Below are 57,367 nucleotides of genomic sequence, written 5' to 3' on the forward strand. Positions count from 1 at the left end.
TTTTTTTAAGGGTTCGTAGTGAGGACTTCAGTCCTTTCTTTCCTTGCGGACTAAAGTCCTCACTACGAACCAATTTTTTTAAGGGTTCGTAGTGAGGACTTCAGTCCTTTCTTTCCTTGCGGACTAAAGTCCTCACTACGAACCAATTTTATGCTTTCCAATCTACAAAGCGGGCATAAATATAAGCAATAATTTCTCCTGTCACTGTCCGAAAACCTTCGCTGGATTTCCACCATTCTTGTGAGTTGTAATCTTGCGATTCCGCAGCTATTATTCCGACTTTAATCTCAGGATGCAGCACTTGTTTAAAAACCATCCAACTTCTGCGGGCGTGAGGGCCAAAAGAATAGAGATTAATTGAGTCAACTTTGAGTGTAGAAGTAGAAAGCCAATCTCGAATGGCGATCGCAGAAGCAGCAGTGCGGTGTTTTACAACATTCGGCGCAGGCACAGCTACCACTTTGTCCCGATCAAATCCTAGCGCAATACAAGTCGCAGCGCTCAGTTCAGCATAATTTTTATATTCAGCGAGATAGTAGCCTCTAGCTAGGGGAAGCCCGGTTGTCACCAATTGCCGGTATCCGCCTTTTTTAAATTCCGCGATCGCACTTTCGACTGCATAATCAGGCAACCAGCCTTCCACAACCAGTATATCTGCTTTAATCGGCGCATTTACCGCCAAAAACGGATGAATATTTGTGATGATGAATGTCATTGTAATGATTAAACCTGCGATCGCAATTACCCAACCTTCCCAGGTAATCGCCCACATCTCTCGGCGGCGGATCAGACTAATTTTGATTTTAGGTTTTCGCATTCTGGCACAATTTAGATCGATCGAATTCTTGAGGATTTACGCACAAGTGGCTAGAAACCAGGTTTTTTCCGAAATAAAACCGTCACAGCCCGCAGATTCACTAAAAAACCCGGTTTTTAGAGTTGGAGTGCGATCGCAAACTGTTCTGAGATAAATCAGGCAAATCAATCTAACTTTCCTGGGCGCAATTCCATCCGTTACATCCGCTACAAAATCCGCTGCCGAACTTTTTTTTCTATTTATGTTTAAGATACTCAAAAACACTCTTATCCCCAATATCCTGCGGTATAGCTTGAAAAAACTTGCGAACAGCAAAAATGATGAACAAAATCGCCCAAACCCCCAGTAATAACTGTTCATTTTCCGGCGTCAAAAACCCGAAAATATGTCCTAAAATTAACAGCGGAACTCCCGGAGTCAAAAACTTAGTTTCCAGGCGATTAAAACAGAAAGCTTCCTTAAAAAAGATGCCATTCAAAGCGGCAAAAGTAAAACCAATTCCCCACAAAGTTGCTGGATGTTCGTACACAGCTAAAGCCAAAGGTTCGCTGCTTTGTAAGGCGACAAACAATGCTGCCGCGCCGCCGATCGCCCAAAACGCCTGTAACGTGCGGTGCAGCGCAATCATGTAAATGTGAATAGTTGCCAAGCTAACGCCCAAAGCTATCCAGAAACACGCAAAAACAGGCGTTACAGCTTGGATTGCAGTTGGGTTGTCGCTTTGTTGAAGCACCAGAGTAGCGCCGATCGCCAAACACAGCGCCGCCACCCCCAATCCGGCGCGGTAAATCAGCACTCCCGCGCGATCGCTTTGAGTAATTGTAAACTCGCCGAATTGTCCTTGATACACTTCCGATTCATCAGGCGATTTCAGTAATTGCATCACAGCTTCCTCCTATCAAACACGAATGTACTTCTGCCAATATATACTTTATTTATCAACCGATACAGCGGAACCGAGCGATGCCTAAATTTAACAAGCCTAAACTTAATCAGCCTAAAGTTATCAAATCTCAAGTTAACAAGTCTCAATCTGGCGATCGCCCAAATCACAGCAAATCCCTTCTCTCAAAATCCGAACTTCCTCCAGTTCAGCTTGATGAAACCATTGTAGCAGGCAGAAGACCGAAACAGCCACATGACTTCCAGCGCCTGCTGACGGAATTATCACAATTGAGTTCGGAGTTTGATGATGTAGAACAATTCCACCCTTTCCTTCAAAACCCTCCCTCTTTCGATTTCGCTGAATTTGAACGTAGAATTAGCAAAATTCTTGGCGATCGAGATATCGAAGTCAGCCTTGAAAAATTAGTCAACTATTTCGACTACTTGAAGCAAAATATTCAATTACCGCTCCACGTTACCGGCAACGAAGATTTCCCTTGGGAAGAAGAATATGTAATTGGTGACGGCTGTCAAAAGGAATATGCAAGACTCAAAAAAACCAAACCTTCTTATACCGATACATTTACGATCGACAAGTGGGAGAAGTCAGTTATTCAGGAAAACGGCATATATGTCAATGTCTCCCGTCTCGGCGATCGCCAAAAATTTGTCTTACCTTTAGAAGATTTAAAAGCCGTTGATGAAACTTCTTCAAACTATCAGTTTTTACATGATTATGTCGTGTGGATTGTCAATTTTTATGAATAAACTATTGCGAGATTGGGAATAGTCGGAGATTGAGAGATTGGGAGATTGGGAGATTGGGAGAGGGGGAGAGGGGGAGAGGAAGAGAGTGGGATAATTTTTCCTTCTTCCTTCTTCCTTCTTCCCTCTTCCCTCTTCCTTCTGACTGATGACTGATGACCAGCCTTCGGCTTCGCGAGCGGCTAAAATGACTGATGACTGATGACAACTGAAAACTGAAAACTGAAAACTGAAAACTGTCAAGCGGTCAACTGTCAAGCGGTCAACTGTCAACTCTTCCTTCTTAATTAAATTGAAGTAGCAAAGTGCGATCGCTCGACTTTTGCCAAAGCTTCAACTAAACTGCGAACAGCAGCAATCATCGCCACTTCGCTGTTAAGTTGGCTGACAGCAGAACCGACGCCAACACCCGCAGCGCCGGCGCCAATAGCGAGCGGTGCGGTGACGCTGGAGATGCCGGAAGCGCAGAGTACGGGGACGGATACAGCGCGGGAAATTTCAAAGGCTGCGGCCAAAGTAGGCGCTGCTTTTTCAATCAATCCCAAAGTTCCGGCGTGAATTGGTTGAGCGCTAGTACCGCCTTCGGTTTGGATGATGTTAGCGCCAGCTTTGACTAATTCGGTTGCTAACTGTACTTGTTTGTCGAGAGTTAAAATGTGGGGAACTGTTACAGAAAGAGTGATGTTTGGAAATAGCGATCGCGTTTGGCGAGTCAACTCCAAAACTTCCTCAGCTTCAAAGCGGCGGCCTAGTGCGTAGAAAGCATCAAAGTTGCCAATTTCAATCAAATCGGCGCCTGCTTCTACCGCAGCGACAAACTTTTCTGGTTCTACAGCGGATACACAAATTGGCAAATTTGTCAACTGTTTTGCCATCAATACCAAATCGCGATCGCAAGCAATATCGACAAAGGTCGCACCGCCGAGATCCGCTGCTTTGACGACAGCCGCAACGTTGGCTGCATCAAAATTATTTAAACCGCTGATAATTTTCAGGGCGCGGCCTTGCTCAAATGCGCGCTGCAATTTAGGATTTACACTCATCGTTAGTTTTCCAACTCAGAAAATTTCTTAGAATCATTTTGACACAGATTAGAACAATTTTTGATTTTTATAAGAGAAGTCATCAGTCATCAGTCATCAGTCATCAGTCATCAGTCATCAGTCATCAGTCATCAGTCCTGCCGTCATCAGTCATCAGTCATCAGTCCTGCCGTCATCAGTCATCAGTCATGAGTCATTAGTCATTAGCCATGAGTCATTAGCCATGAGTCATTAGCCATGAGTCATTAGTCATCAGTCATTAGCCATGAGTCATTAGCCATGAGTCATTAGCCATGAGTCATCAGTCATCAGTCATTAGTCATGAGTCCTGCCGTCATCAGTCATCAGTCATTAGCCATGAGTCATTAGCCATGAGTCATCAGTCATCAGTCATTAGCCATGAGTCCTGCCGTCATCAGTCATCAGTCATCAGTCATCAGTCATCAGTCATTTTAGCCGCTCGCGAAGCCGAAGGCTGGTCATGAGTCATTAGTCAGAAGGAAGATTTTTCCCACTCTCCCACTCTCCCATTCTCCCACTCTCCCACTCTCCCATTCTCCCACTCTCCCATTCTCCCCATCTCCCCCATCTCCCCCTCGAATATCACAGACAATCGAGATGCTAGCAAAGCTTATTTCCGGGCTGTCGAAATTTGTACACATCTTTGATAACTTGTACCCAGCCGTCAGAGAGAGATTCCAAAATACGATCGCCCTTTTCCTGAGTCGCCACCGTCGCATCGCCCAACACACCGCTATCAGTCAACTCTCGCGTCAGCCAAGCAAAAGGCAAATTACCTTCCATACTCAGCAAACTGTCAGCAGGCAAATCCCTCGGATATTCGCAAACTGCTCGATCCATTTTCACCTGTTCGGGCAAAATTGACAACATCAAACTCGTTTCTGCATCTCCGGCGTGAATTCCCAATTCTAACTCCTTGGCGGTTAGTAATTCAGCAGCCACATTCGGCACCCGCCAAACAAACAGCGGAAACACCGAAAAATCCTGATATTTTTGATGAATATCTCGCGCCGCAATTTCCATTACCTGCGGCTGTCCGCCGTGAGCATTCATTAACACTAATTTCCGAAATCCTGCCCGGTAAATACTGTCAGCAATTTCGCCAATCACCGCTAAAAGTGTCTGAGCGCTGAGCATAATTGTGCCTGGAAAATGCCAGTGTTCGTTGGATTTTCCGCAGTACAAAGGTGGCAAAGCGTAAGCGGGAATATTTGGATCTAACTTGGCGAGTGCTTGGCCAGTCACCGCCGCGCTAATTGCCGCATCTACAATTAAAGGCAAATGGGGGCCGTGTTGTTCGATCGCACCTAGCGGCTGAATTATCACTGTATTTTCCTTGTCCGGCATCGCCTGAATTTCTGTCCAAGTCAGATATGGAAAAAAACGCGATTCTGGAATAAGATTGTGCATTTTGTGGCAGCCAGCGCAAAGACAAACAAAGCATCGACTAGCGGGAAAACTCAAAAGTAATTCCAAAGATAGATAACTGCTTCTGTCTGTGGGTAGATAATACAATATAGCAGATGGTTTACTTCTGCGCTAACAGAACGATCGCCCGACAAGACCGAAAGACGCAGAGACGACTACATTGATGGAACCTTGGCAAACCACACGCCCTAATTTAACCGACATTCCGATCGCCGAGGAACTGTCGGGCCGCCCCCGTCGATCGCCAGATCTGCAATCCGAAAATCGGGCGCTGCAAACTCTTGCCCGTCAACTCGCAACCTCGCCTCACACCCTCCTCAAAACATTGGTGGCGATCGCGAGAGATTTGTGCGGCGCAGGCAGCGTCGGAGTCGGTTTGTTAGCAGAAAATGCCAGTTCCGAACAAATCTTGCGGTGGGAAGCCTTGGCGGGCGCGTGGGCAGCGGCAGGACACACAAATACACCTCGGACATTGCGTTTGCCCGGAGCAAGTTTAGACTGGCAAACTCCCCAGCTTTACTTCCATCCAGAACAATACTTTACCGATTTGCAGCAGCTCGAAATGCCGATCGCCGAAGCATTAGTCGTGCCGCTGCGATCGGAAAAGCAATCGCTGGGAGCAATCTGGATTGTCTCTCACGATTCGCGCCAGTTCGATGCCGAAGATTTGCGGCTCGCGATCGTCCTGGCAGATTTTGCCGTTGCCGCCCTAAAAGTCGATCGCGCCGATCGCACCGCTTCAGCTTTGCGAGAAAGCGAAGAACGCTGGCAGTTAGCCTTGCAGGGCAACAATGACGGCATTTGGGATCATAATTTACAAACAAATTGCCCTGTAGTGAGCGATCGCTGTTTAGAGATTTTGGAACGCAGGCGCGAAGAATTCACAGACTTCAGTCAATTTTTGACCTTCGTTCATCCCGATGATGTGGAGAGAATGGAAAGCACTTGGCAGCAGCACTTGCAGCGAGAAACCTCCCATTACTGCTGCGAGTACCGCATCCTCTGTCCTGACGGGCGCTATAAATGGGTTTTAGCCAGAGGGCGAGCAATTTGGGATGAGTCGGGCAATCCCGTGCGCGCCGTCGGATCGCTGACAGATATCAGCGATCGCAAACAAATAGAAACCGCCTTCCAACAAAGCGAAGAACGTTTGAGCGTCGCCATCGAAGGCTCAGGTATGGCAACCTGGGATCTAGACGTGCAAAGCAATCGCGTAATTTGGTCGGCTAACCATTTCAGGATTTTCGGCTGCGAACCGGCATCGGACGGTGAAACAACGATCGCAATGTGGAAAAAATGCGTGCATCCAGACGACTTAAAGCAAGTCCTGCACGCAGTTAAAACAGCTCGGAAAACGCGATCGCTCTACGCAATCGAATACCGGATCGTGCGCGCAGACAACGGAGAAATCCGTTGGTTGAGCGTGTTCGGGCGCTATTTCTACGACACCGCAGGCGTTGCAGTCCGGTTTGTCGGAGTAGTATTTGATGCTACCGATCGCAAAAGAGCTGAAATCGCCCTGCACCACAGCGAGCAAACCGTGCGCCGCCAACTGGCAGAAATTGAGTCTATTTACCAAACAACTCCCGTGGGTTTGGCCGTTTTAGACACAGATTTGCGGTTCGTGCGGCTCAACCAGCGGCTGGCAGAAATTAACGGCCTCTCCGTTGCAGCCCACATCGGCCGCAGGGTGCGCGAAATAGTCCCCGACTTGGCAGACAAAGCCGAATCTTTGTTGCGCCGAATTCTCGAAACCGGAGAAGCGATTCGGAATTTTGAACTCAGGGGTGAAACGGCTTCTCAGCCTGGTATGGTTCGCACTTGGCTGGAGAATTGGTTGCCGCTCAAAGACGGGGGCGGGGAGATTGTCGGGATTAATGTCGTGGTGCAGGAAATTACCGATCGCAAAAAAGCCGAACTCGATTTGCAAGCAAGCAACGAGCGCTTTGAGTTAGCGACAAGGGCGATCGACGGCATCCTGTTTGAGTGGAATTTCGCAGCTAACTCAGTTTACCGTTCCGAAGGACTGTACTCCCTGATCGGCATCCGCCCTGAAGATGCACCGCCAACTCCAGAGTGGTGGAAAGAACGCATCCATCCCGTCGATTTGGCGTGCATCCAGGCCGAAGCGCCATCAATCTTAAAACAGGAGCGCTACGAAGGCGAGTACCGCATCCGGCACGCAGACGGGCGCTGGATCGATGTTTGGGAACGCGGCTGTTTGATCCGCAACCAGCAAGGCGAAGTGACCAAAGTTGTCGGCTTCACCACCGACATCACCAAGCGCAAACAAGCAGAAGCCGCACTGCGCGATCGCGAAACCCACTTACAGTTAATTCTCGACAGCGCCAAAGACTACGCCATCTTCACCCTCGACACAGGCGGACACTTTACCAGTTGGAACGCAGGCGCAGAGAGGATGCTGGGCTATACCGAAGCCCAAATCGTCGGGCACCACGGACGAATTATCTTCACCCCAGAAGACTCTGCCGCCCGCAAGCCGGAAACAGAAATGCACCTAGCCCTGACTCAGGGAAAAGGAGAAAACGAGCGCTGGCACCTCCGCCAAGACGGCAGCCGCTTTTGGGGCAGCGGGCTGGTGATGCCCCTCCGCGACGCAGGCGGCGAAGTGCAAGGTTTCCTGAAAATTATGCAGGACAAAACCGATCGCCGGCAAATAGAAGAAGCACTGCGGCAAAGCGAAAATCGCTACCGCACCCTCGCCGATGCCGTCCCCCAATTAATGTGGATCAACACCGCCGACGGCAGGTTAGAGTTTTGCAACCAGCACTGGCAAACCTACACGGGCTGGATGCCAGAATTGCCTCTCTCTGAGCCGGTGCTGGAATTATTTCATCCTGAGGATCTGCCCGCAGTTGTCGCCACGCGCAACCAGGCGATTCAAGCAGGGCAATCCTACGAATTTGAATGTCGGGTGCGCAGGTTTGACAGCACCTACCGCTGGCATCTAGCGCGACTTGTGCCCGTCAAAGACGCGGGGGGACAAGTGGTGCAATGGGTTGGGATCGGGATTGATATTGACGATCGCAAACGAGCCGAAGAAAGCTTAGCAGAAAGCGACCGCCGCTTCCGCTTCCTGGCGGAGTCTCTCCCCCACCTGATTTGGAATATCGGCCCCGCCCTGGAAATTCGCTTTGTCAATCAAAAATGGACGGAATATCTGGGAATATCTTACCAGGAAGCCTCTCAAAACAATTGGGAATCAGTGGTGCCACCGTCGGATTTGGCAGAATCTAGGGCCCGCTGGCAAGAATGTCAAATTACCGGAGAAGTTTATCAAGTTGAGCTGCGCCTGCGGCGCGCATCCGACCAAATGGAACGCTGGCATTTGTGCCGCGCCCTTCCAATTCGCAACGCCGGGAATGAGATTGTCGAGTGGATTGGCACAAATACCGACATTCACGATCGCAAAAGGGCCCAACTCAACGAGCAGTTTCTCTCAGGCCTCGAAATCCGGTTGCGCCAGCATTCCCATCCCGCAGAAATGTTGTGGGAAGCCACCAGCTCTCTGGGAGAATATTTACAGGTCGATCGCTGCGTGTGGCACGAAATCGATCCCTCCGTCCAACTCGCAATAGTCGATCGAGACTGGCACCAGCCGGGGCTTGCCAGCCTCGCCGGTACCTATCAAATCTCAAATTTTAAGACGGCAGAAATGAAAGCTCTGGCTTTGGCAGGTCAAACACTTGTCATCCCAGATATCGCTAATTGCCCGGAGACAGCGCATTTTATCGATAACTACGGGGGTCTTGGCATTCGCGCTTTACTCGATGTTCCCTGCCTTCAGGAAGGGCGCTGGGTGGCTCTTTTGGTGGTGCTATCACAGGAGGTGCGGCACTGGCAGCCCGATGAAGTTTCGTTGATGCAAGAAGTGGTGGCTCGTCTCTGGAGTTTGATCCTGCACGCGCGAGCCATGCAAGACTTGCACGAAAGCGAGGATCGGTTCCGCGCTCTCGCTGACAATATCGCCCAGTTGGCTTGGATGACAGATCCCACAGGCTGGATTTTCTGGTACAACCAGCGCTGGTTTGACTACACGGGCACCACCCTAGAAGCAATGCAAGGCTTGGGCTGGCAGCAGGTTCACCACCCGGAACACCTCGATCGCGTGATGGCAAAATTTAACGGCTGCATTGACAGGGAAGAGCTTTGGGAAGATACTTTCCCCCTGCGCGGCAAAGATGGATCGTACCGCTGGTTTCTCTCTCGCGCGGTGCCGGTGCGCGACGATCGAGGCAAGGTGCTGCGCTGGTGCGGTACCAACACCGACATTACCGATCGCCTCACAGCAGAAGAGGAACGAGAACGCCTCCTAGCTCGGGAAAAGGCAGCCAGGGAGGAAGCAGAACGCGCTAACCGCGTCAAAGACGAATTTTTGGCTGTTTTGTCCCACGAATTGCGGACTCCCTTAAATCCGATTCTGGGCTGGGCTAAGCTGCTGCAATCGAACTGTCTCACACCGGAAAAGCAGGGTTACGCCCTACAAACGATCGAGCGCAACGCTAAACTGCAAACCCAACTCATCGAAGATTTGCTCGACGTGTCGCGGATTCTGCAAGGCAAAGTCAGCTTGAATATTGTACCTGTGGATCTAGCTGGGGCGATCGACGCGGCGATTGAAACGGTGCGTTTGTCGGCCCAAGTCAAGTCGATTCAAATCAGCGCTGAATTTGCACCAAATGTCGGCCCGGTGTGGGGCGATGCGGGCAGGCTTCAGCAGGTAGTCTGGAATTTGCTGTCAAATTCCGTCAAATTCACCTCCTCCGGAGGCAAAATTACAGTCAAGCTCGATCGCGCTGACAACGACGCCCAACTGACTGTAACTGATACGGGGAAAGGCATTGAACCTGATTTTCTGCCCTACGTCTTCGACTATTTCCGGCAAGCAGACAGCACGATTACGCGCAAGTTTGGCGGATTGGGTTTAGGATTGGCGATCGTCCGCCATCTCGTCGAACTCCACGGCGGCACAGTCAAATCCGACAGCCCCGGCGAAGGACAAGGCGCGACATTTACCGTCAGGATACCTCTGATGCCCCTACAACCTCCGACAATTCCTGCGGAGACGGCTGGGGAGTCCTCCTTCAATTTGAGCGGTATCCGCGTATTAGCGGTGGATGACGATGCCGATGCGCGAGATTTGGTGGTTTTTCTGCTGGAGGATTGTGGCGCCAGCGTGACAGCAGTTGCTAACGCTGGCGATGCCTTAAAAGTGTTAACTCAATCTGTCCCGGATATACTGTTGAGCGATATTGGAATGCCCGACACCGACGGTTATATGTTGCTGCGACAGGTGCGGGATCTGCCGCCAGAGCAAGGCGGACTTGTGCCCGCGATCGCCCTTACAGCTTATGCTGGAGAAATTGACTACCAGCAAGCCCTGGCTGCGGGGTTCCAGCGGCACCTTTCTAAACCTTTAGATCCTGACAAGTTGGTGCAGGCGATGTTGGATGTACTCGTCGAGCGATCGGGCCAAACCATTTTTTAAACTTGTTTTTGCGTGCTAAAAACGTGAAGCAAGAAACGAAAAAACCCAAAAAAAGGAGTAATCGTAGGGTGCGTCGCCGTTAAAAATCCCTCAGCAAAAACAGACAATCTCATAGCGACGCACCGGGGATCTTCAATAGTTAAGCAAACAACCATGGGTGCGTCGCCGTTAAAAATCCCTCAACAAAAACAGACAATCTCCTAGCGACGCACCGGGGAGCTTCAAGAGTAATCGTAGGGTGCGTCGCCGTTAAAAATCCCTCAACAAAAACAGACAATCTCCTAGCGACGCACCGGAGAGCTTCAAGAGTTAAGCAAACAACCATCAGTTTCACTCTCGCTCAACAATTACGTGGGTTCGATACTATTGAGAAATAAATAAAAATAGGTTTGCTCGTTCGGAATGCAAGTCCTCTCTTGGTCTGAGGACTTGCATTCCTCACTACGAACCAATTGATTGCCGATCGTATCAATAAAAAAACCTCACAGATGGAGGTTTTTTGATGATTGTTGGTGCTATTCGGACAGGTTAAAACATCCTGTCCCTGCATCATGCCCACAGCCCGTTATACTCTAGCATTAACGGTAATCTGTACGAACTGCTGGATCGCGATCGCCCGTTGTAGTGGTATAGCGGACATTTTCTTCGCGTTTGCGGGGCATCAAACCGAGCAAACCGGACAAGCCGAGCAAGCCCAACCATCCCCAATCGAAATCGCGATCGTTCTCAGCACTGTAGACATCGGAGCGAGGAGTAGTGGTAGTAGTAGTTGTGTCTCTGCTGTTAGTACCCGGAGCTGTATTTGTCTGAGCCGAAGCCGGCAGATGAGCTGGTACAATGGCTAAACCAGCAGCGATAATACCTGCACCGATTGCTTTGGATAAGTCAGAACGTTTCATAATTCAAATGCTCTCTGTTGGCAAAAATCTTTAACTATCATGACTATATCTATTGCCTTTTAAACTTAAATCCACCTGTAGCAGTAAAGATTGATAAACTCCAGCTCCTACTACAGATTGATATCCGATTTTTAGCTAATATCAATACTGAAAAGTACGGTTACGCATAGATGGCATCTGAAATCCCTAGGGACATGGCACTGCGCCGTGTCCGAGGCGTGTCAAATTAAGTCCAAAAACCTTTGTATCCCTCGTTTGTATCCAAGTCTAGATCCCCCTCGCATCCCCCGGATAGTCGGGGGACTTTGATACTCTTTTCCCTCCTGATAGTTGAGGGCTTTGATGCTCTTGTCCCCCCCTTTTTTAGGGGGGCGCCTGGGAGAGCTGACCCCAATCGTCAGACAGCAGGCTGGAACTACGTTTGATCTTAAGTTGACACTTTCAAAAAGGCTTTCGCGTCAGTCTAGGGCGCCGCTAAACTTTCAAGCACCGATAGAAATTGCCAGCAGCACCTGTTGAGGTGTGCTTTGATAGTGCGGTACACTCAGATGTTGCACGTACCACAGTTACACACCCTGACGGGCGGAGAAAAACAAATTGGGAATAGAGCTACGCAGCTACGTATTTCTAGACAACTTGCAGCCGCAGCACGCAGCATACATCGGCACAGTCGCCGCCGGATTCTTGCCGCTGCCGGGGGATGCGTCGCTGTGGATAGAAATCTCGCCCGGTATCGAAATTAACCGAATTACCGATGTCGCCCTCAAATCAGCCTCGGTGCGCCCTGGAGTGCAGATAGTCGAGCGCCTGTACGGCTTGCTGGAAGTACACTCGGGCCAGCAGGGCGAAACCAGGGCCGCAGGCAAAGCAATTCTAGAATTCATCGGAGTCCGTAGAGAAGAATGTATCAAACCGCGAGTAATTTCCAGTCAAATTATTCGCAACATCGACCCCCACCAAACGCAATTAATCAACCGCAGCAGGCGCGGACAGTTGTTGCTAGCGGGACAAACGCTTTATGTCTTGGAAGTAGAACCGGCAGCCTATGCAGCGCTAGCTGCCAATGAAGCAGAAAAAGGCGCATCGATTAACATCTTAGAAGTTCAGGCTGTGGGCAGTTTCGGGCGGCTTTACCTCGGCGGAGCAGAACGAGATATTATCGCAGGTTCCCAGGCAGCAATTGCGGCGGTGGAAAGCGTGTCGGGTCGGGAAAATCCAGCAGTTTTTGGTCGCAAGGAATAGCGGTTATAGGAGATGCAATTATGGCAAATACACAGCATTTAGCGCTGCTAAAAAAAGGTGCAGTTACTTGGATTGAATGGAGAAATCTCAACCCCAACCTCGAACCGGATCTGAGCGAAGCCAACCTGGCTGAATCTAATCTTAGAGGTGCGTATCTTGGGCGGTCTAACCTTTTTAAAACAGACTTATTTAAGGCTAAATTAATTACAGCAAACCTCGCCGAATCTAATCTCAGTTTAGCAAATCTTGCTGGAGCACAACTCCTCGATACTAAATTAGTTAAAGCCAATTTAACGGGAGCAAATCTCCGAGGTGCAGACCTCCGGGGGGCAGATTTGAGCGGTGCTAATTTAATTGGGGCGGACATCAGTGGTGCGATTCTCCAGCAAACCGATTTAGGAGATGCGAATTTAATCGGGGCGGCAATGTTTCGAGTTAATGCGATCGGCGTAAACCTCAATCATGCTAATCTCAGTCAAGCCAATCTCAATCAAGCCGAATTGATTGAAGCACATTTTTACGCAGCCAATTTCTCTAAAGCCAACCTCGGGGAAGCTCACTTCACGGGAGCATATCTTTTTAGAGCAAATCTCTGTTTTGCGGACTTGAGTGCTGCCGATTTCCGCTGGACAAACCTCGGCAAAGCTGATTTGAGAGGGGCGAATTTGACCGGGGCAAATCTCAGAGGAGCGAACTTGGCGGGAGCTAATCTGGGCGGCGCTCATTTGAAAGAAACAATCATGCCAGATGGCAGCATTGTTTCATCATCAGTAAGTTCGTAGTGAGGACTTCAGTCCTTGGTGTGACTTTTACTATTCGTAGGGTGCGTCGTTATGAAAAATCCCTAAATTCTAATCGACAATCTCTTTCTTGACGCACCTTACCCTTAGACATGGGGCGGAATGAAACGGAGGGTTGTGTGTACTCCGCTGGCGATGGCACAGGTGCGGATCTATGAGATTGTCGATTTTATGCGAGGGATGTTGAATGGCGACGCACCCGAAGACTTTGAGTCAAGCCGGACTAAAGTCCTTACTACGAACCAATTTTCTCATCGGTAATTAATTTCTACCAGCCGGTGATTGATTGTACAGTCCTCTAACCGGGCCTGGAGCTGCCTGTGGCTCTTGCTGCTGTCCTGGAGGCGCAAACGGCTCTTGAACTCCGGCGGGAGTGGCGAAACAGCCGCTCGCTTGAGGTGCTAGCTGACAAGATGGAGGCAGCGCCATGACTGAGGCGTCAAAGGGATTGGTGGCATCCGGGACACGGAGAATCGGATCGCTGGAAACTTGCCGCTGCATTACTCGTCGGTACATCCCGTTAACGCGGCTGGCATCCCGCTCGATTTCTTTTTCGGGAAAGGCAACCACTCCGCTGGGGGAACCGATGCCTAAATAGTCGCCAAAGTATCCTTGCAAGCTGACGTTGTGGTAAAAGTCTCCTGAAGCTTCAAAGAATTGTCGGTTGAAGTCGTCGCTAATCGGGTGAAATCGAGCTGGTTCTGCTTGGGCTCCTTTGACGGATGCTACTGTGGCAGAGGCGATCGCCAGAATCAACGCACTGCTCAGGCTTTTTAACTTTTGACTCATATATTTCAGCTTCTAGATTAATTACGGTTCCAATATAAACTGATTATCGGCGGATTATTTGTGTTTTCTACACGGTGTAAGTTATGGATGCTGCTGATTTAAAGGTGTTGCGCGATCGACTTTTGGATTTGTTGTGCGAGTTTGCGTACCGCGAAGGCGACTTTGTGCTGTCTTCGGGGCAGAAAAGTTCTTATTATATCAACTGCAAACCGGTGACTTTGCACGCTGAAGGTGCTTTGGCGACGGGGCGCGTACTCCTCTCGATGCTACCGGATCAAGTGCAAGCTGTGGGCGGTTTGACGTTGGGTGCTGACCCGATTGTAACTGCTGTGAGTGTGGTTTCGGCTCTGGAAGGTCGATCGATTCCGGCGCTAATTGTCCGCAAAGAGACCAAGGGACACGGCACAATGGCGTATATTGAGGGCCCAGTGTTGCCTGAGGGGACGAATGTGGCGGTGTTGGAAGATGTCGTAACGACGGGTAAATCGGCGATGCAGGCGGTGGAAAGGTTGCGGGGTGCGGGCTATAAAGTCGATCGCGTGTTGTCTGTGATCGATCGAGAGCAAGGTGGAGCCGAGTTGTATCGCGAGCAGGGATTGGATTTTCAGGCCGTTTTTACGATCGCGGATCTCAAGGAATGGCTTAGTAGCAAAAAATAGGGATGTAAATTTACATAAACGTAAATCCCGCAGGGGCGGGTTCACCCTTATTTCTGCTTTTAAAGCAGAGGATTTGTAAACCCGCCCCCACCCAACCAATTAGCTTTGTGCTACAGGTTCCTCAGCCAAAAACTTCTCTAACTCAGTCAAAGCATCCGCATCAACTTTCGTCTGCATCGAACAGAACTCCGCAGTTTTGTAGATATAGCCTTTCGAGCGAAAGATGGAGTAAGTAGAAGGAATTCGTCAAGCGTGAAGTCGTCTGAAGCAAGAAGACATACACAGCAAGCTTGAGCGCGAGCCGTATTTTACGTTTTATGAGGTGGCTTTACTTACGCCGAAACCTGTGTTGTCAAGTTTTTGAAGTCTAATTGTGTACCTCCAGAAACCCAAGAACCGCTAGCTCCGCGCTGGGCTAGCGATTTCCTATATGTTATTACACTAAGGCGGAGTAGTATTTAGTCAGTGCTTTTTTTATTTCAAGAACAACATTTAACGGTGCATGATTCAAGGCTTGTTGTAGCAGAGAACCTGCTAAGTCGCGAAATCCTAAAACGCTCATAATACTGGCATCACGGAGACAGCCCTGCCAATTCTGTGTTTCTTCCATAAAAGCTATTTCTTGGCGGACATAATAAGCTTCTCCCCAGAAAAGCTGCCCTCCCTGTGCAGAGATAGGAACTGTTCGCCCATCAAAAAATTGTACGTCTTTGTATTTGAATGCAGATTTTTCTGGTGAATTGCTATAGTGGCAAAGGTCTGTTAATCGCCACAGTACAAATCCTCGTTTACGCAGGAAGGAATCGATCTCACCGAAAAGGGGCTGACCAACATAAATTGGGTTAAATTCTACTTCTATTTGTAAAGCCCGGACAGAGGTCAAACAAGTCTCACCTCCTTCTAAAATTCCTAATTCAGACCCTTGAGTATCAAGTTTAATGAAATCTACATGATTAATATCTGAACAGGAAAACCAGCTATCCAGAGTAGTTAACTCAATTTCTATTTCATTAACTAATTCGGCACAAGCTAAAGAAGGCGTAGAATTGATTAATGATAAGTCAGGCTTGTACAAAGAACTACAAGCTGGCTCCTTAGTTAAAAAAAGTTGCTTTTTGCACGGGTAAGGCCCGAGACCTTTAGCAACAAACTGTACATTACAAGCACCCCCATAGCTATTTTTTAAATGCTCACATTCCGCAGCGTCTGGGTCAAACCCTATCAGGGTAGCATGGGAACCAAAAATAGACCAAGCATCCGCAAATCCCCACCGACAGCCTACATCTAGAATAACTAAACTCTCTTCTATATATTGGGCTAAAGAAGCAATTATTGGTAATTGAGATGCAATTACTGGCTTATTTTCACTAGACATAGATTGTAATGAACCTTTTTAATTTTTTCATAATTTTAAAAACTTGATTGAGCAATCAAGGTGGGCAATGCCCACCTGATTAATATTAGCTTAGCGCTACAGGTTCCTTAGCAAGAAACTTCTCCAACTCAGTCAAAGCATCGGCATCAACTTTCGTCTGCATCGGACAGAACTTAGGCCCGCACATCGAACAGAACTCCGCAGTTTTGTAGATATCCGCCGGCAAAGTTTCGTCGTGATATTCCCGCGCTCTTTCTGGATCGAGCGATAGCTCAAATTGACGGTTCCAATCGAAATTGTAACGCGCTTTCGAGAGTTCGTCATCGCGATCGCGCGCACCCGGACGGCCGCGCGCAATATCCGCAGCGTGAGCCGCAATTTTGTAAGCAATCAGCCCGTTTCTGACATCCTCAGCATTCGGCAATCCCAAGTGTTCCTTCGGTGTCACGTAGCACAGCATAGCAGTACCGTACCAACCAGCCATCGCCGCCCCAATCGCTGAGGTAATGTGGTCGTATCCAGGTGCAATATCAGTCACCAACGGCCCCAAAACATAGAAGGGTGCTTCCGAGCATTCCTCCATTTGTTTCTTGACATTAAACTCAATTTGATCCATAGGTACGTGGCCAGGGCCTTCCACCATTACCTGCACGTCATGTTCCCAAGCTTTGCGAGTTAATTGTCCCAAAGTTTTGAGTTCGGCTAATTGAGCTTCATCCGACGCATCGTGAGTGCAACCGGGGCGCAAAGAATCTCCCAAACTAAACGAAACATCGTATTTTTTGAAGATTTCAATGATGTCGTTAAAGTGAGTGTAGAGAGGATTTTGTTTGTGGTGGTGCAGCATCCACCGCGCCAAAATCCCACCGCCGCGAGAGACAATCCCAGTAATCCGATTTCTCACCAAGGGTAAATGCTCAATCAGAATTCCGGCGTGAATTGTTTGGTAATCAACACCTTGTTGAGCGTGTTTGTCAATGATATGCAGGAAGTCGTTCGCCGTCAGACTTTCCATATTACCGTGAACGCTTTCTAAAGCTTGGTAAATCGGTACAGTGCCGATGGGAACCGGTGAAGCTTTGATAATCGTAGTGCGAATTTCATCCAAATTGCCGCCGCCGGTGGACAAATCCATCACGGTATCAGCACCGTATTTAACTGCTAGTTTAAGCTTGTCAACTTCTTCTTCCATATTGGAAGAGTTCGGAGATGCACCGATGTTAGCATTGACTTTGCATTTAGACGCAATGCCGATCGCCATCGGTTCCAAATTCGTATGATTGATGTTAGCCGGAATAATCATCCGTCCCCGTGCTACTTCGGCGCGGATCAATTCTGCTGGGAGATTTTCTCGCTTAGCAACATAGTCCATTTCCTCAGTGATGACACCTTGACGGGCGTAGTGCATTTGAGATACGTTGCTGTGCCCCTGACGCTTAGCGATCCATTCGGTACGCATATCTTATGTCCTTAATAAACAGCTTCCCTCCGCTGGTATTACCCAGACTCAGGTTCTAAGGGTGTTTTCTCAGCCCGGATCTTCGGGCACCCCTAGCTAAGCTGTTGATTGTATCACCGATTTCGGCGCGCGACAGCAGCAAGTAAGGAAATCTTAATATTGAGAGATAGATGAGGGAGCGAGCGAGGGCGAAAGAGGATTGGCTATAATAGAGTAATTCAGAGTAGGTAAAGCGGTATGTCAGATCGAGGTCAGACAATTACGACACAAGAGCAAGAAACTATCAAGGAGGAAAACTTGATTGAAAATAGTCTGGAAGAGGAGTCAGATGAAAAAATTATCTTCAGATACTCCATCACCAGTTATGGAGCGGACTATACCCTTGATAGTCTTGTTAGACGCATCCAAGACGGCAGCATATATGTCCCTTCATTCCAAAGGGCTTATGTCTGGAAAATTAATGATGCCTCCCGTTTTATCGAATCTCTTTTGCTAGGTCTTCCGGTTCCAGGAATATTCCTCTCAAAAGAGCAAGACACGCACAAGTTGTTAGTGATTGATGGATTGCAGAGGTTGCGTACACTTCAGTATTTTTATGAGGGAATCTTTGACCCCACCAAAAGAGAGTTTGCCCTAAAAAATGTGCAGTCAAAGTTTGAGGGGGCTACATACAAGTCTTTGCCATCAGAATATCGGCGGAGTTTGGATGATTCGATATTACACGCTACGATTGTCAAGCAAGATGAGCCTTCTGATGATAACAGTAGCATCTATCATATTTTTGAACGGTTGAATACAGGGGGTAAAATACTCACCTCTCAAGAAATTAGAGCCTGTATTTATCATGGGGAATTCAAAGATTTACTTAAAGAATTAAATGAAAATAATTCATGGCGAGACATTTTTGGAAAATCTGACTCAAGAATGCGGGATGAAGAACTTATTCTTCGATTTTTGGCACTATATTTTAATGGTGATAATTATCACAAGCCAATGAAAGAATTTCTCAATCAATTTATGGGTAAAAATCAACGTTTAAAGTTATATTCATCGCCTCAAATAAAACAAACATTTGAGCCAACTATTGAAGTTATTCATCAATCTCTAGGTGAGCGAGCTTTTAAACCCAATAAGTTGATTAATGCTGCTGTTTTTGACGCTGTGATGATAGGTATAGCCCGCAGATTAGAACAAGGTAAAATTGATAACAGCGAAACATTAAAAGATCTATATCAAAAACTTTTGAATGACGAAAAATTCCGTCGTTTGACAGTTGATACAGCTCGTACTACTGAGGAGGATGCTGTTAATAGTAGAATTGAAATTGCTACCAAAGTTTTTGCTGCATTGTAATGAAAAACAAAGACATCATCAGCAATAAGCAGAGACTTGACAATTTATTTAAAAAAATTACAGCTTTCTCAGCAGATACCGATATTCAATCTCATTGGGCTAGATATTTATGTATTTTAGTATCGGGATTTTTAGAGACTTCTGTGCGTATAATTTATAGAGAGTATGCTAGAAATAAAGCCATACCACAAGTGGCTAACTTTGTTGAGGGGAAGCTAGAGGATTTTCAGAATCCTAAGATGGAGAAAATTATTCAATTAACAGGGTTGTTTAGCAAAGAGTGGGAAAATGATCTGAGGCGCGAAACAGAAGGTGAACTAAAAGATGCAGTTGATAGTATTGCCAATAACAGGAATCAGATTGCACATGGTGGTTCAGTTGGAATCAGCTACAGTCAGATAAAAAGTTACTACGCTCGGGCTATTAAGGTAATTGAGTTGATCGAAAATCAATGCAGTAAATAATGACGGAATTCCTGTAGGGTTCAAGGTCTGAATTGTAAGTTATGTGTTTGCAAAAAGTCCGTTCGCCCTAACCCAAGATTAAATCAATACTCACTGCAAAATCGGGAAAAGCCAGCGGCGCAACTTGTTGACCTCGTTCAAATTTTTGTATTAAAGTATAGCCATTTGCCGCAGGCTCGCGGTAAACTTCTAAACAGTTTTCCTCAAGCTCCCACAACCATACTTCCTGAATGCCCGATCGCGCATAGTTCGGTACTTTCATATCGCGATCGAAATCAACAGTGCTATCTGAGACTTCTACTAAAAGCAACACTTCAGACGGTATTGGATGCGCTGTAGCGTAGTAGTCAGAACGAGGTTGCAGCAAGACAACATCCGGTTGAGGTTCAGTCCTTTCTGACAACTGAATTGGATCTTGAACACCCAAAATAGCACGTCTTCTCTCCAGATCGGAGAACACAGCGATCAGACGCTTTACACAACTTGCATGACGAGTCCCAATTGCTGCCATTTCGATAATTTCTCCTTCGATCAATTCAACTCTGTCATCTTCACCAAAAACACCAGCCTCACTCATCAGGTGATATTCTTGCACTGTAAATAGTCGTCTTTTTATTTGAACAGACATAACTATTCTCCTTTGTAAACAGTCGATCTAAGTTTACCATGTTCGTCTGTAGTATTCAATATTGTCCTGTACGCGCGGCGCAGCTATTCCTAGGGAATTACCCTAACCCAAGATTAAATCAATACTGACTGCAAAATCGGGAAAAGCCAGCGGCGAAACTTGTTGTCCCCGCTCAAACTTTTGTATTGAACTATAGCCATTTGCCGTGGGATTGCGGTACACTTCTAAACAATTAACCTCAAGATCCCACAACCATACTTCCTGAATCCCCGATCGCGCATAATTCGGTACTTTCACATCCCGGTCATAATTAACGGTACTATCTGCTACCTCTACCAACAGCAAAACATCCTCGCTATTTGGCAGGGATTCTTCGTAAAAATCAGCGCGACGTTGTACTAAAGCAATATCAGGTTGAGGTTCAGAATTATCGCCAAGACTAATCGGATTTTGCACCCGGATAATAGCACGTGTTCGCACCCGATCGCCAAAAAACTCTGTAAGGCGATCGACACGGGCGGCGTGGCGCCTACCAATTGCTGCCATTTGGATAATTTCTCCTTCGATAAGTTCCACTCGTTCGCGATCGCTAAAAACGCCAGCCTCACTCATCAGGTGATATTCTTGCACTGTAAATAGCCGTCTTTGCATTTTCACAGACATAACTATTCTCCTTTTTTAGCATTTGGCATAAGTTTACCATTTTTGCCAATAATATTCCAATACAGTTCTGTTGCGCTGCACCTTACACCTAACTCTGCGAAGATTCGTCGGATTGTTGCTGGTTTTGAGTATCTTTTTCGCCTGCGGTAAATTCTTCTGTATCCTGTTTTAATTCTGAGGCAATTGTGCCTCGATCGCGCCAAGCTTCGGCATTTTCTGGCTTGATGGCGATCGCTCGATCGTAAGCTGCCATTGCTTCTTCGTAGCGCTTTAATTGCGACAACGCTGTACCGCAGTGGTGCCAAGCATCGTAGGATTCGGGCTGAATCGCGATCGCTTTTTCATAAGCTGCGATCGCTTCTTGATTGCGCTGCAATTTTGCCAAGGATTCGCCTTTCCCAAACCAAGCTTCGTAACACTCGGAATTAAGCGTAATTGCTTGTTCGTAAGATGCAATTGCTGCTTCGTGCTGCGAGAGTTTCTCGAAAGCTGTGCCTCGGTTGTGCCACAATTCAAAATCCTGCGGTTTAATGGCAATTGCTTTGTCGTAGGATGCGATCGCATCTTGATAGCGCTGCATTTTTCCCAGCACAGCGCCTTTATTGTACCAAACTTCGTATCTGTCGGCCCGGATGCCCAAAGCCCGATCGTAAGAATCAACCGCATCGCTGTAGCGGAGCAGTCTCCACAGCATATTACCTCGGTTGTACCAAGTCTCGTATCTCTTGGGATTGAGAGCAAGAGCGCGATCGTAAGAATCGACTGCTGCTGCGTGCTGCTGTACTTTACCCAGCATCGCGCCTCGGTTGTGCCAAATTTCGCTATCAGTTGTTTTGATAGCCAGGGCGCGATCGTAACTGGCGATCGCCTCTTCGTAATGCTGCAACTTACCCAACAAAGCTGCTATGCTGTGCCAACAACCGTATTTTCTGGACTCGCTCGCACTTGCTCGCTCGTAACAGGCGATCGCCTCTTCGCACCTCTGCAATTTTCCCAGCAAATATGCTTTATTATACCACACTTCGTAGTGATCCGGTTTAATTAATATTGCTTGGTCGTAACAGGCGAGTGCTTCTTCATGGCGCTGCAATCTTATTAACACATTTCCGCGCCAATACCAAGCCTCATCCAAATTATTATTCGCTAAAATAGCTTTTTCGAGGCAGACTAATGCCTCATCATAATTGCCTTGAAAATAAAGCCCTTCGGCTTGCTTGATATCATCGTCCGCAATCAAATTTTCTCCGTCACTAGCAGGTGCAGTTGGCGAATTTTGGGAATTGTTTAACTGCGGTTGAGGTGCGAGTTTGACAGCTTCTTTGGCAACAATTGCCGGAACCTGGGAAATTTCTTGCACAATTTGAGATTTTTTCTCGTCAACTTCTGTCACCAACACTTGCAGGCGCATGACAAATTGAGATTTGAGAGTCTCGATTTGCTCGACGGAAGATTTGGAAAGTTCAGTTTCTCTAGTTAAAAAATCAAGTGATTGTTTAGCTGCACTCATTTGTGCCTCTAATTCATCCCTCATTTTTTGAGTCAGTTGGCGAGAATTGAGCAGCTCTGATTCCAGCACGCCAATGCCCTGCAATCTTTGATTGGCATCCCTCACCAACTGTTTGACTACCAGCCGCCGGAACATCCAAAAAAAGGCAATTGTCATCGGTGGAAAGACAGTACCGAGAATTAACAAAATATTCAGCAGAGTTATGGTATTATTAAAACCATATCCAGATTCTTCACTGCCTGTACGCAGAGAGATAACATCAAAAGCGTCGCGAACTTGGGGACTGCTTTTAACTCCGGTTTCGATTAATTTAGCCAGCCAGGTTTCTTGTAAAGATTTTGTGAGTTCATCGCCGGATACAGCAGGAGTATTCGCCTTGGTTTTTTTGACAGCAGGAGATAACTCCGGCCCGGCCGCTGCTACCAGCAAACCAGTCTGGGATTTTACCGCAATTCGTGGGGAAAATTGTTCGTCGGCGATCGTCTCGGGCGCGCTCATTGACTCCGCCGGACGAGATACTGTATTATTTATGGCATCAACAAAGTTGCTGGCCTGCGGTGTCCCACCAGAGATGGGAGGTGCAGCCGGAGCGGCGTTAGTATTCGCAGTTATATTCTGGGATGCGAGGGCGGCCAGAGTCAAAAGAGCTACATTTGAGACTCGCATAAACGTCAACTCACTTAGGAGAAATTAGTGCTTGTTTGTCAGCGATCGGGCGATCGACCTCATATTCTCAGCAGCGACAATAACTGAGATGAGGAATGCTGGCTTACTATCTCCAAAATACAGGTTGCGTCTGACTTGTCAGGAAAAGTGGCAATAATTCTGGCCGTGGAACTTTTGTCCAAGAATGTATTCTCGCCCCTAATCCGGCTCAAATTACCCTCGGAATCATCGGGGCGGCTTCACCAATTTGCACAATTAGCCAAAAATCCGGGTGAACCCGCCCCAACCCAGCCAATTTTTAGCTTTAAACCCCAACTAAAACCGCTGAAGGTTGCTGACTTTGGGCCTGGGCTGCATCCAAATCTGCACCGTAAATTTCGCAGCTATTATTCGGACTTTCAATCAGCTTAATCTTGTGCAACTCTGCACCCAATTCCCGAACGGGCGATCGCAACAATTGCCCGATCCGAACCGCAATATTCTCCGCCGTCGGCACCACCTTCTCAAAATAAGCAATATCCTTATTTAAAAAAGTGTGATCGAAAGGTTCAACAACATAATCATCAACAGCTTTTTGCAAAGCTCCCAAATCAGCAATCATCCCAGTCCGCGCATCAATTTCCCCTTTAACAGTCACCTCTAAATGATAGTTGTGACCGTGACCGTTAGGACGAGCACACTTGCCGTAAATTTCCGAGTTTTCTTCAAAACTCAAATCGGGACGAGCCAACCGATGGGCGGCGCTAAAATGAGTGGACAGAGTTAGATAAGCTTCCATGTCGTTTCCTAAATATTCAGCCCAAAGTTCCGGGTGTTCAAACAATTGAATTTTGCTCACAGGCAAATGAGGAGCTAGCCGCAGCCAAATTTGCCGTGCTATGTTTTCGGTAGTTGGCAGAGTCTGCTCAAATTCCGGCCACGCTTCGTTAAGGTAGGAAAAATCGAGATCCTTGGTAACTTCCCGCTTGATGACGTGTTTGACATCAGACAGGTTGAGCACCATGCCGTACTCGTCGAGTTCTCCTATCATGGAAACGTAAAGAACGTAATTATGTCCGTGTCCCGGTGCGCGGGCAGTTGGGCCAAACCGTTCAAAGTTCTCGGCTTCGCTCAACTCCGGCAACCAGTACCGGTGACTCGCCGAAAACTGTGCCCGACGATTGATGATGCACTGCATAAAAGTCAATTAGGGTAAGCTTGTTAAGTTCTGTAAAGGACTTACTTCTTAAGGATAAACCAATTTTTGCTCGAATTTTTCGATAATTTGAGGGTGCTCTAGATGAATTTCTACCAATTTTCCAGATATTGGCAACACGTCGCCGCGACAGCCGCAGGGCCTATTTTACGCCACAAGACTGATATCCGGCAGAAAATACCGCTACAAAACAGTTTCTCGTCATTCGTGGCTTTTCCATCAGTAATCCCATTTTCGATTTTAGATTGTCGATGGGGATGATTTATCCCATCAGGGTTTGGCCCTTACAAGCAAGTTGCATTTTTTTGGGGAACTGGTGTTGCGAGGCTTTAAGAAAGTGCGATCGCCAGTTGCAACTGGCGATCGCTCCACAGTTCGACTTTTTCGCCTAAACTCTGCAACAGTTAGCAGTTGGCGGTTCAATTGCAACCAAAACTAATCACCCATCACCCCTCACCAATTACCAAATATTAATGAATTGGATTACTGAACGAGCCGATCGCTTTTTTGAAAATTTGTCCGGTGCGATCACAACCCCGCTATTTTATGTCGGGGACACTCATCTGTCCATCAGCGAGATTGTCAAACTGATAATCTTAGCTATATTTGCCTTCATTGTAGCTCGAATCCTTAGTGAAGGAATCAAGCGCATCCTGCTAGTTCGGATGGGATTGGATCGCGGCAGTCGAGAAGCAATTTCTACCATCATTAGCTATATTTTAGCAACTTTTGGTTGTATAATAGTTCTGCAAGGTGCCGGAATAAACCTAACTTCTCTCACCGTCTTAGCTGGCGTCGTTGGCATTGGTTTTGGCTTCGGTATGCAAAATCTAGCCAGCAACTTTATCAGCGGTCTTACTCTGCTCTTGGAACACCAAATTCGAGTCGGAGACTTTATTGAAATAGATAACTTATTAGGGACAGTAGAAACAATTTCGATTCGCTCCACAATTATTAAAACAATTGACGGACTGTTTGTCATTATCCCAAATATTAAGTTTGTCGAAACTAACATTATTAACTGGAGTTATAGAGACCCCAGATGCCGCCTCCACATCCCCGTCGGCGTTGCTTACGGCTCTGACCCAGTAATAGTTACCGAAGCGCTATTAATTGCGGCGCGGATGGAACCTAATGTCTTGTCCCATCCTTCTCCTAAAGTATGGTTTCGCGGGTTTGGAGACAACGCTTTAAATTTTGAACTTTTAGTATGGATTGACCAACCGCAGGAAAGCGATGCCATTAAAAGTGCTGTCAATTTTTTAATAGATTACGAATTTCGCCACCGCAGCATCGAAATTCCTTTTCCCCAGAGAGATTTATGGCTGCGAAACCCACAAGAGTTAACTAAACATTTTCAAAATCACAAAGACGACCTTTCCAATGGCAAAGTTTTTCCGCAAAATGCCCAACATTCAGGAGAACTAAAATCTAATTCCACCTTGTACGATCATAAAAAACCAGGGCCTAAATCGCCTAATAATTGGACGCTGCGAGATTTGTTGCGGCGAGTAACTTATTTCGATCAGTGTACAGATTTAGAACTGCGGCAGTTAATTGAATACGGCTACCGACAACTGTTTCCAGCGGGACAGGTTGTCTGTCAAGAAAATGACCCTGGCGATTCTTTTTATATTATTCTTTCGGGTGCTGTGGAAGTTCTTTCTCAAAAAGCCGATCAGTATATTGCGACGCTTCACGAGGGCGAGTTTTTTGGGGAAATCTCTTTGCTGTTGGGCACTCCGAGAACGGCCACTGTTAAAACTAGGGAAGATACAATTTTGTTTGTGGTGGAACGCCACGACTTGCAAAAACTTTTAAAAGAACAGCCGAATTTAGCCGATCAGATTGCTCAAAAATTGTCGCAACGCCAGCAAGCTTTGAGAGATTTGGGATTGTTAGATGATGACTCTCTGGAACAAACTCCTTTTATTAAAATTCGGAAGCGAATTCAAGTTCTTTTTGGAATTTGACATTGAATAGTCAGGAGGCATTGGGCATCGGGCATGGGGCATGGGGCATCGGCCAAAGAGGGCATGGGGCATCGGCCAAAGAGGGCATCGGGCATTGGTAATTGGTAATTGGTAATTGGGCAATTTCCCCCTCTCCCATTCTCCCATTCTCCCCCTCTCCCCCTCTCCTTCAACTAACTAACTTCTAATTTTCAATTCCTCCTGTGCTTCCCGCCGCAGTCTAGCGGCAATTCTAAATAATTCTTGACCTGTGTGCAAATGGCGATCGTCATAATTGAGGGTAAATAAATGCAATTCTTCTATGCCATCTCCCACTTGATTGATGCAGTAGTAGAGATGGGCTGCAACTCCGGCTACATTAGATGGATTGGGCATCAATCTTAGAAAGTTTTGAGCTTTTGAAAGAAAGTCGCGGCTGGTTTCGATATAAACTTGAAACTTTTCGATCAGTTCGTCATCGAACGGATCTGCTGACAATTCGTTTATTTCCTTTTTAAGCGGCTTCAAGATGCTGTTGAGCATTCGATTGACTGGTTTATATACTTTAATCAACCACTGTTCCATGTGTTCGTCGGCGTCCCGTGCTGCTTGTTGTCGCTGGCGGCTGACGTTTGGTGCGTAGGGTGATGGCTGTTCGGTTGGCTGGGAAATTTGGCGATCGTAAGATTGTCTTTGCTGGGCGTCTCCTAATATTTCATAGGCGGCATTCAGGCGAACAATCTCTTCGTGACCGGCTGTCGAGCTGTTGCTGTCTGGATGAAATATTTTGACTAAACGGCGGTATGCTTGTTTAATCTCGGCTTGTGTTGCGGTTGGGCTAATCTTTAGGGTTTTGTAGTGATTGGTAACGGAAGCCACGCTATTATTTCCTTGAAATCTGGATAATTTGCGAAAAACTGCTTGACAAAGATATCATTATTTGCTAATGTATTAGGTATTTATGTGATATAAATGTCAAACATTGTCGGTAAAAAACCTCTGTTTTTAGAGTAGCATAAATCTATTTTAGAAAAACTATTTTAGAAAAACATTGATGCTGTTGAAGTGGCAAGCCGCTCGACATTAGCGACTTATATAGCAGAAGTCAGAAGGCTTGAGTTATACCAATTATGAAAAACATGGTTACATAGAAATTATCTGCTCTCATCTTTAGGGAAAAGGCTGAGCCTAAGTCGGGCCGGGAGTTATGCAAATGAAAGATAATTTGTATACTATTAATCATTCTGGCAATATTTTTTTTAATTGGTATTAATTAGATGGCATAAAAAAATCAAGGTAAGTAAAGCATTGTTCATCCAGCAACAGTATTCAGATCAAAATAAAATGTACAATCCGGGCTTTCCCAGTGGGATAATTTTTGTTGGACAGCCAGGGATTTGTGTATGGGGCCATGCTCTTGAATTATCACTCCTCACCGTTCTGTTAATTGTAATTCGATACAACTGGCGTCTGCATATCCGATCGCGAAAAAACTTGACTTTTGTACCGCTATCCTCTCTTTGCAGCAGTTTTCCCTGTTAGATGCGATCGCCCGTGTAAAGTACGCCCGCATTTATTTAAGATTTATTAACATATATAAAATTATATCACAGATTGATGGTGCAATCTATTGGTACATTAGAATTTTTATTAAACTTTGAATTTCAGGAAGCAAGTTAGATTATGGGAATTTCTTTGGGCAAAGGACAAGGCCTCTCGCTTAGCAAAACTAACCCCGGTCTTTCGGAAGTCTTTTTCGGTTTGGGATGGGACGTTCCATCTAATAGCGATACCAATTACGATTTAGATGCCGTTGCATTACTTTTAGGTGCTAACGAAAAGCTAATTTCTGACGATCATGTAATTTTTTACAATAATCTCACAAGCCCCGATCCAAGTCAATCAGTTCAACACATGGGGGATAACTCCACAGGTGAAGGTGACGGCGATGATGAAGTCATTAAAGTTAATTTAAAAAGAGTGCCTGCTGAGGTAAAAAAAATTATTTTCACTGTAATGATTAGTGACGGAGAAGAACGCAAGCAAAATTTTGGACAAGTAGAAAATGTGTTTGTGCGCTTAGTTAACGATCAGACTCAAGAAGAAATTCTACGCTGCAATCTTGCAGATAATTACTCTGTTGAAACAGCAGTGATCCTGGCTGAACTATACCGCCAAGATGGAGGATGGACGGTTAAGTCTGCAAGCAAAGCTTATAAGGGTGGCGCTCAAGAATTAATTGATAGTTACACTGCTCCTCCTCAAGAAGCTGCAAATAATAATGTGCGTCAGCCGGTTGTCAACTGGCGCTATCGTCTCCAGAATCAAAACAATAATTGATATCCTGTTTATTCACTTTAATCAAGTCTAGAATAAGCTCGCTGGTGATCTTCTGGCGAGTTTATTTAATCTTGATGGACGGCGCACGGCTGAACTGCGTCAAAAAAAGGAGCGATCAGAACAGCTTTTGACGTGACAATTCAGAGTGCGGAATGTGGGATCTAATACCAATTTTCAGGCCTTCATACAACAGTCTTCCGTAGGGTGTGTCGCCATCCACAATCCTCAAGAAAGACCGACAATCTAATAGCGACGCACCTGGAATATTCAATGGTGATAGCAAGAGTGCCCCACCCTTGATTTAATTTAGAGATTTTTCGAGCAAGCGAAACACCCTACAAATACAGTTGAATAATTTTTCATAATTGGTATAAAAAGCCAAGCAGGGCGTACACTGTACGCCCTGCTTTGAGTTTTTGGGACTCGGGATCGGAGGCTAGTCTAGTTGACAGCCACCGCCAGATTCAGTTCTGGATCTTGGAACAAGGGAGTGCTGAGATAGCGTTCGCCGAAGCTAGGCTGAATCATCACAATCAATTTGCCTGCATTTTCGGGACGCTTGCCCACTTTCAATGCCGCACACAGCGCCGCACCGCTGGAAATACCGGACAAAAGTCCTTCTTCTCTGGCCAAGCGGCGCCCGTAGGCGATCGCCTCGTCATCCGTTACAATTATCACTTCGTCGATCGCATTGACGTTGAGCACCGGCGGTACAAAACCAGCACCGATACCTTGAATTTTGTGAGGCCCTGGCTTTCCCCCAGACAGTACCTGAGAGTTGGCCGGTTCAACGGCGATCGCCTTAAACTCAGGTTTCCGCGACTTAATCACCTCTGCAACACCCGTAATCGTGCCGCCAGTGCCGACTCCCGCAATCAAGAAATCCACTTCGCCGTCGGTATCTGCCCAAATTTCCTCAGCCGTTGTCGAACGGTGAACGTCCGGGTTGGCTGGATTCCGAAACTGCTGCAACATATAGGCGTTCGGAGTTTTGTCTACAATCTCCTGAGCGCGCCGAATGCAGCCGCTCATGCCTTCAATGCCGGGAGTCAGTTCGAGTTGGGCCCCGTAAGCTCGTAACATCGATCGGCGTTCCGTGCTCATCGTATCCGGCATTGTCAAAATCAACTGGTAGCCCTTAGCCGCCGCCACCATTGCCAAAGCAATTCCGGTATTGCCAGAAGTCGGTTCGACTAAAACCGTTTTGCCTGGAGTAATCAGCCCTTCTGCCTCGGCTTGATTCACCATATTGACACCAATCCGGTCTTTTACCGATGCTGCCGGATTCATGCCTTCGAGTTTGACCACAATCCGAGCCAAGCAGCCTTCGGCTTGGGGAATGCGGTTGAGTTGCACCAGGGGTGTGTGCCCCACCAATTCTGTAATGTCGCCAGCAATGCGCATAATCTTTGTCAGTTGGTTGTTGAAAGTAAATCTTAATTCCTAGTTGCCGATACTAACTAGATGTAATACATAATATCGAGCTGCCGCCTGCCATTGCGTTTTTCGCGCAGATCCTGTAGCGTATATTTTTGCAACACTGAGTTAGCAGTCGATCGCGCTTCCTGCCAAACTTCCCAAATCACAGCACTTTCTACTGTTTGAGCAGGCGAGTCTTTTTCGGAGCGATCGAACTCTGAGCCTTCGAGACAGTTGATAATTTCCAGGAGTGTAATTTTCCACGGTTCCCGCGCCAGGATATAACCACCTTTAGCTCCTCGCTGGCTGCGAATCAGCCCGCTGCGTCTCATGGTAGCCAGCAACTGTTCTAAATATCGATCGGGAATATTTTGCTGAGCCGCTATCTGGCGAATTTGCAACGGCTCGCCTTCATCGTAGCAATCTGCCAGTTCCAGCAAAGCCAAGATTGCGTATTCGCTTTTACAGGAGAGTTCGACCATAATTGCACTTGAAAATACCAGAATTCTCAACCCCGAAGTCAGATTTTAGAATCATGCTCAATTTTGAGTTCAAAATTCTCACTCCTCACTTTTGATTATACCCCGGTTCTCCACTGGAGTTTGTTGATTTCCATTAATTCATTGTTATAGCAACCGCCAGGCGCGGTTATGCCATAAATTCTAAGTAGTCCCTTTTGCTGTGGAGCGATGGGCTGCGGGAGGCTTCGCTAACGTACGACTCACGCCCAAACCCTACAGAGTTGACCGCAAGTTATGCCTTGTTGAACTGCTGGAACGACTCGTGTCCAACTTAAAGATTTAATAGATTTATAATCTTCTTGTTCAATATTGACAGTAGTTAAGAGTCACTACCAAAGTGAACCTCCTGATACAGTTAGCTCCTGCATTGTAATCCCAAAAGCTTCTTCCCGACACAAAAAGGCTGCCAATGCTCCAATTTCTTGAGGCTGAATCATTCGTTTTTGAGGATTAATCTCTTTTGTTTGTTCAATATATCGATCGGGATTTTGTTCGTCTACTGTTTCAGCAATATGTGTCATCCAACTTTTACCAAATTTGGTTTCCACCCAACCAGGACTAATCGCATTACAAGATACGCCGTGTGCTGCACCTTCTAAAGCTACACAACGAGTTAAACCTACTACTCCTGCTTTAGCAGCACAATAAGCACCATTAGAAGGAGAGCCTACTGAAGCTGCGGTGGAGGCAATATTAATAATTCGTCCCCAACGTTGCTCGATCATACTAGGCAGACAAAGCTTGATTGTGCGATAAACCCCATTCAGATTAACATCTATCACTTTATGCCAAAGCCGATCGGAATGACCGCAGATCGTCTGCTCCGCACTAATTCCCGCAGCATTAGCCAGAATATCTATTTTGCCGAATGTATTGAGGGTTAGATCGTAAAATGCTTGTACAGAGTCCATTGAACAAACATCCAGATTAGTAGCGATCGCTTTGACTCCTAGCTCCTCAATTTCCTTTTTTGTCGTTTCTAATTCCTCAGCACCAGGTAAATAAACTAATTCTTCAGCTTTTTGACTGTTACCAATTGCCAACAATGAGCCAATTGCCACATCAGCCCCGGCTTGGGCAAAAGCCAGAGCCATCGCTTTACCCATTCCTGATGCTCCACCTGTAACCAGAGCCACGCGGTTTTTTAAATATTTTTCTTGATTCATGTTGAATACCTAAGTTTATTTTCCTGAGTTTAACCCAATTACACCAATCATAATTAAGGCGAGTGAAATAAGTTTAACTATACTATTAGACTCATTAAACCAGAAAATACCAATCAAAGAAATGAGGAAAGTGCCTAAGCCTGACCAAATGGAATAAGCCACACTAAGATCAATTTTTTTCAGAGAAATTGTCAGAAAAGTAAAGCATAATCCATAAAAAATAAACATTCCGATGGAAGGTAATATTTTAGTGAAACCTTGAGACAACTTCATACAAGTTGTGCCTGCTATTTCAAATATTATTGCTAAAACAAGGCAAATTAAACTAACTGAATCCATTTTTGTTAACCAGAAAACTTATTGTTTAACAATGAAAACACTCCGATTAAAATAATCAAAGTATGTAGCAATCAATTGATGATCCACAGGTGGACAAATCAAAGAAGTTTTCTCTAATCCTTTAATGGTATTTGCACAATCAAAAGATTGAGATGTCATCGAAGAAGTTTCTAAATATGTCACCTCTTTTCCAGGTATCTTTTCAGTCACCAGTGGTAATAAAGGACTCAGAGAATTATCAACAGAATGATTTGCTACTTCTTGAAATTCTTTTTGCCAATCAAGATAGGGAATTTGTTGAATAGGATAACCCAAAACTTGAATTTCTGCAATTAAATTACTCAAGGATAAAGATTGAGCATTTACTAAGTGAAAAGTCTTGCCAATAGATTCTTTTTGTTTGGATAAATTAATAATCGCACTACTCACATAATCCACAGGTGCGAGATCGATTATCCAATCCATCTCAGGAGCATTTCCTAGTAAAACAAAAGCCTTAAATAAACGACACATCAAATCATTAGTATTGCTTGCACCTGTTTTACTATGTCCTGAAATCTGTCCTGGACGATAAATAGTAACAGGAATACCACGCTCAGAAGCAATTTTTACTAACTTTTCTGCCACCCATTTACTCTGTGCATAACCATCATTAAGACCTTCATTTTTTTCTAAAGGGTCATTTTCTTTGATCTCTTTCATGCCCGCATAAGCATCAGATTCAAAAATAGCAAGAGTAGAAATATAATGGACAGGTTTTAATTTGGTTTGACTAGCTAATCTCAATATTTCTTGAGTCCCCAAAACATTAGCAGACTTTAGAGCAGAATAGGGATAAAAAAGATTAACAAATGCTCCATTATGATAAATTACATCGATTACTTTTGCTAAATTATTAAATTCCGATTCAGATAATCCCAAAAGAGGCTGAGATAAATTTCCGACAACCGGAATTACACGCTCTGTGAAATTATCATTTTCTATCAAATATTTTTGCCAATTTTGGGCAATTTTTTGCTTGCCTTCCTGAAGATTAACAGCACGAACTAAACAATAAATATTAGCTTGAGTCTGCTCTAAAAGTTCTTCCAGCAAAAACGCACCTAAAAAACCAGTTGCTCCTGTTAATAAAATATTAGTAGGAGTGATAGAGGCTTGGATTAAATTTACTGATGGCTTAATCATCTCATCTAAAACAACTTCTGCTGATAAATCTACGATTTGGCCTATCTGTTGATTGCCATGACGTAAATTGTCAATGGTTTCAGCTAATCCACTAATTGTCGGATTCTCAAAGAAGGAAAGCAGGGATAAATCCAACTGAAAAATCTCATGAATTTTGTGAAAAATTTGAGCTGTTAATAGTGAATGTCCTCCCAATTCAAAGAAATTATCATAAATACCCACTGATTCAATTTCTAATACTTCTGACCAAATTTCAGCTAATTCTTCCTCAACCGCATTTCGAGGAGGGACAAAAGGTGACTCTAAAACTGGTCGGTTATGAGTAGGTGCTGGAAGGGAACGGCGATCTATCTTACCATTAGGAGTTAAAGGGAAACTCTCCATTATGACAAAATTAGAAGGAATCATATAGTCAGCCAGTTTTTGCTTCAGAAAGTTGCGTAATTGTGGAACTAGCTGTGGTGTGGAGTTTTCCGCTACAGGATTATTAGCATAAACCAACCAAGGTTTTAAGAAGAGAGGGGATGATATTGTGCGATCGTTGTCCGGTGTATCTGTAAAGATTGCTTCTTGATGCTTGAAGATTACATCATAACAACCATTGGCTTTATCTGGCGACCAGTTAATATGAACGATATAGGAAAATTTTTCACTCAAATCCCAAATATCTTCAGGTTCTACTACATTTTGACTAGCTTTTTCAACTAATTCTTTCAATTGTGCCACAGTATCAGGACAATCTTTCTGAGCTAATATTTCTTGAGCTGTTACATCAGCAAAAATTCTGGCATTAGGAATGTTACGGATTCCTAAAATTTGAGGATTGATTTCTGCTAAAATTTGACGTAATTTGCCTAAAGTAAAACTCCCTTGTTGCCAATCTAACCAAGGATGTTCTATATTTGTTTTGGGAGTTCCCACACGCAAAATTACATCATAACGAAAACGTACTAATTCATTATGATAGCGTCCTCGTTTGAGCCGAATTTCAACATCAGTAATTTGGGGTAAATGTTGTTTTAATGCTAGAAAGAAATTAGGATCTATTACTAATCCTTGTTCTTGATTTAATCGTTTTTGAATACGTTGTTTTAGTTGTTTAGTTGGTAAGGATGCCGGAGCTTGATATAATTGTACAGAAGTATGGAAACTTTCCAATAAGGGGAGAGAACGTACATCACCAACAAAAATAAATCCCCCTGAGTCTACCCTAGGCACTAAATTTTCCAATACTTTAACCAAATAATTAATACTAGGAAAATATTGAATCACTGAGTTAATAACTACAGCATCAAACGCTTGATTTTTTCCTATTTCTAATTCGTCTGCTGATGTTTGATAAAGGCTTACTTTTGACCAGTCTTGTCCTTGATTATTTAATTGTTCTTCAATATAACGCACTGAGGCTTCTGTAATATCAGTTCCACAATAGTGAGTGCAGTGAGGAGCTATGCGAAATAGTAACATTCCTGTACCACAACCAATTTCTAAAACACGGTTGGGTTTTAATGAAAGAATCCGCTTAACTGTATGCTCAACCCATTCTCGCACTTCTGCTGGTGGTACGGGTAAACCGGTATAACTATTATTCCAACCACTAATATTAAAAGTAGGATCTTCTTCAGCATCAGATTGACTGTAAGCATCATTCCAGATTTTTTGCCATTGTTCGGTTTGGGAACGATGAGCGTCAGTTTCAGTATCGGGAATATTCGTATTTTCAGTTTCTTGATTCGGAATAATATATGCTACGAGGCGTTTTTCACCATTATTTTCTTCCCGCGCATTGACTACAGCTTCTTTTACTAAAAAATGTTGATGAAGTAGGGTTTCAATTTCTCCCACCTCGATGCGAAATCCCCTAATTTTTACTTGGTTATCTATACGTCCTATATATTCGATATTTCCATCAGGAAGATAACGAACTAAATCTCCTGTTTTGTAAAGACGCGCTCCAGGTTGATTACTTAAAGAGTCGGGAGCAAATTTTTGTTGTGTTAATTCAGGCTGATTGAGATAACCTCTAGCTAAACCATCGCCACCAATATTTAATTCCCCTATTTCACCAAAAGGTACAGGAGTAAGTGGGTCTGTTAAACGGCGTAAACGCCGATCTAAAATGTAAATTTGAGTATTAGCAATGGGTTTACCAATAGGTATTTTTTCAGTAGCTGATGTTACTTGATAAATCGTTGACCAAATCGTTGTTTCCGTTGGTCCATACATATTCCACAGACTACCTACTTTTTCCAGTAATTGAGATGCTAGTTTTTGGGTAAGTGCTTCACCACCGCAGAGAATTTTTAATTGTTTATTGCCTTTCCATCCAGATGTTAGAAGCATTTTCCAAGTAGCCGGAGTTGCTTGGATGATTGTGGCTTTTGTTTCCTCTATTTGTTCACTTAACTTCGTTCCGTCTGTATAATTTTCTTGACTAACTACAATTACACTTGCTCCTACACTCAAGGGTAAGTAGATTTCTAAAGCTGCAATATCAAACGATATAGTTGTTACTGCTAAAAGTCTATCGGTTGCCGTTATTCCAGGCTCTTGAATCATAGAAATTAAAAAATTGACAACGGATTGATGCTCAATTTGCACTCCTTTGGGTTTACCTGTAGAGCCGGAAGTATAAATTGTATATGCCAAATTTCTTGAGTTTAATGTGCTGTCAGGATTTTCTTGACTGCATTGAGCGATTTTTTCCCCGTCACCATCAATACTAACGATGATAGTTTTTTTATTTTCTAGATTTGATTGTTTGTCGGCAATAAAATTATGACAAATTCCTAATAAAGTTTCCTGACTTAATAATATTGGTAGTTGGGAATTTTCTACCATATAGGCGAGACGTTCTTGAGGATAGGCTGGGTCTAATGGTATATAACAGCCACCAGCTTTTAAAATACCTAAAAGTCCAATAACAGTATTGATTGTTCTTTCTAGACAGATTCCTACCATAACTTCCGCACCCACACCTAAACTCTTTAGATAGTGTGCCAACTGGTTAGAACGCTCATTTAATTGTTGATAGGTTAGGTGCTGGTTTTCAAAAGTTACAGCAATTTTTGACGGATTTTTATTGGCTTGCATTTCAAATAAGTTATGAATACAGATAGGGGGATATTTTAGATCCAAAGTGAAATTAGTTTCTGTCATAGAATGTATGGTTTAGTAAGAATTTACTTGTGAGTCTCGTAGAATTGGTTACGCCGGCGCGATAACGTTGTCTCTACAATTGACTGTCCGAAAGAAATTCTCTCCTCCGATCGACAAGCTTTTCTCTCTCAATTAATTTCTCACACAAAATTACTGCTAATTTATAAACTAGCGTATTTGTAACATTTATTAACAACAGGACTCATCAGGGTTTCAGGCGGGTTGTCACCCCCCCCATCTAGGAGCTGAATTCGTCCACCGCACAAAAAAGCCCTGCCGGAAGCAGGGCTAAATTTAGCTAAAGTTGCCAGCAGAGACGGTATAACCCGCCCCGCTTGCTCTATAAGCCGCTCTTAGAACGTGAAAGTAGTTCTCAGAGTACCAATAATGATGTCGTCATTATTGCGGTCTTGATTCGGGTTAGTAATCCAAATGACGCCCGGAGTCACAGCAATGTTATCCGAGAGCTTGAACTTGTAGAAGCCTTCAAAATGCCACGAAGTATCGTTGCTGAATCTCCGCAAACCGCTCGGAGCATCAAGTTTATCCAAATAAGGCTCGCGACCTACGACAAAGCCCAGCAAGTTGCCTTCTTTCCCTAAATCGGGCAAAGCCAATGTGGCAGCGTAGTTCCAAATTCTCGCATCGCCGATGCCGAGAATACGAGCATTGGTTAAACCAGCCCAGCCCCCAATGATAAATCTTGGGCTGAGTCGGAACGAAGCCTGAGCGCCGTAGGAGTTGCTGACAACTTTGCGAGCGCGGAAGCCGTTGGGGCCGTCAAAGCCTTCGCTCAAACCGTTGAGGGAATTAGCCACGCCGGTGCCGGTGAAACCGCCGAGATTGCCTGGGCCGTTCCCCAAACCGTTGTCAAACCCGAAGTTACCTCTGCTAAAGTAACCGTGGTTGTAGTTGAGAGCAACTTGCAAGTTGCGTCCGGGGGTAAAAGTCAACTGGCCCATCGCTGCGTAGTCGCCGTTGAACAAGCCTCCGCCCTTGGCGGGACTGGCTGCATTTGACGCCAAATAGCCGAAGGACAGAGAAGTCGGGCCGAACACGCCGCCCAGCAAGCCCCTGCCGCCGAAGGCGTAATCGAAGCCGATACCAGCGCCGCCACCTAGGCGATAAATTGGGTTGCTTTGACCGAAGGCGCTGAGCGAGCCATTACCGCCGTCAAAGTCTTCAAAGTAAGGGTTGACGGTGGGGATGAAATCGTTCCAAATACCGTTAGCGGCTTCAATGGTAACGTTCAACCGATTGCTAGCGGGGAACTTGTAAAGCAAGCTGCCCAGGTGGAAAACGTTGTCGGTGCGGTTGACGACATTCCAGGTTTGAGTACCTTCGCTTGTCGCCCCGAGGTTAAAGTTTTGACCGTTGCCCACATCCAGCCTGGTCAACAGCAAGTCTCTGCCGGTGAAGCTGGTATTTAAATTCAGACGTACCCGCTGTTGGAAGACGGCTTCATTGTTACCGCTACCGACTCTTCTGTTGTTTCTGCCAAACAAGCCATCATTCCCACCAAAGTCATCGCTGAGGGCGAAAATTGCTTCCCCAGTCAGTTTGGTAGTAGTTGAGAATTGGTTGGCTTCGAGTTCGGATGTCCGAGCTTCCAGAGCATCGACGCGGCCGCGCAGGGTTGCCAGTTCTGCTGCAAATTCTTCTTGGAGCCGTTGGAGGGCTGCCAAGTCGTCTTTGGTCGCTAAGTTGGTTGTACCTGCTTTAATTAGTTCGTTAACTTTGTCTAAGCAAGCGTTTAAACCGGCGGCGAATTCGTAGCGGGTCATTGCCCGGTTGCCGCGGAATGTGCCGTCCGGATACCCGGCAATACAGCCGTAGCGCTCGACTAGGGATTGCAGTGCTTGGAATGCCCAGTCTGTGGGCCGCACGTCGGAAAGTTGAGATACTGAGGTAACTTGACCCTGAGTTTCGCCGCCGGCAGCACCTTCGCTGCTGTACTGGTTGAGCTGTTCTAATGTGGCGGCTGGGTTTTGAGCTTGTGGTGCAGCAGTTTGGGCCAAAGATTCAGCCGGAGAAGGCAAACTTTGTTGTGCCTGCTCTGCCACTGCCGGGGCAGTAGTTTCTAATTGAGCTGCACTGATTTGCTCCTCGATAGCGGTAGCTGCCGGGGCTGGATTTTCTAGTTTGGCTGCCGCTGAATTTTCTACTGGTTGAGCGACTGTTGGCTCAACTGCTGCTAAAGATTCAGTTACAGGTTGTGATGCAGCTTCAAGATTTGTTGCTGCGGGGTCTGTGGTGGCGGAGGCGATCGCGCTGCCCGTTGCAGCCTGGCCCGCATCTGCAATCGCAGGCTGGGTTTCCCGGCCGGAGGCTTGGGAAATTGCTTCCACTGGCTCGGAGGCTGCGGTAGTTTCGTCCACAGCAGCTAAAGCATTGACTTTCGCTTCGGAGGTTTGGGCCGTTTCAGTTTTGCCAGCTTGAGGCGAGCGCGCATCAGCAGCTTGCTGAGCGTCTGCTGCCATCGCGCTCGAAGAAACTACTAGGGTAGCTCCTAAGACTGCTGGGCTGATTAGTAGGTAACTCCACAAAAATTTCGACATATTCACTCTCATCCTCACACCGATTACAGAGAAACTTTTCGAGTCTTCTATGTGGTCAGTAGTTGCTCAACTAGCATACTGCAAAAAGAGACCTAAAATTCAATTTTTCTTTTGATTCTTATGGGCTGACTGAGTGTATAGATGTAATTGGCGGCCGCCCACAGCCTGTTTCTTACCCTCTACTCAACCGCCTCAAAACCTGACAATACTTTGGCTGTGGATTGATTTGACTGCTGACACTTGCAGGGCGCAGGGGTAGCCTATTTACTTTTTAGCACAGCACGCCCGAATCGTCTAGGCTAATTCGACGTCGTCACATCCAAGCTGTGTCCGAGGACGCTAAAGACTCGGCGGTGAGCGAATAATTCTAACAAATCGGCGTTGATTTTGTGGTGAGCTGCTTCTTGCCGCAAAATTTTCATCGCTGCATCTGTGCGCAGAGCTCGTTTGTAGGGGCGATCGCCTGCAGTCAGGGCGTCATAAATATCGGCGATCGTCATCAATTGCGCTTGAATGGGGATTTCTGAGTGTGTTAGACCTCGTGGATAGCCTGTGCCGTCGAGTTTTTCATGGTGTCCGTAGGCTATTTGGGGAACATTTTTTAGATCCTTTGTCCACGGAATTTGGCTCAGAAATTCGTAAGTGTGAGTGACGTGAGATTCGATTGCCGATCGTTCTTCCCGCGTCAAGTTGCCCCTCGACACCATCAATTGCACGATTTCGTCTGGACTCAGCAGCGGTTTAATTGCCCCGTCTATATCTCTGTAAGTTTGCCGAGAAAGTTCTCGTAGTTGAGCTAGGGGTTCTTCTGCCAAAATGTGAGGTTCGTTGGCCTCTAGCAGGACTTCCCAATATTCTGCCAATCTGGTTTTTGCGTCTGCTAGCGCCGTGTCTAGCTGTTCTATTTCCTGGCATTTAGCGCACTCTGGCCCAGAGTCCGGGTGTTTTCGGTAAGCTGAATGCTCTAGCAAGTATTTATATTTAGACTGGACGCATTCCATTTCCAGGGTTCGCTGAGCTAGGGCGAAACGGTGGCGAATGATTTCTAGCTGTGAGGGGTAGAGCTTTTTCTGCTTGGTCAAAACTGCTTCTGGTACTCCGATTTTGCCAAAATCGTGCAGCAGAGCGGCGTAGCGAATTTCTTGAATTTGGCGGTTGTTAAAGTAAATAGAGCGCAGCCATCCGCTGCTGACGGCGTTTACTTCTTCTGAAAGGCGTACTGTCAGGGCTGCGACTCGTTCTGAATGGCCGAACGTACAGGGGTCTCTGGCTTCTATGACTTGCACGCTGGCTTTGACGAAGCCCTCGAACAAGTGTTCGATGCTTTCTTGGAGTTGATTGCGCTCGATCGAGATTGCTGCTTGAGAAGCGAGCGATCGAACTATCCTTTCTTCCCACTCCGAATACTGCTGCGTCGATTCCCAGGCATTCTCTGCCGTCAGCACCTCATCTGCCTTTTTTTTGCGGTTGATCAGTTGCAGTACGCCTATTGTCTCGCCCTGTCGGTTTTGCATCGGCAGCACCATTACCGAGCAAGTGCGGTAATTAATATCCCTGTCAAAACTGGTATCTAACTGGTAGGGTACGTCGGGGGGCAAGTCATAGGCATCAGACAGGTTCAAACTTTGACCTGTAATTGCCACGTATCCCGCCAAGCTTTTGTCTGTCAGCGGCAGGGCAAACTCCTTAAACGACAGTCTGGGTTTAGAACCGTTTTGGGCTACCTTGAACAGCAACTTAGATTTCTCGTCGCTGTGATCTACCAAATAAACGCTGCCCGCATCGCTGTAGGTGATTTCCCGGCTTTTGGATAAAATTAAGTTTAACAAGCCGCCCAAATCGGGGGCGCTAGAGAGCGCCGCGCCAATATCCAAAAGCTTTTCTATCAGTTCTGTTCTTTGAGCAGATTCGTTCAAGAACTCTGGCCTTTCAAATACGATCATGGTCGGAGGATGGCGAATAGCCTTTAATACATTGGACTTGTTGCATCTAGACTTTCTCACACCCGATTTTAACCCAGAGTCGATATTTTCTATGGCAGGCTTTCTGCTCTTGGGAATCTCGCTAGATGCACTGGTAGCTCGGAAGATGGGAACTCTTCTACTTTAGCGCAGAAATCTCTTGGGCTAACGCAAAGTCTTTATCAGTTAAGCCTCCGGCATCGTGAGTTGTCAAGTTAACTGTTACTTTGTTATAGGAGATTTCTATGTCGGGGTGATGTCCTGCGGCTTCTGAGGGGGCGACCAACTTATTCACAAAGGCGATCGCGCCGATAAAATCTTTAAATGAACGGGTACACCGCAGTTGCTGACCTTCCACCGTCCAGCCCGATAATTGACTGGCGCGCTCTTGAATTTCAGTATCGTTAAGTAGATCGGCCATAATTTTTTTTTATTTTGGGATGAGATCTTTGGCAGATTAACAGCCCACCTGTAAAAATGTGACCAAAAACTATCCGCTCTCACCAATAGTGTTGAGGCTCAAGTTTTAATACTTAAGATTTAACACTATATGAGGTGAGAGCGGTCTAGCGGGTCTTCAGATTAGAACCTGACTGCCGGGAGAATCCCTAGCTGAGCCTGGTTCCCGATGGAATTCGTTTCCAGTTGGAAACGACGGCTGACTGCTAGTGAGCGGCCCCGGCGCACAGCCGGTAGTTTCCAATCTGATGACCCATGCATTTACTACTTTCTATCATGGGCATCACCTCCAGGATTAGCTAAATGGCTTATGTGAACGCACCTCACCCAAATACAAGATTTGGTGTGAGGATTTGTGCGCTAGCCCTTGCCAGCGGAACCGAAAGAACCTGCGTTCTGAGTATCATTCCAGCAGTCACAATTATTAGAATAACACAAGGAATTAGAAGTGGGGATGCAATTTAATATTTTTGCAAGATGTGCACCAAATATTGTATCGATCTCTACAGCGAGGGGGCGATCGAGCTTTTGAACGGATTGCTTTCTCTGTGGGGCGGGTATAAAGAGGGAAATGTGCGATCGCATTACTGAAATCAAAAAAGCTCCCGCCGATCGGCAGGAGCTTTTTAAACACTGAGGGTAAAGCCTAAACTGATTTATCTTACCCTTTCAAAATGTTGCAATTTTTGATACTTCGCACTGATTAGAGAGCGTTACCGCGAGGCAGAACTTCTTCAGGGAAGATGAAGTTTTCGTGGGGTTGGTCGGTCGGAGCCATCCAAGCACGAATGCCTTCGTTAAGCAGAATGTTCTTAGTGTAGAACGTTTCAAACTCAGGATCTTCAGCAGCGCGCAATTCTTGTGATACGAAGTCATAGGCGCGCAGGTTTAATGCTAAACCGACGATACCAATGGAGCTCATCCACAAGCCTGTGACGGGCACGAACAGCATGAAGAAGTGCAACCAACGTTTGTTGGAGAAGGCAATTCCGAAGATTTGGCTCCAAAAACGGTTAGCTGTCACCATGGAATAGGTTTCTTCTGACTGAGTTGGGTTAAAAGCTGGGAAAGTGTTAGCACCTTCGCCATCTTCAAACAGGGTGTTTTCCACGGTGGCACCGTGGATAGCGCACAACAGAGCGCCGCCCAAGATGCCTGCAACGCCCATCATGTGGAAGGGGTTGAGCGTCCAGTTGTGGAAGCCTTGCAGGAATAGCAGGAAGCGGAAAATTGCTGCGACGCCGAAACTGGGGGCGAAGAACCAGCCTGATTGACCCAAGGGGTACAGCAGGAACACGGACACAAACACGGCGATCGGGCCTGTGAATGCGAGGGCGTTGTAGGGGCGGATGCCGACTAAACGAGCGATTTCGATCTGACGCAGGCAGAAGCCGATCAGTGCGAAGGCGCCGTGAAGGGCGACAAATGCCCACAAACCACCGAGTTGGAACCAGCGGGTGAAGTCCCACTGAGCTTCGGGGCCCCACAGGAACAGCAGGGAGTGTCCGAGGCTGTTGGCTGGGGTGGATACTGCTACGGTGAGGAAGTTGGCTCCTTCGAGGTAGGAACTTGCCAAACCGTGGGTGTACCAGGAGGTAACGAAGGTGGTGCCTGTTAACCAGCCACCGATGGCCATATAGGCGCAGGGGAATAGCAGGATGCCAGACCAGCCTACGAAGACGAAGCGATCGCGTTTGAGCCAGTCGTCGAGGACATCAAAGATGCCTCTTTCGGTCTGGGCGCGTCCGACTGCGATTGTCATTTACGCAAATCTCCAAATGGATATAATTACAACGGATTTGTCTCTAGTCATTATTGCCCAAAGGTTGATCTGCTTAACAGAAAACGAGTTGGATTATGAATAGAGTTTACTTTTCTTTACCGTATTTAAGATTATAGGGGTAATTCTTTACAATGGCAAGCATTTCTTCAAGAAGTTCCGGATCTTGACTGGTGGCGGAAGTCGTGTAAGTTCTCGGATCAACCCGGAATCTGGGCGGAGAGGGGGAAATGCGGGCGAGAAATCTTGGTACTGCGGGAACAAAAGCGGTTTTTTTTTACAGAAATACTTTGTGGCAGCGAGCTGAAACGGTAAAAACTTAGGTTTTTTGAGTGTTGGTGCGTAAGTTCTATCCTATATATATACTGAGGGTAGAGCTCCAAACTTAGGTTTTTAAGACTATATGTTCAGCATTGACATCATTGTGAAGAACACGCCCGTCTCGCTTTCGGTGCAGCGGAAGTTGGCCGAGGACGCTGAGGCTGTTTACCAGCAGGTTGTAGAGGCGATGGGCAACTCGCAACCCCATGTTTTGGAACTCACTTGTGAGAAAAATCCTGAGAAAAAGGTGGCTGTCGTCAGCAGCGAGATTTCTGGGGTGGTGATTTCTCAGAAATCAGGGGCGGCTTCTACAGGTAGGGCGCCCGGTTTTGTTTCGATGACATTAGCAGAATGAGGGCTGGGGGTGCGGGTGCCGATATGGGCCAGTCAGCGGTTGCTGTGCGGGATTTGGGTTTTTGCTGGCCGTCGGGCGATCGAGTTTTGCAAGGTTGCTCTCTGGATGTACCCAAGGGTGAGTTTTGGATGCTTTTGGGCACTAACGGTAGTGGCAAATCTACGTTGCTGAGGCTGATGGCTGGGCTGCTGCACCCCCAATCGGGCGAAATTGACTTGGGCGGGCGCGTGGGTTTTGTGTTTCAAAACCCGGATCACCAGTTGGTGATGCCGACGGTGGGTGCGGATGTGGCTTTTGGTTTGGTTGAGGAAAAGCTTTCTAATCTTCAGGTGCGGGAAAGAGTGGCTGAGGCTTTGGAGGCTGTCAATTTGCTGGATTTGCAGCGGCGGCCGATTTATGCTTTGAGTGGGGGCCAGAAGCAGCGGATTGCTCTGGCTGGGGCGATCGCCCGTCATTGCGAAATTTTGCTGTTGGATGAACCGACGGCTTTGTTAGATCCTGATTCTCAGTTGGATTTGGTGGCGGCGGTGCAGCGGTTGGTGAAAAATCGCGGGATTACGGCTTTGTGGGTGACTCATCGTTTGGATGAGTTGAATTATTGCGATGGGGCTTTTTTGTTGGAAAAAGGTCAAGTTGTCGATCGGGGAGATCCGGCGCGTTTGAAGCAGCGGTTGATGCAGAGTCAGGATGTTTAGCTGTTCGATCGGGTTTGTAGTAAGGACTTTAGTCCTATCTTAATTCATACCTAAAAAGAGGACTTCAGTCCTCACTACGAACAGGTGTTTACCGCAATCCCCGATCGCGCAACCAAGCATCTGCCCAAATTGTATCGGCCTCTGACAGCGGTGGTATGACTTCCCAGTTGCGATAATCTATCTTGAGATCGTAACTTGCTACGTCGTAAATTTCACTGAATAATTCCTGCAAGTTGATTACAGGTTCAGTATCGCCCGATCGCAGCGGCAAAGGAAAAGCTGGTATCGGGTTTTGTAGGTTAAAAGCGTATAAGTCTGCGAAAGGGCGGCAATTTCCCCGACCAACCAAAATCCGATAGTGACTGTCAATATTTTTTTCAATAATCGGCATTTTTGGCCCGCGCTGCAATAAATCAATTTCTACTAAATTAGTCCGGCTTCCTAAAATTTCCTCTCGTTTGTCTGCGTAGATTTTACGCCCTTTACAGTCGCGTTTGTTGGTAGGTGATATGATTTCAATCACTGTTATCAATTCTTTGGTTGCTGTGGAGCTAATTTCTAAATATCCTTCCCGTCTTGGGAAAGGTACGGGAATAGTTACTTTTATTGGCTGGGTTGGCAGTCTTGTAACTTCTGGGTTTGATGTTGTTGAGTCTGGAATGCTAATTAGCAGAGTATCGTCATCAGCAGTTTCATAATTTCTTACTTTGACATCAACTACATATTGAGGACGCAGTTGGGGAGATAAAAATCTGGCAATTTGGTTGATTAACAAGTGATGTATTCCAGGCCAGAATTCGGGATGTTCTAAATAGGGGTCAATACCAGGAAATGGAGATGGCATCGCTCGCACTCCTTGACTCAAATCTATTTACAGTTTAACAAGACTTTTTGGGACAAAAAGTGCGATCGCACTTCCGGCAAATTAGAGTAATTGCTATGTTGGGAAGCGCGATCGCACTTTTTGACAGTTAACGTTCTATCGACGACAATTGCATCGGAATTGGCACGCTGGTTTCATTGAGCGACAGCGCATTCACGAACACAATTGTATGCGGGACGGCGGGCATTAAACGGCCCAGGGCATTTAGGTAAGATTCCGCATCGCGGCGGCGGCTGAAACGGGCGACTGTTAACCGCTGACAGTTGGGGTGGTGGCGAATTAGATGCCAAGGCACAAGTCGATCGCGATAGGTCGATTCTTTTGGTATCATAGATGTGTTCTGCCCACTTTTGTGGGTGGTAAAGGAAAGGCGATCGCTCTAGATTTCTCAGGTCACGGGGCGATCGCTATCTGTATATCATTAAAAGCTATGAGCATAGCTTGTGTCAAGCATAATGGGGCAAATTCGCTTACGAGTTCGAGAAATGGCCCAGGAGAAGGGTTGGACGCTGAAAGAAGTTTCCGAAAGAACGGGCATTCCCTACAGCACGGTCAAAAAATACGCGCAAGCTCCTAAACTGGCAACTGTGGACTACACGGCTTTGCAGAAACTTGCTGCTGTCTTCGATGTGATGGTGGAAGACTTGGTTGAGGTTTTGGAAAAATAGGATCGCACTTTCTTTCTCTTCCTTAGCGCCCTTTGCGTCTTCGCGGTTCGTTGTTCGATCGCATCTCGGCTATTTCCCTGGTGTCATCTATTAATTCTTTTGTTATTCTGTCAAGGCGATCGTTTGCATCCTTGGCAAGTTTCAAGCAACCAACACTTACAGCCATGCCGCTAGATGTGGTGACAGCGCCTTCAGGAACTTTGCCTGATAATAGGAGTGCCGCACCGACAAGGCTAATGCAGGTAGAGAGTACGGTTGCTGCTAAAGCAGCGTTAAAGCTATAACGCGATTGGCGTAATCGCTCTTTGACAATAATCATTTCTAGTGCGGAGTGAGGGTTGGCGATTAGCTTGTTATTCATGATTTCGGAGAACCTGTAGATTTCATATTTTTATTGTGAAGCCAAATCCATGAAACCTTGACTAGGCAATGATTGTCTTGTTTATCTCTTTTGACTTTACTATGATTGCCTTATGCTTGAGATATGACTGAGTTAAGAATTGTGTTTATGAAATTGAGGTGATCGATGCCAGACTCTAGCCCATGCAGAAAAAAGAAAAAACTTACCATTGCAGCAACTGAAAAAGGTGTAGACACAGCAGAAAGAGCTTTAATTAGGCTAGGATTTGACTCAAAGAGCAACTTTGCCGAATCTCAACGGTTATCGCGTAGTACAGTTACTAATTTTTTCAATCAAGTTCCTATTCAGCTTGATTCATTCAAAAAAATATGTGATTCACTAAAATTAAAGTGGCAACAGATCGCAGGAATAACAGAAGATAGCATAAATTATGAGCAAATAGAAAGGTCGGTTAACCCCAGCCCTGATCTTGAAGAAGGAGCGAAAGTAAAAATGCTTGGCCGTCAAGTAACTGTTATAGATGAACAAAGTCGAACAATCAAATCTGTAATTATATTAAAGGGTGAGATTAATTCGATTTCAAACCTCCGGATTCTCGCAACTATTTTAAGAGAAAATGGAGGCGACACTATACAAATCATTGATATTCAAGAAGGGAGCATCAAATTAATCATAGAAGGGTCTGAAGAAGATATTGAGCGACTTTTAATTCAGATTAATTCAAGAGAATTAACAGAGCTAGATGGGTTTCCTGTTCAGGATGCTCAAATATTAAGCGAAACTTCAGAAGATGACGAAAGCAGCCAACAAAAATGGCGTTTAGTAGAAGAAATTGTCACAAAGCAAATTCTATGGCGAGACTTAAGCTGTGCTAACTTGAGCGACGCTGACTTGAGAAATGCTTGCCTAACCGGTGCCGACCTGAGCGGTGCCGACCTGAGCGGTGCCGACCTGAACGGTGCCAACCTGAGCGGTGCCAAACTGAACGGTGCCAACCTGAGCGGTGCCGACCTGAGCCGTGCCAACCTGAGCCGTGCCAAACTGAGCGGTGCCGACCTGAGCCGTGCCGACCTGAGCGGTACCGACCTGAGCGGTGCGGACCTGAGCGGTGCCAAACTGAACGGTGCCAACCTAATCGGTGCCAACCTGAGAGGTGCCGACCTGAGCAGTGCCGACCTGAGGGATGCCAACCTGAGCGGTGCCAACCTGAACGCTGCCAACCTGAGCGGTGCCGACCTGAGCAATGCCAAACTGATCCGTGCCAAACTGATCCGTGCCAACCTGAGCGGTGCCAACTTGAGAGGTACCAACCTGAGCGATGCCAACCTGAGCGATGCTAACCTGAGCGATGCTGACTTGAGCGATGCTGACTTGAGCCGTGTCTACCTCAGCGGTGCCGACTTGAGAAGTGCCAACTTAAGAGGTGCCTACTTGAGAGGTGCCTACTTGAGAGGTGCCAAGTTTAAAGGTGCCAAGCTCAAAGGTGCCGACTTGAAAGGTGCCAAGTTGAGCCTTGCCGTTCTTATCTTTGTCAAGTTGAGAGTTGCCTTCAACTCGGTCAAATTAAGAGTTGCCGTTATCTGGTTCGTCTTGATTATTATTATTATTGTTGTTTATATCATCATGCTATCTTTACTATGAGAAGTATTGTTAAACCATTAATTTTTAATGAGATGAAGCGCGGTCGTCTTGAGGGTCTAAGTGTGGCATAGCCGATCGCGAAATTCCACATACACCTTGCAAGTATAAAGTCAAGTAGGGTGCGTCAGAAGAATGAGATTTTAGATAAAAACTCACAATTTCACAACTGACGCACGCCCCGAATAAATGGTGCGTCAGAATTAGATTTTCGGTGATGATTCAGAATTACCTTTCCTGACGCACCCTACCGCTTTGGTTGTAATGTGTAATTCCAGATCGCCATTAATTCGCCCTTCCTAAAAATCACAAAAATCCTCAATCCCTTGCTCGATCGCAAAAAGTGCGATCGGCGTTGCCAGTCTTGAAGGCAAACCGCCAGTCGATCGTAAAAATTCTGCGATCGCACTTATCATCAGAGGCAATTCTGCTTTCAGATCCTCCTGACAGATAACACTGCGACACCGACTGCTTAACTTTTCTAACAAATCCGATTCAACTTCTGTCCCGGCTGCGATCGCAATTAATCGTGCAGCATCTGCCAAATTTCCCCCGCACTCCTGAATCGTATCGAGAGCAGCTAATGCTTCTGGATCGTGTTTTAATTGTTCGCGCGCGCGATCGATTGCTTCTGGCGTCAGTGTAGTGCTAGTTTGGCGATCGGATTGTTGATTTTCGGCGGTAATTTTTTGCAGCAGCCTCGCCTCAATTTCTGTTTCTAACTTTTGCCGCAACTTCGCTTCCACTTCTAACTCAATTTGCGATCGAAGTTTTGCCTCAATTTCCCCCTCTAATTTTTGGCGTAATTCATCCTCCTGTGCTTTTTCCCTTTGTTTTTGTTTTTCGTTAGATATTTCAACTCTTTTCCTCATTTCCTCCTCAGCGATGCGAATATTTTCTTCAATAGGTAAACCTTCAGGAGTACACATCGGCCCGTACCATGTCGCTTCTGAATCCGGGGGATTGCGACGACCAAAAAACACCCGAATCGCTTCATCATCATCCCGATGCGATAGAACATAAGCTTTTAATTCGGATCTGCTCATTTTCTCAAAGTTCGGTTTCATCCAAAAACCTCCAAAGTCCATTGCTAGATACGATTATTTGCAGTTCATCAGTTGCGAAAATATATACTTCTCTGGTTTGAGCATTAAAACGGAATAGTTGAATATCCCGGTAGTAGTTAGACAACATCTGGCACACGCGCAGACAGGCTTGGGCTTGTTCGTCAGTAGGATTAATCGATCGTTCCTCAATTGTGGCACAAACTTTAGGATATAATATAACTTACGCATAGGAACCCAGAAACCGGGTTTTTTCGATAAGACTTCGTGACAGTACAAAGACTCGGTAAAAACCCGGTTTCTCTGACGGAGCGCGCAAATCTCGATCGCGAAAGTGCCCAGAAACCGGGTTTTTATGAGAATACTTCGCTACAGCCAGCAAAACTGCAAAAAACCCGGTTTCTTTGGTATCGACAACACAGCAAGGTAGGACACGGCACCGTGTCTATTAGTGTCAACTTAAGCCTGAAACCATGAGAAATCTCGCTTTTACCTCAGTCTAGATCCCCCTAAATCCCCCGATCGAAGGGGGACTTTGAGAATATTTCTTGTTCCCCCCTTATTAAGGGGGGCTAGGGGGGATATAGACTTTGATATAAACAAGAGATACCCAAGGTTCAACCTTAAATTGACGCTAATGGACACTGCCATTCCCCTACCTCATTTCATACCCAAACAAATTCGGATCGACTTCTCCCAAATTTAAATCGGCCAAACCGTACTCCGCCCAACGCCTTTCTACCATCGCCGCCACATCCGGATCGGACTCTAAAACTTCCCCCCATTCGTGCTCGGTTTCCGGTGGCATTTTCGTCGTAGCATCAATCCCCATTCTGCCGCCCAAACCAATCTTTTCACTGGCAAAATCTAAACTGTCAAAGGGCGTATTTGGCAAAATAAATACATCTCGAACCGGGTCAACTTTAGAACTAATTGCCCAGACTACTTGACGCGGGTCGCGAATGTTGATACTTTTATCCACCACAATCACAAATTTGGTGTAAGTAAACTGCGGCAATGCACTCCAAAATGCTAACGCAGCCCTGCGCGCTTGACCGGGATAAGCTTTATCAATGGAAATAATTGCTGCTTTGTAACTCAGCGCTTCCATTGGTAAGAAGAAATCGACTATTTCGGATACTTGCTGCCGCAAAATAGGGGTGTAAATGCGGTTTAGCGCGATCGCCATCATAGCCTCTTCCTTGGGCGGCCGCCCGCTAAATGTGGTTAAATAAATCGGATCTTTGCGGTGCGTCATGCAGTTGAAGCGAACTAACGGCGAATCCTCCACGCCGCCGTAATAACCCATGTGGTCGCCAAACGGCCCGTCGGGTAAAACTTCACCGGGGGTAATCGTTCCTTCTAACACGATTTCCGAGTCCGCCGGTACTTCTAAATCTATTGTTTTGCACTTGGCCAACTGCACGCCGGAACCGCCGTAAAGTCCGGCAAATAACCATTCTGACAAGTCAACCGGAATCGGTGTCGCGGCGGCGAGAATGATCAGGGGGTCAACTCCCAGGGCGATCGCAACTTCTAACTTTTTACCAGCCTGCGCCGCTTTCCGCAAGTGCCGCGCGCCGCCACGGACAGATAACCAGTGTACAGTCATCGTGTTTTTTGACTGCAACTGCAACCGATAAACCCCCACATTCGGCGTACCGGTTTCACAATCCTTAGTAATTACCAAACCGAGGGTGATAATTTTGCCCGCATCTCCGGGATAGGGGCGAATCATCGGGATTTTGTTCAAATCGACGCCTTCTCCCTCAAATACCACTTGCTGACAAGCTGGGAAGAAGTCGCGGCCTGGTTTGGCTTTCACTACGTCGAACAGGACTTTGCCGAATTCTATGGCTTGGGAAATCTTTTTCGGCGGCTTGGGCTGTTGTAGCATACCTAATTTTTTGCCGAGTTCTTCCAGTTCGATCGGCTTTTCCATGTTCATCGCCCAGCAAACCCGTTCTTCCGTACCCAACAGGTTGATGGCGACGGGGAATTCTGCCCCTTTGACGTTTTCAAACAGCAATCCGGGCCCGCCTTTTACCAGCATTTGGTTAGAAATTTCGGCAATTTCTAAGTCGGAATCGACTAAAGCGCTGATCCGGCGCAGTTGTCCCCTGTCTTCGAGTAGTTTCAGGAATCCCCGCAAGTCTCTAGCCATTTTCTTTAAGAATTATTAAGGGTCTTTATGTTATTATGAGCCGATAGGCCACCATAAGTTAGGCTACGATCGTCAGTTAATGAAAAATCCCCGACGCTCGCCAGATCGATTTCGCAAAAGTGCTTGTTCCTGCCGCAGGCAGTTTTATTCGTCCCAAGCTCGCCGCCAACAATTGTTTGAGCCTTTGGCGCCGTCAAACAGTAGCTGCGCCGAAAGTGCGATCGCCCCAGAAACAGCCGTAAAGTGCGATCGGGGAATTGCGATTTTGTTGCTAGATGCAGAAAACTTGAAACTAGACATTAATACAGAAAAGTTTTTAGCCAGTTTGTGCAGCTATCCCCTGCAAGTTAAGATTGCTTTTGCTAACTGGAAAAATCCCAGCACGAGCAAGCTGGATACCGAACTGTACGATCGCGGTTACGAACTAATTCACGCTCCGGGCGGTTCTAACAGCGCTGACGGTAAAATGATTGCCTTTGGTGCTGCTATTTTATACCGCTATCCTGCTGTCCAACAAGTTTTTGTTGGTTCTTCGGACAGTTTGTTAAATCACCTCTGCAATCAACTGCAAAATCAGGGATTGACTGTCTTTCGGGTACGCAGTCAAAATGCTGTGTTGTCTGTAGAAAATCATCTGACTGGGGAGAGCAAGCACTATTCTTGCAAAGAGGAAGTGGAACTCCCTACTTTTGCAGAACTGGCAAATAAAATTGCCGAGTTGCTGAAGGCCGAACACCAATCTATCGACGAGCGGATAGCTTGGTTTTCTAGTGTAACTCAACTTTTTAAAGAGCGCCGCGCTATAGAATTTAATTCGATTAATTCTACGGATATAGCAGTGTTTCCGTCACCCCCAAACGAAATTAATGCGGCAGAAGAACCTGCAACTATTCCCATCGCTCAAAATCTTGAACATCAAAAAATGCCCGAAACTTTGCCAGCTAATTCAATTGCTATTGATTCGCTGGATGCTTTAGAAAAAATACTTTTAGAAATGATTGAGGCGGCGATAGTAGAGTCGGAAGAGGATGCTATTTCTGTGGCAAAACTTAAGAAGAAATTTCTCAAAACATATGAGTGTCATGCCGATTTAATTGTAAAACATTTTTTGGCTAATTCCAGTTTGATAAAATTTTTGCAGTCGCGAGCTTCGGTTTTTAAACTGACATTAAATGGCAGCGAGCATCAAGTGGCGATCGCTCAAAAAGATGTGCAGTCAGAAACTGATACCATTTGAAAAAAAGAATGCAACTATAGACCCGCGATCCAAATCATGATAGTCATCAGTCATTTCCAATTATCAAATCTCAAATGGTATGACTATCCTGCCACGCTTTAAGCATCTGTAGCAAATGTGATAGCGTTAACCGCTCAATCTCCCGGCAGCTATATATATATCGCAGAAATAAATTTCGGATTTATCGCTAATAATTATGATTAAATTCCCAGAAAATGACTCTAATAACTCGCACAACTGCGAACTGTCAAAAATTTAACCAAAATTTAACCAAAATTTAAAACAAGCTTATCGTTTAATCGATCATTCCTTGGGAGTTTGCGTCTATCCTAGGTCATAGATTTGTAAAGCCGGCTATCTAATATTAAGGACGAGGAGTTATGGTTTTCTTCACTAAAGGCTGGCGGCGTGGCTTTATAGTTACCCTAGCAGTAGCAACATTTTCGTTGAGTTTAATTACTTCCGCTGTAGCTGCGGTAACACTCAACGGTTCGGGAGCAACTTTCCCTAAACCTTTGTACGATCGCTACTTCTCCCAAATGAGAAGCGCAAATCAAATTACTGTAAACTACGAAGGCACAGGCTCCGGCGCTGGTATCAAAGCATTAATTGCAGGTACTGTGGATTTCGCAGGTAGCGATGCCCTGATGACTTCTGCACAAATCGCTCAGGTACAGCGCGGCGTAATTGCAGTTCCGACTGCTGGCGGCGCGGTTGCAGTTGTCTACAACTTGCCCGGAGTTAACAATGTCAAACTGAGTGCCGATGCCATGAAAGGCATCTTTGAAGGCAAAATTACTCGCTGGAATGATGCGAAAATCGCAGGTATTGCCGGACAAGCTAAAAATTTGCCAAATACTGCAATTCGCGTAGTTGTTCGCGCAGACAGCAGCGGTACAACCTTTATTTTTGCTAATCACTTACAGGCTATTGGTAGCAGCATCAAAGGTGCCGCTCAACCGAGTTGGCCCGGTAGCCCTCTCAGCGGTCAAGGAAACCCAGGTGTAGCTGGTTTGGTTAAACAAACACCGGGTGCAATTGGCTACGTTCAAGATACTTTTGCTCGACAAAACAATCTGCAAACAGCGTTTATTCAAAATAAAGCTGGCAGATTTGTAGATGCTAACTTAGCAGAAGCGGAAAAAGCTTTAGCAGGGGAAACATACCCGGCAGATTTCCGCTTGGTTGAAGGAAATCCTAATGATGGATATCCGATTGTTGGCTTGACTTGGCTGTTAATCTACAAACAGTATCCTGCTGCCAAAGCAGATGCTGTTAAAAAGATGGTTAATTGGGTGATGACGACAGGCCAAGGTCTCAACAAAGGATTAGAGTTTACCTCAATTCCGCAAGCTACAGCTCAAAAGGTGATTGAAACAGTGAATCAGAGTGTAGTTGCTAAAGGTTAATTCAGATATTTTTAGGAAGTTTTGAGTCATATCATGTCCCGTAGATTAGCATAACAAAAACGGTTTGTAGTGCGGACTTAAGTCCGCAGCCTCAGAGCGGACTTAAGTCCGCACTACGAACGAATCTGATTGCGGTCAATCGATCGGACACGATATCGTACATTTGACTCAAAACTCATACATTGTAGGGGCAGGAGTGCGCGGTGCGCAACCGACAAGATCATTTCAGGGGCAGGAGTGCGTATCGCGCACTCTACTAGCTAGTTTCAGGTTAAGGTGTGCCAACGCGCACCTTACAAGCTAGTTTTTCAATCAAAGATTTCGTTTTTTACGCCATAACTTGGTATGACCAATTCTTCAAAGAAACCGAAAAAGTTGAATCGAAAGGCTGCTGGAATCACCACCCACGTAGACTTGACTGATACGAAGGGTGAAGGTTTGTGGCTGGAGTCGGGATTTACCGTATTGGTATGGGCTTTTGCTATAGCGACTGCGGGCACGCTGTTTTGGATGAGCGAGATAATTTTTAAGGATGCTTGGCCGGCGATTAGCAAGTTTGGACTGGAGTTTTTGTGGAATCCCAAATGGGATATCGGAGAATTGCAGTTTGGAGCTTTGCCGTTTATCTACGGTACAGTAGTTAGTTCTGCGATCGCCATTATTATAGCAATTCCTTTAGGACTTTCAGTCGCGATCGTTACCAGCGAGAACTTTTTGCCGACTTGGGTGCGATCGCCCTTGGGATTCATGGTTGAATTAATATCAGCCATTCCCAGCGTCATCGTTGGCCTGTGGGGCATCTTCGTGTTAATTCCCTTTCTGCTGCCTTTACAGCAGTCGCTGTTCAACAATTTTAGTTGGTTTCCCCTATTCAGCAGCGAACCTTTTGGGCCGGGAATGCTGCCCGCCGGCATACTTTTATCGATTATGATTTTGCCGACAGTCGCCGCCATCAGCCGCGATGTCTTGCTGTCGGTTCCCGTAGATTTGCGAAGTGCTTCAATGTCACTGGGTGCTACCCGCTGGGAAACCATATTTAAGCTGTTATTACCAGCAGCAAGTTCGGGAATTATCGGAGCTACTATCTTGGCATTGGGACGCGCATTAGGCGAAACAATGGCAGTCACAATGGTAATCGGCAACTCGATTCAAATCAACCAATCTATATTAGCTCCCGGCTACTCAATCCCCGCTGTTTTAGCAAGTCAATTTCGGGAAGCTCAAGAAGAATTGCACATCGGCTCTTTAATGTATTTAGCCCTAATTCTATTTGTGATTACCCTATTGGTGAACGCAGTCGCAGTATTGCTGGTGCAGCTAATCAGCGTTAAAGGAGCTAAGAATTAACCATGACTAAAGCACAAAAATCAAACAGCATTCTCGATGCAGAAATCAACAATCCCCTGTCGCTGAGCCGAAATTTTTTCAGCCGGGGAATGACAGTTATTGCATTCTCCCTTACAGGTCTGGCTCTGCTGCCTTTGTTCGCTATTTTGTACAAAATTTTGGGCGAAGGACTGACACATTTAAGCTGGGAAGTGCTAGTGTCTCTGCCCGCACCCGTCGGAGTCGAAGACCAGCCCAACGGCTTTGCCAATGCAATTCTCGGTACAGCTTTAATGGTAGGAATTGCCACATTATTTAGCGTGCCAATCGGCGTGATGACGGGAATATTTTTGTCAGAGTTTGGCAGAGACAATAAAGCTATAGCAAATACTATCCGCTTTATCACCGTCATTTTGAGTAGCGTTCCGTCAATTGTTGTCGGCGTGTTTGCTTACGCTTTAATTGTTGTGACAACTAAGTCATTCTCAGGATTAGCCGGCGGTTTCGCGCTGGGGATTATCATGCTGCCGGTTGTAGCGCTGACAACAGAACAAGCATTAAAATTAGTGCCTGCTTCTTACCGCCTCGCTTCTGCTGGTTTGGGAGGCGGACGCTTTCAAACAATGTTTCGGATTGTTATTCCCTCAGCGCTCCCAACTATTACCACAGGCATTTTACTAGCAGCTTCCCGCGCCGCCGGCGAAACTGCACCCCTAATTGTAACTGCCTTGTCCAGCCAATTTTGGCCTCCTTTAGTTGAGAAATTGGGCGAGATAGTTCAGTCTCCCGTCGGCGCAGAAACCATCTCGAAAATTCAAGAAATTCCCGAGACATTGCTAACTCCGACTCCTTCTATGTCAGTATTAATATACAGTTACGCTAGTTCTCCTTACAAGGAGCAGAATGAATTGGCGTGGACTGCAGCTTCTGTGCTTTTGGGCATGGTTTTGGTTACGAGCTTAGCCTCCCGCGCCGTCACTCGCAAACGCTTGCAAAATCGGTAAATTGCTGGCGAAGTTCGGCCAACGAACAATGTACGGGATTTAACGGATTTAACGGATTTAACGGATTGAGGTTAGACAAGATTGCATTCATTCTCTTTCCTATCTTGAAATTATCTGCGTTCATCTGTGTTTATCTGCCTTAAATCTGCGGTTTATGTATCAAAATATCCGTGATTTACGAAAGGAGTGCATAGCTATAAAGCCTAACTAAATCAGGTCATCAGGTAATATTCTGCATCTATAAATCTACCGCCAACACTAGAAAAACTGCAAATAATGAAACCTAAAAGCAACGTAAAATCTCAAAAATATAGTGAGCAATTCCTAGAAGATGCGACTCCTGAAATTGACCCCAATGCCATGCCAGCATTGCGAGTTCAGGACTTGAGTTTCTATTACGGAACTCACAAAGTTCTGGAAAATTTGTCGATGAATATCCCTCACCCACAAGTGACGGCGATTATCGGCCCTTCTGGTTGCGGCAAATCAACGTTTCTGAAAGCTCTCAACCGGATTGGCGAATTGGAGGGAAAAGTTCAAATCAAAGGCAGGGTTGAGTTTTTTGGACAGGATATTTACAGTCCGAAGGTCAATATTAATAGTTTGCGGCGCCAAATTGGCATGGTGTTTCAAAGGCCGAATCCTTTTCCGCTGAGCATTTATGATAATATTGCTTACGGCGTGCGCATTTTTGGTCGCAAAAGCAAAGCAGAGTTAGACGAAATTGTGGAATCTGCGCTGAAAAGTGCGGCGCTTTGGGATGAGGTGAAAGATAATTTGAAGAAGTCGGCTCAGGGAATTTCGGGCGGACAGCAACAGCGACTTTGTATTGCTCGCGCTTTGGCTGTTAAACCGAAAATTTTACTGATGGATGAGCCTTGTTCTGCTCTTGACCCGATTTCTACTATGAAGATTGAGGAGTTGTTTCAAACTCTGCGGGAACAGTTAACTGTGGTGATTGTAACGCACAATATGCAGCAGGCGGCTCGGGTTTCTGATTATACGGCTTTCTTTAATACTGATGAAAGTCGCATCGGCCGCTTGGTGGAATTTGGGCCGACAAGCCGGATTTTCACAGAGGCCAGTAATTCGAGTACGAGGGATTACATTCAAGGCCGTTTCGGTTAATCAGGTTCGTAGTGAGGACTTCAGTCCTATGAGGTTCGTAGTGAGGACTTCAGTCCTATGAGGTTCGTAGTGAGGACTTCAGTCCTATGAGGTTCGTAGTGAGGACTT

At 46.0% G+C, this 57,367-nt stretch carries 47 protein-coding genes and 1 riboswitch; of the genes, 19 read left to right on the forward strand and 28 right to left on the reverse strand.

Going from position 1 to position 57,367, the window contains the following annotated elements; translation table 11 throughout:
• Positions 1–148 precede the first annotated feature (148 nt).
• Complete coding sequence (locus QUB64_RS20435) at positions 149–817, reverse strand: YdcF family protein (protein ID WP_333274280.1); 669 nt, start codon at positions 815–817, stop codon at positions 149–151.
• A gap of 235 nt (positions 818–1,052) precedes the next feature.
• Entirely contained in the window at positions 1,053–1,700 is a 648-nt protein-coding gene (locus QUB64_RS20440; RefSeq protein WP_333274277.1) for a DUF2301 domain-containing membrane protein, read from the reverse strand.
• Positions 1,701–1,780: 80 nt separating this feature from the next.
• Between QUB64_RS20440 and QUB64_RS20445 the strand changes: the two genes are divergently transcribed.
• Complete coding sequence (locus QUB64_RS20445) at positions 1,781–2,470, forward strand: hypothetical protein (protein WP_333274274.1); 690 nt, start codon at positions 1,781–1,783, stop codon at positions 2,468–2,470.
• Positions 2,471–2,754: 284 nt separating this feature from the next.
• Here the strand turns inward: QUB64_RS20445 and QUB64_RS20450 are convergent, their stop codons facing one another.
• Positions 2,755–3,510 carry a DUF561 domain-containing protein gene (locus tag QUB64_RS20450; protein ID WP_333274271.1) on the reverse strand — a complete coding sequence of 252 codons (756 nt, stop codon included), beginning with the start codon at positions 3,508–3,510 and terminating at the stop codon, positions 2,755–2,757.
• 621 nt (positions 3,511–4,131) lie between these two features.
• Positions 4,132–4,941, reverse strand: coding sequence for a creatininase family protein (locus QUB64_RS20455; RefSeq protein ID WP_333274267.1), 810 nt, complete (start codon positions 4,939–4,941; stop codon positions 4,132–4,134).
• A gap of 181 nt (positions 4,942–5,122) precedes the next feature.
• Here QUB64_RS20455 and QUB64_RS20460 point away from each other — a divergent pair, with 181 nt between their 5' ends.
• Positions 5,123–10,468: a PAS domain S-box protein gene (locus tag QUB64_RS20460; protein WP_333274264.1), complete on the forward strand. Its 5,346-nt coding sequence runs from the start codon at positions 5,123–5,125 to the stop codon at positions 10,466–10,468.
• A 578-nt stretch (positions 10,469–11,046) separates the two neighbouring features.
• Here the strand turns inward: QUB64_RS20460 and QUB64_RS20465 are convergent.
• The gene (locus QUB64_RS20465; protein WP_333274262.1) at positions 11,047–11,367 is read right to left on the reverse strand and encodes a WGxxGxxG family protein; all 321 of its coding nucleotides are present in this window, start codon (positions 11,365–11,367) and stop codon (positions 11,047–11,049) included.
• A gap of 597 nt (positions 11,368–11,964) precedes the next feature.
• Here QUB64_RS20465 and QUB64_RS20470 point away from each other — a divergent pair.
• Positions 11,965–12,609: a hypothetical protein gene (locus QUB64_RS20470; protein ID WP_293298216.1), complete on the forward strand. Its 645-nt coding sequence runs from the start codon at positions 11,965–11,967 to the stop codon at positions 12,607–12,609.
• Positions 12,610–12,629: 20 nt separating this feature from the next.
• Positions 12,630–13,391 carry a pentapeptide repeat-containing protein gene (locus tag QUB64_RS20475; protein WP_333274259.1) on the forward strand — a complete coding sequence of 254 codons (762 nt, stop codon included), beginning with the start codon at positions 12,630–12,632 and terminating at the stop codon, positions 13,389–13,391.
• Positions 13,392–13,670: 279 nt separating this feature from the next.
• On the opposite strand, the gene QUB64_RS20480 is transcribed toward QUB64_RS20475, so the two are convergent.
• Positions 13,671–14,198, reverse strand: a complete 528-nt coding sequence (locus QUB64_RS20480) for a hypothetical protein (RefSeq protein WP_333274256.1) — start codon at positions 14,196–14,198, stop codon at positions 13,671–13,673.
• Positions 14,199–14,281: 83 nt separating this feature from the next.
• Here QUB64_RS20480 and pyrE point away from each other — a divergent pair, with 83 nt between their 5' ends.
• Complete coding sequence (gene pyrE, locus QUB64_RS20485) at positions 14,282–14,857, forward strand: orotate phosphoribosyltransferase (protein ID WP_333274255.1); 576 nt, start codon at positions 14,282–14,284, stop codon at positions 14,855–14,857.
• A gap of 436 nt (positions 14,858–15,293) precedes the next feature.
• Here the strand turns inward: pyrE and QUB64_RS20490 are convergent, their stop codons facing one another.
• Together QUB64_RS20490 and thiC are read right to left on the reverse strand one after the other, a co-directional pair.
• Positions 15,294–16,232 carry an FkbM family methyltransferase gene (locus QUB64_RS20490; protein ID WP_333274253.1) on the reverse strand — a complete coding sequence of 313 codons (939 nt, stop codon included), beginning with the start codon at positions 16,230–16,232 and terminating at the stop codon, positions 15,294–15,296.
• An 85-nt stretch (positions 16,233–16,317) separates the two neighbouring features.
• On the reverse strand, positions 16,318–17,691 hold the full coding sequence (thiC, locus tag QUB64_RS20495; RefSeq protein WP_333274250.1) for a phosphomethylpyrimidine synthase ThiC: 1,374 nt from the start codon (positions 17,689–17,691) through the stop codon (positions 16,318–16,320).
• 7 nt (positions 17,692–17,698) lie between these two features.
• Positions 17,699–17,795, reverse strand: a riboswitch (TPP riboswitch).
• A 133-nt stretch (positions 17,796–17,928) separates the two neighbouring features.
• Between thiC and QUB64_RS20500 the strand changes: the two genes are divergently transcribed.
• Positions 17,929–19,044, forward strand: coding sequence for a DUF262 domain-containing protein (locus QUB64_RS20500; RefSeq protein WP_333274248.1), 1,116 nt, complete (start codon positions 17,929–17,931; stop codon positions 19,042–19,044).
• Complete coding sequence (locus QUB64_RS20505) at positions 19,044–19,508, forward strand: HEPN domain-containing protein (protein ID WP_333274246.1); 465 nt, start codon at positions 19,044–19,046, stop codon at positions 19,506–19,508. The genes QUB64_RS20500 and QUB64_RS20505 overlap by 1 nt, the downstream gene beginning before the upstream one ends.
• 67 nt (positions 19,509–19,575) lie before the next feature.
• Here the strand turns inward: QUB64_RS20505 and QUB64_RS20510 are convergent, their stop codons facing one another.
• The 4 genes from QUB64_RS20510 to QUB64_RS20525 form a co-directional block, all read right to left on the reverse strand.
• Positions 19,576–20,136 (reverse strand): Uma2 family endonuclease, encoded by a 561-nt coding sequence (locus tag QUB64_RS20510; protein WP_333274244.1) that lies wholly within the window; start codon positions 20,134–20,136, stop codon positions 19,576–19,578.
• 102 nt (positions 20,137–20,238) lie between these two features.
• Positions 20,239–20,799, reverse strand: a complete 561-nt coding sequence (locus tag QUB64_RS20515; protein ID WP_333274242.1) for a Uma2 family endonuclease — start codon at positions 20,797–20,799, stop codon at positions 20,239–20,241.
• 88 nt (positions 20,800–20,887) lie between these two features.
• On the reverse strand, positions 20,888–22,972 hold the full coding sequence (locus QUB64_RS20520; protein WP_333274239.1) for a tetratricopeptide repeat protein: 2,085 nt from the start codon (positions 22,970–22,972) through the stop codon (positions 20,888–20,890).
• 304 nt (positions 22,973–23,276) lie between these two features.
• Positions 23,277–24,149 (reverse strand): 6-carboxytetrahydropterin synthase, encoded by an 873-nt coding sequence (locus QUB64_RS20525; protein ID WP_333274237.1) that lies wholly within the window; start codon positions 24,147–24,149, stop codon positions 23,277–23,279.
• Between the two features lie 491 nt (positions 24,150–24,640).
• On the opposite strand from QUB64_RS20525, the gene QUB64_RS20530 reads away from it, so the two are divergent.
• Entirely contained in the window at positions 24,641–26,140 is a 1,500-nt protein-coding gene (locus QUB64_RS20530; protein ID WP_333274235.1) for a cyclic nucleotide-binding domain-containing protein, read from the forward strand.
• A gap of 177 nt (positions 26,141–26,317) precedes the next feature.
• Here the strand turns inward: QUB64_RS20530 and QUB64_RS20535 are convergent, their stop codons facing one another.
• Entirely contained in the window at positions 26,318–26,998 is a 681-nt protein-coding gene (locus QUB64_RS20535; RefSeq protein ID WP_333274232.1) for a J domain-containing protein, read from the reverse strand.
• An 804-nt stretch (positions 26,999–27,802) separates the two neighbouring features.
• Between QUB64_RS20535 and QUB64_RS20540 the strand changes: the two genes are divergently transcribed.
• Positions 27,803–28,459 (forward strand): TerD family protein, encoded by a 657-nt coding sequence (locus tag QUB64_RS20540; RefSeq protein ID WP_333274229.1) that lies wholly within the window; start codon positions 27,803–27,805, stop codon positions 28,457–28,459.
• Positions 28,460–28,900: 441 nt separating this feature from the next.
• Here QUB64_RS20540 and cysK read toward each other — a convergent pair whose 3' ends face one another.
• The 9 genes from cysK to psbD form a co-directional block, all read right to left on the reverse strand.
• Positions 28,901–29,863, reverse strand: a complete 963-nt coding sequence (gene cysK, locus QUB64_RS20545; protein WP_333274227.1) for a cysteine synthase A — start codon at positions 29,861–29,863, stop codon at positions 28,901–28,903.
• Positions 29,864–29,919: 56 nt separating this feature from the next.
• Positions 29,920–30,360: an Rrf2 family transcriptional regulator gene (locus QUB64_RS20550; RefSeq protein WP_333274225.1), complete on the reverse strand. Its 441-nt coding sequence runs from the start codon at positions 30,358–30,360 to the stop codon at positions 29,920–29,922.
• Between the two features lie 368 nt (positions 30,361–30,728).
• Positions 30,729–31,565: an SDR family NAD(P)-dependent oxidoreductase gene (locus QUB64_RS20555; RefSeq protein ID WP_333274222.1), complete on the reverse strand. Its 837-nt coding sequence runs from the start codon at positions 31,563–31,565 to the stop codon at positions 30,729–30,731.
• A 15-nt stretch (positions 31,566–31,580) separates the two neighbouring features.
• Positions 31,581–31,904 carry a DMT family transporter gene (locus tag QUB64_RS20560; RefSeq protein WP_333274220.1) on the reverse strand — a complete coding sequence of 108 codons (324 nt, stop codon included), beginning with the start codon at positions 31,902–31,904 and terminating at the stop codon, positions 31,581–31,583.
• Positions 31,905–31,922: 18 nt separating this feature from the next.
• Positions 31,923–36,248 (reverse strand): amino acid adenylation domain-containing protein, encoded by a 4,326-nt coding sequence (locus QUB64_RS20565; RefSeq protein WP_333274217.1) that lies wholly within the window; start codon positions 36,246–36,248, stop codon positions 31,923–31,925.
• A 353-nt stretch (positions 36,249–36,601) separates the two neighbouring features.
• Complete coding sequence (locus QUB64_RS20570; RefSeq protein ID WP_333274215.1) at positions 36,602–38,806, reverse strand: iron uptake porin; 2,205 nt, start codon at positions 38,804–38,806, stop codon at positions 36,602–36,604.
• A 299-nt stretch (positions 38,807–39,105) separates the two neighbouring features.
• A complete protein-coding gene (locus QUB64_RS20575; RefSeq protein WP_333274212.1) occupies positions 39,106–40,749 on the reverse strand; it encodes an HD domain-containing phosphohydrolase in 1,644 nt (547 codons plus the stop codon).
• Between the two features lie 157 nt (positions 40,750–40,906).
• Positions 40,907–41,188, reverse strand: a complete 282-nt coding sequence (locus QUB64_RS20580; protein ID WP_333274209.1) for a 4a-hydroxytetrahydrobiopterin dehydratase — start codon at positions 41,186–41,188, stop codon at positions 40,907–40,909.
• Between the two features lie 741 nt (positions 41,189–41,929).
• Positions 41,930–42,988, reverse strand: a complete 1,059-nt coding sequence (gene psbD, locus QUB64_RS20585; protein WP_333274206.1) for a photosystem II D2 protein (photosystem q(a) protein) — start codon at positions 42,986–42,988, stop codon at positions 41,930–41,932.
• Between the two features lie 421 nt (positions 42,989–43,409).
• Here psbD and QUB64_RS20590 point away from each other — a divergent pair, with 421 nt between their 5' ends.
• Together QUB64_RS20590 and QUB64_RS20595 are read left to right on the forward strand one after the other, a co-directional pair.
• On the forward strand, positions 43,410–43,682 hold the full coding sequence (locus QUB64_RS20590; protein ID WP_333274204.1) for a hypothetical protein: 273 nt from the start codon (positions 43,410–43,412) through the stop codon (positions 43,680–43,682).
• Positions 43,679–44,377 (forward strand): energy-coupling factor ABC transporter ATP-binding protein, encoded by a 699-nt coding sequence (locus QUB64_RS20595; protein ID WP_333274200.1) that lies wholly within the window; start codon positions 43,679–43,681, stop codon positions 44,375–44,377. Before QUB64_RS20590 ends, QUB64_RS20595 begins: the two co-directional genes overlap by 4 nt.
• A gap of 88 nt (positions 44,378–44,465) precedes the next feature.
• On the opposite strand, the gene QUB64_RS20600 is transcribed toward QUB64_RS20595, so the two are convergent.
• Positions 44,466–45,221, reverse strand: a complete 756-nt coding sequence (locus tag QUB64_RS20600; RefSeq protein WP_333274198.1) for a DUF4058 family protein — start codon at positions 45,219–45,221, stop codon at positions 44,466–44,468.
• Between the two features lie 127 nt (positions 45,222–45,348).
• Positions 45,349–45,591 (reverse strand): hypothetical protein, encoded by a 243-nt coding sequence (locus QUB64_RS20605; protein WP_333274195.1) that lies wholly within the window; start codon positions 45,589–45,591, stop codon positions 45,349–45,351.
• Between the two features lie 124 nt (positions 45,592–45,715).
• Between QUB64_RS20605 and QUB64_RS20610 the strand changes: the two genes are divergently transcribed.
• Positions 45,716–45,928, forward strand: a complete 213-nt coding sequence (locus QUB64_RS20610; protein WP_293130951.1) for a helix-turn-helix domain-containing protein — start codon at positions 45,716–45,718, stop codon at positions 45,926–45,928.
• Between the two features lie 22 nt (positions 45,929–45,950).
• Here QUB64_RS20610 and QUB64_RS20615 read toward each other — a convergent pair whose 3' ends face one another.
• Positions 45,951–46,289 carry a TRADD-N-associated membrane domain-containing protein gene (locus tag QUB64_RS20615; RefSeq protein WP_333274190.1) on the reverse strand — a complete coding sequence of 113 codons (339 nt, stop codon included), beginning with the start codon at positions 46,287–46,289 and terminating at the stop codon, positions 45,951–45,953.
• Positions 46,290–46,454: 165 nt separating this feature from the next.
• Between QUB64_RS20615 and QUB64_RS20620 the strand changes: the two genes are divergently transcribed.
• Positions 46,455–47,930, forward strand: a complete 1,476-nt coding sequence (locus QUB64_RS20620; RefSeq protein WP_333274187.1) for a pentapeptide repeat-containing protein — start codon at positions 46,455–46,457, stop codon at positions 47,928–47,930.
• 296 nt (positions 47,931–48,226) lie between these two features.
• Here the strand turns inward: QUB64_RS20620 and QUB64_RS20625 are convergent, their stop codons facing one another.
• Positions 48,227–48,973 (reverse strand): DUF6887 family protein, encoded by a 747-nt coding sequence (locus QUB64_RS20625; protein ID WP_333274185.1) that lies wholly within the window; start codon positions 48,971–48,973, stop codon positions 48,227–48,229.
• 4 nt (positions 48,974–48,977) lie between these two features.
• Positions 48,978–49,211, reverse strand: a complete 234-nt coding sequence (locus tag QUB64_RS33015; RefSeq protein WP_442921686.1) for a DUF6888 family protein — start codon at positions 49,209–49,211, stop codon at positions 48,978–48,980.
• Positions 49,212–49,258: 47 nt separating this feature from the next.
• On the opposite strand from QUB64_RS33015, the gene QUB64_RS20630 reads away from it, so the two are divergent.
• Positions 49,259–49,468 (forward strand): hypothetical protein, encoded by a 210-nt coding sequence (locus QUB64_RS20630; protein WP_333274182.1) that lies wholly within the window; start codon positions 49,259–49,261, stop codon positions 49,466–49,468.
• Between the two features lie 178 nt (positions 49,469–49,646).
• On the opposite strand, the gene QUB64_RS20635 is transcribed toward QUB64_RS20630, so the two are convergent.
• A complete protein-coding gene (locus tag QUB64_RS20635) occupies positions 49,647–51,155 on the reverse strand; it encodes a UbiD family decarboxylase (protein ID WP_333274179.1) in 1,509 nt (502 codons plus the stop codon).
• Positions 51,156–51,234: 79 nt separating this feature from the next.
• Here QUB64_RS20635 and QUB64_RS20640 point away from each other — a divergent pair, with 79 nt between their 5' ends.
• From QUB64_RS20640 to pstB, 5 genes are all read left to right on the forward strand, one after another.
• Positions 51,235–52,392 carry an NYN domain-containing protein gene (locus QUB64_RS20640; protein WP_333274176.1) on the forward strand — a complete coding sequence of 386 codons (1,158 nt, stop codon included), beginning with the start codon at positions 51,235–51,237 and terminating at the stop codon, positions 52,390–52,392.
• A 380-nt stretch (positions 52,393–52,772) separates the two neighbouring features.
• On the forward strand, positions 52,773–53,801 hold the full coding sequence (gene pstS, locus QUB64_RS20645) for a phosphate ABC transporter substrate-binding protein PstS (RefSeq protein WP_333274173.1): 1,029 nt from the start codon (positions 52,773–52,775) through the stop codon (positions 53,799–53,801).
• A gap of 345 nt (positions 53,802–54,146) precedes the next feature.
• Positions 54,147–55,148: a phosphate ABC transporter permease subunit PstC gene (gene pstC / locus QUB64_RS20650; protein WP_333274171.1), complete on the forward strand. Its 1,002-nt coding sequence runs from the start codon at positions 54,147–54,149 to the stop codon at positions 55,146–55,148.
• Positions 55,149–55,150: 2 nt separating this feature from the next.
• Positions 55,151–56,131: a phosphate ABC transporter permease PstA gene (gene pstA / locus QUB64_RS20655; RefSeq protein ID WP_333274167.1), complete on the forward strand. Its 981-nt coding sequence runs from the start codon at positions 55,151–55,153 to the stop codon at positions 56,129–56,131.
• A 276-nt stretch (positions 56,132–56,407) separates the two neighbouring features.
• Positions 56,408–57,259: a phosphate ABC transporter ATP-binding protein PstB gene (gene pstB / locus QUB64_RS20660; protein WP_333274164.1), complete on the forward strand. Its 852-nt coding sequence runs from the start codon at positions 56,408–56,410 to the stop codon at positions 57,257–57,259.
• Positions 57,260–57,367 lie beyond the last annotated feature (108 nt).

It is taken from the genome of Microcoleus sp. Aus8_D2 (assembly GCF_036702665.1).
In the GTDB taxonomy this organism is placed as follows: Bacteria; Cyanobacteriota; Cyanobacteriia; order Cyanobacteriales; family Microcoleaceae; genus Microcoleus.

Bases quoted from the DNA above. Each gene is read 5' to 3' on its own strand.
- QUB64_RS20435 (WP_333274280.1), bottom strand. From the start codon at position 817: ATGCGAAAACCTAAAATCAAAATTAGTCTGATCCGCCGCCGAGAGATG.
- QUB64_RS20440 (WP_333274277.1), bottom strand. From the start codon at position 1,700: ATGCAATTACTGAAATCGCCTGATGAATCGGAAGTGTATCAAGGACAA.
- QUB64_RS20445 (WP_333274274.1), top strand. From the start codon at position 1,781: ATGCCTAAATTTAACAAGCCTAAACTTAATCAGCCTAAAGTTATCAAA.
- QUB64_RS20450 (WP_333274271.1), bottom strand. From the start codon at position 3,510: ATGAGTGTAAATCCTAAATTGCAGCGCGCATTTGAGCAAGGCCGCGCC.
- QUB64_RS20455 (WP_333274267.1), bottom strand. From the start codon at position 4,941: ATGCACAATCTTATTCCAGAATCGCGTTTTTTTCCATATCTGACTTGG.
- QUB64_RS20460 (WP_333274264.1), top strand. From the start codon at position 5,123: ATGGAACCTTGGCAAACCACACGCCCTAATTTAACCGACATTCCGATC.
- QUB64_RS20465 (WP_333274262.1), bottom strand. From the start codon at position 11,367: ATGAAACGTTCTGACTTATCCAAAGCAATCGGTGCAGGTATTATCGCT.
- QUB64_RS20475 (WP_333274259.1), top strand. From the start codon at position 12,630: ATGGCAAATACACAGCATTTAGCGCTGCTAAAAAAAGGTGCAGTTACT.
- QUB64_RS20480 (WP_333274256.1), bottom strand. From the start codon at position 14,198: ATGAGTCAAAAGTTAAAAAGCCTGAGCAGTGCGTTGATTCTGGCGATC.
- pyrE (WP_333274255.1), top strand. From the start codon at position 14,282: ATGGATGCTGCTGATTTAAAGGTGTTGCGCGATCGACTTTTGGATTTG.
- QUB64_RS20490 (WP_333274253.1), bottom strand. From the start codon at position 16,232: ATGTCTAGTGAAAATAAGCCAGTAATTGCATCTCAATTACCAATAATT.
- thiC (WP_333274250.1), bottom strand. From the start codon at position 17,691: ATGCGTACCGAATGGATCGCTAAGCGTCAGGGGCACAGCAACGTATCT.
- QUB64_RS20500 (WP_333274248.1), top strand. From the start codon at position 17,929: ATGTCAGATCGAGGTCAGACAATTACGACACAAGAGCAAGAAACTATC.
- QUB64_RS20505 (WP_333274246.1), top strand. From the start codon at position 19,044: ATGAAAAACAAAGACATCATCAGCAATAAGCAGAGACTTGACAATTTA.
- QUB64_RS20510 (WP_333274244.1), bottom strand. From the start codon at position 20,136: ATGTCTGTTCAAATAAAAAGACGACTATTTACAGTGCAAGAATATCAC.
- QUB64_RS20515 (WP_333274242.1), bottom strand. From the start codon at position 20,799: ATGTCTGTGAAAATGCAAAGACGGCTATTTACAGTGCAAGAATATCAC.
- QUB64_RS20520 (WP_333274239.1), bottom strand. From the start codon at position 22,972: ATGCGAGTCTCAAATGTAGCTCTTTTGACTCTGGCCGCCCTCGCATCC.
- QUB64_RS20525 (WP_333274237.1), bottom strand. From the start codon at position 24,149: ATGCAGTGCATCATCAATCGTCGGGCACAGTTTTCGGCGAGTCACCGG.
- QUB64_RS20530 (WP_333274235.1), top strand. From the start codon at position 24,641: ATGAATTGGATTACTGAACGAGCCGATCGCTTTTTTGAAAATTTGTCC.
- QUB64_RS20540 (WP_333274229.1), top strand. From the start codon at position 27,803: ATGGGAATTTCTTTGGGCAAAGGACAAGGCCTCTCGCTTAGCAAAACT.
- cysK (WP_333274227.1), bottom strand. From the start codon at position 29,863: ATGCGCATTGCTGGCGACATTACAGAATTGGTGGGGCACACACCCCTG.
- QUB64_RS20550 (WP_333274225.1), bottom strand. From the start codon at position 30,360: ATGGTCGAACTCTCCTGTAAAAGCGAATACGCAATCTTGGCTTTGCTG.
- QUB64_RS20555 (WP_333274222.1), bottom strand. From the start codon at position 31,565: ATGAATCAAGAAAAATATTTAAAAAACCGCGTGGCTCTGGTTACAGGT.
- QUB64_RS20560 (WP_333274220.1), bottom strand. From the start codon at position 31,904: ATGGATTCAGTTAGTTTAATTTGCCTTGTTTTAGCAATAATATTTGAA.
- QUB64_RS20565 (WP_333274217.1), bottom strand. From the start codon at position 36,248: ATGACAGAAACTAATTTCACTTTGGATCTAAAATATCCCCCTATCTGT.
- QUB64_RS20570 (WP_333274215.1), bottom strand. From the start codon at position 38,806: ATGTCGAAATTTTTGTGGAGTTACCTACTAATCAGCCCAGCAGTCTTA.
- QUB64_RS20575 (WP_333274212.1), bottom strand. From the start codon at position 40,749: ATGATCGTATTTGAAAGGCCAGAGTTCTTGAACGAATCTGCTCAAAGA.
- QUB64_RS20580 (WP_333274209.1), bottom strand. From the start codon at position 41,188: ATGGCCGATCTACTTAACGATACTGAAATTCAAGAGCGCGCCAGTCAA.
- psbD (WP_333274206.1), bottom strand. From the start codon at position 42,988: ATGACAATCGCAGTCGGACGCGCCCAGACCGAAAGAGGCATCTTTGAT.
- QUB64_RS20590 (WP_333274204.1), top strand. From the start codon at position 43,410: ATGTTCAGCATTGACATCATTGTGAAGAACACGCCCGTCTCGCTTTCG.
- QUB64_RS20595 (WP_333274200.1), top strand. From the start codon at position 43,679: ATGAGGGCTGGGGGTGCGGGTGCCGATATGGGCCAGTCAGCGGTTGCT.
- QUB64_RS20600 (WP_333274198.1), bottom strand. From the start codon at position 45,221: ATGCCATCTCCATTTCCTGGTATTGACCCCTATTTAGAACATCCCGAA.
- QUB64_RS20605 (WP_333274195.1), bottom strand. From the start codon at position 45,591: ATGATACCAAAAGAATCGACCTATCGCGATCGACTTGTGCCTTGGCAT.
- QUB64_RS20610 (WP_293130951.1), top strand. From the start codon at position 45,716: ATGGGGCAAATTCGCTTACGAGTTCGAGAAATGGCCCAGGAGAAGGGT.
- QUB64_RS20615 (WP_333274190.1), bottom strand. From the start codon at position 46,289: ATGAATAACAAGCTAATCGCCAACCCTCACTCCGCACTAGAAATGATT.
- QUB64_RS20620 (WP_333274187.1), top strand. From the start codon at position 46,455: ATGCCAGACTCTAGCCCATGCAGAAAAAAGAAAAAACTTACCATTGCA.
- QUB64_RS20625 (WP_333274185.1), bottom strand. From the start codon at position 48,973: ATGAGCAGATCCGAATTAAAAGCTTATGTTCTATCGCATCGGGATGAT.
- QUB64_RS20635 (WP_333274179.1), bottom strand. From the start codon at position 51,155: ATGGCTAGAGACTTGCGGGGATTCCTGAAACTACTCGAAGACAGGGGA.
- QUB64_RS20640 (WP_333274176.1), top strand. From the start codon at position 51,235: ATGAAAAATCCCCGACGCTCGCCAGATCGATTTCGCAAAAGTGCTTGT.
- pstS (WP_333274173.1), top strand. From the start codon at position 52,773: ATGGTTTTCTTCACTAAAGGCTGGCGGCGTGGCTTTATAGTTACCCTA.
- pstC (WP_333274171.1), top strand. From the start codon at position 54,147: ATGACCAATTCTTCAAAGAAACCGAAAAAGTTGAATCGAAAGGCTGCT.
- pstA (WP_333274167.1), top strand. From the start codon at position 55,151: ATGACTAAAGCACAAAAATCAAACAGCATTCTCGATGCAGAAATCAAC.
- pstB (WP_333274164.1), top strand. From the start codon at position 56,408: ATGAAACCTAAAAGCAACGTAAAATCTCAAAAATATAGTGAGCAATTC.